Origin of the sequence: Geodermatophilus obscurus (assembly GCF_900143215.1) — a bacterium.
GTDB classification, from domain to species: domain Bacteria; phylum Actinomycetota; class Actinomycetes; order Mycobacteriales; family Geodermatophilaceae; genus Geodermatophilus; species Geodermatophilus obscurus_A.
In genome coordinates this window covers 113424-170352 of the sequence record NZ_FRDM01000003.1, presented here as the reverse complement: position 1 = coordinate 170352, position 56929 = coordinate 113424, and the positions used below count along the sequence as shown (strand labels likewise).

At 74.0% G+C, this 56929-nt stretch carries 54 protein-coding genes and 2 pseudogenes (2 of these 56 only partly in view); 34 read left to right on the top strand and 22 right to left on the bottom strand.

Annotated features, from left to right (window positions below; genetic code table 11):
- Positions 1-824 carry the 5' portion of a LysR substrate-binding domain-containing protein gene (locus tag BUB17_RS04760; RefSeq protein ID WP_072914195.1) on the bottom strand. It extends 121 nt beyond the left edge of the window, so the window shows 824 of its 945 coding nt (coding positions 1-824); it begins with the start codon at positions 822-824; its stop codon lies beyond the left edge, outside the window.
- Between the two features lie 265 nt (positions 825-1089).
- Between BUB17_RS04760 and benA the strand changes: the two genes are divergently transcribed.
- From benA to BUB17_RS04740, 4 genes are all read left to right on the top strand, one after another.
- Positions 1090-2466 (top strand): benzoate 1,2-dioxygenase large subunit, encoded by a 1377-nt coding sequence (benA, locus tag BUB17_RS04755; protein WP_072914192.1) that lies wholly within the window; start codon positions 1090-1092, stop codon positions 2464-2466.
- 4 nt (positions 2467-2470) lie between these two features.
- Complete coding sequence (gene benB / locus BUB17_RS04750) at positions 2471-3019, top strand: benzoate 1,2-dioxygenase small subunit (RefSeq protein ID WP_072914189.1); 549 nt, start codon at positions 2471-2473, stop codon at positions 3017-3019.
- 78 nt (positions 3020-3097) lie between these two features.
- Entirely contained in the window at positions 3098-5884 is a 2787-nt protein-coding gene (gene benC / locus BUB17_RS04745) for a benzoate 1,2-dioxygenase electron transfer component BenC (RefSeq protein ID WP_244276922.1), read from the top strand.
- Between the two features lie 61 nt (positions 5885-5945).
- On the top strand, positions 5946-8675 hold the full coding sequence (locus BUB17_RS04740) for a LuxR C-terminal-related transcriptional regulator (protein WP_072914605.1): 2730 nt from the start codon (positions 5946-5948) through the stop codon (positions 8673-8675).
- 49 nt (positions 8676-8724) lie between these two features.
- Here BUB17_RS04740 and BUB17_RS04735 read toward each other — a convergent pair whose 3' ends face one another.
- From BUB17_RS04735 to catA, 4 genes are all read right to left on the bottom strand, one after another.
- A complete protein-coding gene (locus BUB17_RS04735; protein ID WP_072914182.1) occupies positions 8725-9546 on the bottom strand; it encodes a CoA transferase subunit A in 822 nt (273 codons plus the stop codon).
- Between the two features lie 12 nt (positions 9547-9558).
- Positions 9559-10323: a 3-oxoadipate enol-lactonase gene (gene pcaD, locus BUB17_RS04730; protein WP_072914179.1), complete on the bottom strand. Its 765-nt coding sequence runs from the start codon at positions 10321-10323 to the stop codon at positions 9559-9561.
- 79 nt (positions 10324-10402) lie between these two features.
- Positions 10403-10690, bottom strand: coding sequence for a muconolactone Delta-isomerase (gene catC, locus BUB17_RS04725; RefSeq protein ID WP_072914177.1), 288 nt, complete (start codon positions 10688-10690; stop codon positions 10403-10405).
- Between the two features lie 116 nt (positions 10691-10806).
- A complete protein-coding gene (gene catA / locus BUB17_RS04720; protein ID WP_072914174.1) occupies positions 10807-11676 on the bottom strand; it encodes a catechol 1,2-dioxygenase in 870 nt (289 codons plus the stop codon).
- A gap of 540 nt (positions 11677-12216) precedes the next feature.
- On the opposite strand from catA, the gene BUB17_RS04715 reads away from it, so the two are divergent.
- From BUB17_RS04715 to BUB17_RS04705, 3 genes are all read left to right on the top strand, one after another.
- Positions 12217-13620 (top strand): MFS transporter, encoded by a 1404-nt coding sequence (locus BUB17_RS04715; RefSeq protein ID WP_072914172.1) that lies wholly within the window; start codon positions 12217-12219, stop codon positions 13618-13620.
- Between the two features lie 75 nt (positions 13621-13695).
- The gene (locus tag BUB17_RS04710) at positions 13696-14154 is read left to right on the top strand and encodes a universal stress protein (RefSeq protein ID WP_072914169.1); all 459 of its coding nucleotides are present in this window, start codon (positions 13696-13698) and stop codon (positions 14152-14154) included.
- Between the two features lie 154 nt (positions 14155-14308).
- Complete coding sequence (locus BUB17_RS04705) at positions 14309-15586, top strand: benzoate/H(+) symporter BenE family transporter (RefSeq protein ID WP_072914166.1); 1278 nt, start codon at positions 14309-14311, stop codon at positions 15584-15586.
- 118 nt (positions 15587-15704) lie between these two features.
- Here BUB17_RS04705 and BUB17_RS04700 read toward each other — a convergent pair whose 3' ends face one another.
- The 3 genes from BUB17_RS04700 to BUB17_RS04690 all read right to left on the bottom strand — a co-directional run bounded on the left by BUB17_RS04700 (position 15705) and on the right by BUB17_RS04690 (position 17862).
- Positions 15705-15977 carry an acyl carrier protein gene (locus BUB17_RS04700; protein WP_072914162.1) on the bottom strand — a complete coding sequence of 91 codons (273 nt, stop codon included), beginning with the start codon at positions 15975-15977 and terminating at the stop codon, positions 15705-15707.
- A 40-nt stretch (positions 15978-16017) separates the two neighbouring features.
- Positions 16018-17232 (bottom strand): FAD-dependent monooxygenase, encoded by a 1215-nt coding sequence (locus tag BUB17_RS04695; protein ID WP_072914158.1) that lies wholly within the window; start codon positions 17230-17232, stop codon positions 16018-16020.
- Between the two features lie 162 nt (positions 17233-17394).
- Positions 17395-17862, bottom strand: a complete 468-nt coding sequence (locus BUB17_RS04690; RefSeq protein WP_072914155.1) for a MarR family winged helix-turn-helix transcriptional regulator — start codon at positions 17860-17862, stop codon at positions 17395-17397.
- Between the two features lie 73 nt (positions 17863-17935).
- Between BUB17_RS04690 and BUB17_RS04685 the strand changes: the two are divergent.
- From BUB17_RS04685 to BUB17_RS04670, 4 genes and pseudogenes are all read left to right on the top strand, one after another.
- Positions 17936-18412, top strand: a pseudogene (locus tag BUB17_RS04685) (NADPH-dependent F420 reductase); the annotation flags it as partial.
- Positions 18413-18438: 26 nt separating this feature from the next.
- Positions 18439-18960 carry a VOC family protein gene (locus tag BUB17_RS04680; RefSeq protein WP_072914149.1) on the top strand — a complete coding sequence of 174 codons (522 nt, stop codon included), beginning with the start codon at positions 18439-18441 and terminating at the stop codon, positions 18958-18960.
- A complete protein-coding gene (locus tag BUB17_RS04675; RefSeq protein WP_072914602.1) occupies positions 18957-20108 on the top strand; it encodes a luciferase domain-containing protein in 1152 nt (383 codons plus the stop codon). The genes BUB17_RS04680 and BUB17_RS04675 overlap by 4 nt, the downstream gene beginning before the upstream one ends.
- Positions 20109-20364: 256 nt before the next feature.
- Positions 20365-20814 carry a PGPGW domain-containing protein gene (locus tag BUB17_RS04670; protein WP_072914147.1) on the top strand — a complete coding sequence of 150 codons (450 nt, stop codon included), beginning with the start codon at positions 20365-20367 and terminating at the stop codon, positions 20812-20814.
- A 97-nt stretch (positions 20815-20911) separates the two neighbouring features.
- On the opposite strand, the gene BUB17_RS04665 is transcribed toward BUB17_RS04670, so the two are convergent.
- Complete coding sequence (locus BUB17_RS04665; RefSeq protein WP_072914143.1) at positions 20912-21586, bottom strand: GntR family transcriptional regulator; 675 nt, start codon at positions 21584-21586, stop codon at positions 20912-20914.
- Between the two features lie 86 nt (positions 21587-21672).
- Between BUB17_RS04665 and acnA the strand changes: the two genes are divergently transcribed.
- Positions 21673-24390 carry an aconitate hydratase AcnA gene (gene acnA / locus BUB17_RS04660; protein WP_072914140.1) on the top strand — a complete coding sequence of 906 codons (2718 nt, stop codon included), beginning with the start codon at positions 21673-21675 and terminating at the stop codon, positions 24388-24390.
- Positions 24391-24434: 44 nt separating this feature from the next.
- On the opposite strand, the gene BUB17_RS04655 is transcribed toward acnA, so the two are convergent.
- The 3 genes from BUB17_RS04655 to BUB17_RS04645 form a co-directional block, all read right to left on the bottom strand.
- Positions 24435-25058, bottom strand: a complete 624-nt coding sequence (locus BUB17_RS04655; protein ID WP_072914137.1) for a TetR/AcrR family transcriptional regulator — start codon at positions 25056-25058, stop codon at positions 24435-24437.
- Positions 25055-26617: an MFS transporter gene (locus BUB17_RS04650; protein WP_072914134.1), complete on the bottom strand. Its 1563-nt coding sequence runs from the start codon at positions 26615-26617 to the stop codon at positions 25055-25057. The genes BUB17_RS04655 and BUB17_RS04650 overlap by 4 nt, the downstream gene beginning before the upstream one ends.
- Positions 26618-26897: 280 nt before the next feature.
- On the bottom strand, positions 26898-27386 hold the full coding sequence (locus BUB17_RS04645) for a single-stranded DNA-binding protein (protein ID WP_072914132.1): 489 nt from the start codon (positions 27384-27386) through the stop codon (positions 26898-26900).
- A gap of 170 nt (positions 27387-27556) precedes the next feature.
- On the opposite strand from BUB17_RS04645, the gene recD2 reads away from it, so the two are divergent.
- The gene (gene recD2, locus BUB17_RS04640; RefSeq protein WP_072914129.1) at positions 27557-29800 is read left to right on the top strand and encodes an SF1B family DNA helicase RecD2; all 2244 of its coding nucleotides are present in this window, start codon (positions 27557-27559) and stop codon (positions 29798-29800) included.
- On the opposite strand, the gene BUB17_RS04635 is transcribed toward recD2, so the two are convergent.
- A complete protein-coding gene (locus BUB17_RS04635) occupies positions 29782-30342 on the bottom strand; it encodes a hypothetical protein (protein ID WP_072914127.1) in 561 nt (186 codons plus the stop codon). The genes recD2 and BUB17_RS04635 overlap by 19 nt on opposite strands.
- 335 nt (positions 30343-30677) lie before the next feature.
- Between BUB17_RS04635 and BUB17_RS28155 the strand changes: the two genes are divergently transcribed.
- A complete protein-coding gene (locus tag BUB17_RS28155; protein WP_072914124.1) occupies positions 30678-33206 on the top strand; it encodes an LAGLIDADG family homing endonuclease in 2529 nt (842 codons plus the stop codon).
- 137 nt (positions 33207-33343) lie between these two features.
- On the opposite strand, the gene BUB17_RS04625 is transcribed toward BUB17_RS28155, so the two are convergent.
- The 4 genes from BUB17_RS04625 to BUB17_RS04610 are packed head-to-tail and all read right to left on the bottom strand — an operon-like array spanning position 33344 to position 34462.
- On the bottom strand, positions 33344-33577 hold the full coding sequence (locus BUB17_RS04625) for a hypothetical protein (protein ID WP_244276920.1): 234 nt from the start codon (positions 33575-33577) through the stop codon (positions 33344-33346).
- A gap of 40 nt (positions 33578-33617) precedes the next feature.
- On the bottom strand, positions 33618-33875 hold the full coding sequence (locus tag BUB17_RS04620; RefSeq protein WP_072914121.1) for an STAS domain-containing protein: 258 nt from the start codon (positions 33873-33875) through the stop codon (positions 33618-33620).
- 1 nt (position 33876) lies between these two features.
- Complete coding sequence (locus tag BUB17_RS26620) at positions 33877-34080, bottom strand: hypothetical protein (RefSeq protein ID WP_072914119.1); 204 nt, start codon at positions 34078-34080, stop codon at positions 33877-33879.
- A 40-nt stretch (positions 34081-34120) separates the two neighbouring features.
- Positions 34121-34462 carry an STAS domain-containing protein gene (locus BUB17_RS04610; protein WP_072914116.1) on the bottom strand — a complete coding sequence of 114 codons (342 nt, stop codon included), beginning with the start codon at positions 34460-34462 and terminating at the stop codon, positions 34121-34123.
- A 136-nt stretch (positions 34463-34598) separates the two neighbouring features.
- Here BUB17_RS04610 and BUB17_RS04605 point away from each other — a divergent pair, with 136 nt between their 5' ends.
- From BUB17_RS04605 to BUB17_RS04570, 8 genes and pseudogenes are all read left to right on the top strand, one after another.
- Positions 34599-35315, top strand: coding sequence for a response regulator transcription factor (locus tag BUB17_RS04605; protein WP_072914113.1), 717 nt, complete (start codon positions 34599-34601; stop codon positions 35313-35315).
- 38 nt (positions 35316-35353) lie between these two features.
- Complete coding sequence (locus tag BUB17_RS04600) at positions 35354-36685, top strand: sensor histidine kinase (protein WP_244276918.1); 1332 nt, start codon at positions 35354-35356, stop codon at positions 36683-36685.
- Entirely contained in the window at positions 36682-37308 is a 627-nt protein-coding gene (locus tag BUB17_RS04595; RefSeq protein WP_072914600.1) for a GerMN domain-containing protein, read from the top strand. Before BUB17_RS04600 ends, BUB17_RS04595 begins: the two co-directional genes overlap by 4 nt.
- A 143-nt stretch (positions 37309-37451) precedes the next feature.
- Complete coding sequence (locus BUB17_RS04590; RefSeq protein WP_175561274.1) at positions 37452-37874, top strand: response regulator; 423 nt, start codon at positions 37452-37454, stop codon at positions 37872-37874.
- Positions 37875-38012: 138 nt separating this feature from the next.
- Positions 38013-38150: pseudogene (locus BUB17_RS28505) on the top strand (LuxR C-terminal-related transcriptional regulator); the annotation flags it as partial.
- 482 nt (positions 38151-38632) lie between these two features.
- On the top strand, positions 38633-39667 hold the full coding sequence (locus tag BUB17_RS04580; protein WP_072914105.1) for a methionine ABC transporter ATP-binding protein: 1035 nt from the start codon (positions 38633-38635) through the stop codon (positions 39665-39667).
- Positions 39664-40323 (top strand): methionine ABC transporter permease, encoded by a 660-nt coding sequence (locus BUB17_RS04575; RefSeq protein ID WP_072914102.1) that lies wholly within the window; start codon positions 39664-39666, stop codon positions 40321-40323. Before BUB17_RS04580 ends, BUB17_RS04575 begins: the two co-directional genes overlap by 4 nt.
- A gap of 60 nt (positions 40324-40383) precedes the next feature.
- Positions 40384-41202 (top strand): MetQ/NlpA family ABC transporter substrate-binding protein, encoded by an 819-nt coding sequence (locus BUB17_RS04570; protein ID WP_072914100.1) that lies wholly within the window; start codon positions 40384-40386, stop codon positions 41200-41202.
- A gap of 75 nt (positions 41203-41277) precedes the next feature.
- Here BUB17_RS04570 and BUB17_RS04565 read toward each other — a convergent pair whose 3' ends face one another.
- Positions 41278-41739, bottom strand: coding sequence for an Lrp/AsnC family transcriptional regulator (locus BUB17_RS04565; RefSeq protein ID WP_244276916.1), 462 nt, complete (start codon positions 41737-41739; stop codon positions 41278-41280).
- A 166-nt stretch (positions 41740-41905) separates the two neighbouring features.
- Between BUB17_RS04565 and rocD the strand changes: the two genes are divergently transcribed.
- From rocD to BUB17_RS04535, 6 genes are all read left to right on the top strand, one after another.
- Positions 41906-43144, top strand: a complete 1239-nt coding sequence (gene rocD / locus BUB17_RS04560; RefSeq protein ID WP_083606021.1) for an ornithine--oxo-acid transaminase — start codon at positions 41906-41908, stop codon at positions 43142-43144.
- Positions 43145-43220: 76 nt separating this feature from the next.
- Positions 43221-44387 carry an NAD(P)/FAD-dependent oxidoreductase gene (locus BUB17_RS04555; RefSeq protein WP_072914097.1) on the top strand — a complete coding sequence of 389 codons (1167 nt, stop codon included), beginning with the start codon at positions 43221-43223 and terminating at the stop codon, positions 44385-44387.
- Positions 44388-44479: 92 nt separating this feature from the next.
- A complete protein-coding gene (gene amaB, locus BUB17_RS04550; protein WP_083606042.1) occupies positions 44480-46009 on the top strand; it encodes an L-piperidine-6-carboxylate dehydrogenase in 1530 nt (509 codons plus the stop codon).
- Between the two features lie 107 nt (positions 46010-46116).
- Positions 46117-46578, top strand: a complete 462-nt coding sequence (locus BUB17_RS04545) for a DUF2975 domain-containing protein (protein WP_244276915.1) — start codon at positions 46117-46119, stop codon at positions 46576-46578.
- The gene (locus tag BUB17_RS04540) at positions 46578-46823 is read left to right on the top strand and encodes a helix-turn-helix domain-containing protein (protein ID WP_072914091.1); all 246 of its coding nucleotides are present in this window, start codon (positions 46578-46580) and stop codon (positions 46821-46823) included. Before BUB17_RS04545 ends, BUB17_RS04540 begins: the two co-directional genes overlap by 1 nt.
- On the top strand, positions 46820-47929 hold the full coding sequence (locus BUB17_RS04535) for an NAD(P)/FAD-dependent oxidoreductase (protein WP_072914089.1): 1110 nt from the start codon (positions 46820-46822) through the stop codon (positions 47927-47929). The genes BUB17_RS04540 and BUB17_RS04535 overlap by 4 nt, the downstream gene beginning before the upstream one ends.
- 37 nt (positions 47930-47966) lie before the next feature.
- On the opposite strand, the gene BUB17_RS04530 is transcribed toward BUB17_RS04535, so the two are convergent.
- Positions 47967-48422, bottom strand: coding sequence for a DUF5313 family protein (locus tag BUB17_RS04530; RefSeq protein WP_072914086.1), 456 nt, complete (start codon positions 48420-48422; stop codon positions 47967-47969).
- A 120-nt stretch (positions 48423-48542) separates the two neighbouring features.
- Entirely contained in the window at positions 48543-49061 is a 519-nt protein-coding gene (locus BUB17_RS04525) for a MarR family winged helix-turn-helix transcriptional regulator (protein ID WP_072914084.1), read from the bottom strand.
- Positions 49062-49377: 316 nt separating this feature from the next.
- Between BUB17_RS04525 and BUB17_RS04520 the strand changes: the two genes are divergently transcribed.
- The 4 genes from BUB17_RS04520 to BUB17_RS04505 all read left to right on the top strand — a co-directional run bounded on the left by BUB17_RS04520 (position 49378) and on the right by BUB17_RS04505 (position 53257).
- Complete coding sequence (locus BUB17_RS04520) at positions 49378-49890, top strand: universal stress protein (protein ID WP_072914080.1); 513 nt, start codon at positions 49378-49380, stop codon at positions 49888-49890.
- 78 nt (positions 49891-49968) lie between these two features.
- Positions 49969-50454, top strand: coding sequence for a cation:proton antiporter regulatory subunit (locus BUB17_RS04515; RefSeq protein ID WP_072914076.1), 486 nt, complete (start codon positions 49969-49971; stop codon positions 50452-50454).
- 10 nt (positions 50455-50464) lie between these two features.
- A complete protein-coding gene (locus BUB17_RS04510; RefSeq protein ID WP_072914072.1) occupies positions 50465-51697 on the top strand; it encodes a cation:proton antiporter in 1233 nt (410 codons plus the stop codon).
- Between the two features lie 237 nt (positions 51698-51934).
- Positions 51935-53257 carry an ATP-dependent 6-phosphofructokinase gene (locus tag BUB17_RS04505; RefSeq protein ID WP_072914068.1) on the top strand — a complete coding sequence of 441 codons (1323 nt, stop codon included), beginning with the start codon at positions 51935-51937 and terminating at the stop codon, positions 53255-53257.
- Positions 53258-53306: 49 nt separating this feature from the next.
- Here the strand turns inward: BUB17_RS04505 and BUB17_RS04500 are convergent, their stop codons facing one another.
- Positions 53307-54101 carry a phosphotransferase gene (locus BUB17_RS04500; protein ID WP_072914063.1) on the bottom strand — a complete coding sequence of 265 codons (795 nt, stop codon included), beginning with the start codon at positions 54099-54101 and terminating at the stop codon, positions 53307-53309.
- Positions 54102-54142: 41 nt separating this feature from the next.
- Positions 54143-55090: a sugar-binding transcriptional regulator gene (locus BUB17_RS04495; RefSeq protein WP_072914059.1), complete on the bottom strand. Its 948-nt coding sequence runs from the start codon at positions 55088-55090 to the stop codon at positions 54143-54145.
- 160 nt (positions 55091-55250) lie between these two features.
- On the opposite strand from BUB17_RS04495, the gene BUB17_RS04490 reads away from it, so the two are divergent.
- Both BUB17_RS04490 and BUB17_RS04485 read left to right on the top strand, forming a co-directional pair.
- A complete protein-coding gene (locus BUB17_RS04490) occupies positions 55251-56606 on the top strand; it encodes an ABC transporter substrate-binding protein (RefSeq protein WP_141242900.1) in 1356 nt (451 codons plus the stop codon).
- Between the two features lie 37 nt (positions 56607-56643).
- Positions 56644-56929: the beginning of a carbohydrate ABC transporter permease gene (locus tag BUB17_RS04485; protein ID WP_072914052.1), read on the top strand. The gene runs 701 nt beyond the window's last position; only the first 286 of its 987 coding nucleotides appear in the window; the start codon lies at positions 56644-56646; the stop codon falls past the right edge of the window.

Here is a 56929-nt window from a genome sequence, read left to right as displayed (position 1 = left end):
TCCTCGCGACGCCACGCCAGGGCCAGGTCGACGTGCACGTCGTCGGCGACGGGCACGAAGCGGACCCCGTCGACGCGCAGCGCCAGCACGGACTCGGGCAGCAGGGCCACGCCCAGGCCGGCAGCGACCAGCGTGAGCATGATCGAGGTCTCCGTGGCCTGGTGGGTGCGCCGGGGCAGGAAGCCCGCCGCGAGGCAGGCCTGGGTCACGACGGCGTTGACGACGGAGCCCTCGACGCCGTAGACGATGAAGTCCTCGTCCCGCAGCTCGCTCAGCCGGACCGGCTCCTCACCGGCGAGACGGTGGCTGCCGGGCGCGGCGAGGACCAGCCGTTCCCGGGTGATCAGCCGGGACGTCAGACCTGCGCGGCTCAGCGGTGGACGCAGCACGGCGAGGTCGATCCGGTCCTCCTCGAGGGCCAGCTCCTGCACCGGGGTGAGCAGGTCGGGCTGGAACCGCAGCACCAGGCCCGGTACCTCCCGGGCGGCGATCCGGGCCAGCTGGGGCAGCCGGCGGAGCGCCGCCAGCCCGGTCGCCCCGACGCGGAGCAGGCCGGTGCTGCCGGCACCGATCAGCCGGACCCGGGTCCGCGCGGCCTCGATCGAGTCGAGGATGCGCTCCGCGTCCTGCCGGAACGCCTCGCCGGCGGGCGTGAGCTCGACGCGTCGCGTCGTCCGGGTGAACAGCGCGGTCCCGAGCTGGGCCTCCAGCTGGCGGATGGCCTGGGACAGCGGGGACTGGGCCATGTGCAGGCGTTCGGCCGCCCGGCCGAAGTGACGGGTCCGGGCGACGGTGACGAAGTAGTGCAGCTGGCGGATCTCCACGGTGCCCTCCTCCGTCGCTCGATCGGCTCCACGGTGGGCGGCAGCGCCCTAGGGTGAGCGCCGTCTCACAGCGCCTGTGATGCACTCAACGTAGAGGCCCGGTCATGTATCGACAAAGACCGAATTCCGCTGGATCGAGATATCCGGAGTCTCAATCGATGCCTGGTCAGGACTAGGCGAATTGCTGACGCGAACGTGACCCGCGCCACCCACAGTGGGGTGGAGCGCAATCGACCCACCGCCCCACCGGACCGGAGGTCCAACCATGACAGTCGACTCCACCCAGCTCCGCGACGTCCTCGCGGATGCCGTCATCGAAGACCCCGAGGCCGGCATCTACCGAGCCAACCGTCGGATCTTCACCGACGAGGAGATCTTCGAGCTGGAGATGACCCACATCTTCGAGGGCAACTGGGTCTACCTCGCGCACGACAGCCAGATCCCGAACCCGGGGGACTACTTCACCACCTTCATCGGCCGCCAGCCGGTCGTGATCACCCGGGACAAGAAGGGTGAGCTGCACTGCCTCATCAACGCCTGCGCGCACCGCGGCGCGATGCTCTGCCGGCGCAAGACCGACAACCGCATGACGCTGACCTGCCCGTTCCACGGCTGGACGTTCCGCAACGACGGCAGGCTGCTCAAGGTCAAGGACCCCGACGGCGCCGGCTACCCGGCCAGCTTCAACACCGACGGCTCGCACGACCTCGTCAAGGTCGCCCGCTTCGACAGCTATCGCGGCTTCCTCTTCGGCAGCGTCAACGCCGACGTGAGCACGCTGGACGAGCACCTCGGTGACACCACCAAGGTCATCGACATGCTCGTCGACCAGTCCCCGGAGGGGCTGGAGGTGCTGCGCGGCTCCTCGACCTACACCTACGACGGCAACTGGAAGGTCCAGGCGGAGAACGGCGCCGACGGCTACCACGTCAGCGCGGTCCACTGGAACTACGCGGCCACGACCTCGCGGCGGAGCACGGGGGAGTCCAAGAACACGACCAAGGCACTGGACGCCGGTGGCTGGGGCAAGTCCGGTGGCGGCTACTGGTCCTACCCCAACGGGCACCTGTGCCTGTGGACCTGGGCGGCCAACCCGGAGGACCGCCCGCTGTGGGACCGCATGGACGAGCTCAAGGCCCAGTTCGGCGAGGCCAAGGGCGAGTTCATGGTCAAGGGCTCCCGCAACCTGTGCCTGTACCCGAACGTCTACCTGATGGACCAGTTCAGCACCCAGATCCGGCACTTCCGGCCGATCGCGCCGGACCAGACCGAGGTGACCATCTACTGCATCGCGCCCAAGGGCGAGAGCGCCGAGGCCCGTGAGCACCGGATCCGCCAGTACGAGGACTTCTTCAACGCCTCGGGCATGGCCACTCCGGACGACCTGGAGGAGTTCCGCTCCTGCCAGCTCACCTTCCGGGCGACCGCCGCGGCCTGGAACGACATGAGCCGCGGTGCCGAGCACTGGCTCCACGGGCCGGACGAGGTCGCCAAGGCCCTCGGCATGGACGGCGTCATCTCCGCAGGTGCTCGCAACGAGGACGAGGGGCTGTACCCGATCCAGCACGGCTACTGGCTGCAGACCATGCGCGCCGCCGTCGAGAAGCAGGCCGGCGCGTCCACCGCGACCTCGGAGGGCTGATCACGTGACCACGCTGCAGAACCCCCTGCACACCTCGGCCGAGGGTGGCGCCGCAGGCGGGAAGCTCATCACCCAGAACACGATCGAGCAGTTCCTCTACCGCGAGGCGCGCTACCTCGACGACCGCGAGTTCGAGAAGTGGCTGGAGTGCTACGCCGACGACGTCGTCTTCTGGATGCCGTCGTGGGCCGACGACGACCGGCTCACCCAGGACCCGCAGCGCGAGATGTCCCTCATCTACTACTCGAACAAGGGTGGCCTCGAGGACCGCGTCTTCCGGATCCGCACCGAGCGCTCCAGCGCGACGTCACTGCCCGAGCCGCGCACCAGCCACAACATCACGAACGTCGAGGTCATCGAGCGCCGGGGCGACCTGGTCGACGTCCGGTTCAACTGGCACACGATGTACTTCCGGTACAAGACCGTCGACCCCTACTACGGGACGTCGTTCTACACGATCGACTTCTCCGGGCCCGCGCCGCTGATCCGGCGCAAGACCGTGGTGCTGAAGAACGACTACATCCACCACGTCGTCGACGTATACCACCTCTGAGCACCGGCCCCCCCCCCGGGCCGGTCCCCTCCAAGCCGCTGCTCCTCCGAGGTACGGAGAATCTCCATGGACCATCGCGTGGCACTCGCGTTCGAGGACGGGGTCACCCGCTTCATCACCTGCCGGGACGACCAGACCGTCGCCGACGCCTCCTACCGATCGCGGATCAACATCCCGCTGGACTGCCGTGACGGCGTCTGCGGCACCTGCAAGGCCTTCTGCGAGTCGGGCGAGTTCGACATGGGCGGCTACCTCGACGACGCGCTGTCGGACGACGAGGCCGAGGACGGGTACGTGCTGACCTGCAGCATGAAGCCGCGCTCGGACCTGGTGCTGCAGATCGCGACCACCTCCGCGGTGGCCAAGACCAGCGCCGCCACGCACCGCGGTCGCATCACCGCACTGGACCGGCTGTCCTCGACGACCGTCGGGCTGACCGTCGAGATCGACGACCGGGACGCCCTGGCGTTCCTCCCCGGGCAGTACGTCAACATCGCCGTCCCGGGCACCGAGGAGTCCCGGTCGTACTCCTTCAGCAGCGCTCCGCAGGACAAGGAGCTGACCTTCCTGGTCAAGCTGACGCCCGGCGGTGTCATGTCCACCTACCTGGAGGAGCGGGCCCAGGTCGGGGACGAGATCACCTTCACCGGACCGCACGGCAGCTTCTTCCTGCGCGAGTCCGACGCCCCGCTGCTGCTCCTGGCCGGCGGGACCGGGCTGGCGCCGGTCCTGGCCATCCTGCGGACGCTGGAGGGCAAGCGCAGCGGCCGGCAGATGCATCTCGTCTACGGCGTCACGACCGACGACGACCTCGTCGAGCTGGAGACCATCCAGCAGCTCGCCGGCGCCATCGACGGGCTCACCTGGGACTACTGCGTCGCCGACCCGGCGACGAAGGCACCCAACCAGGGCTACGTCACCGGCCTCTACGGACCCGAGCACCTGCACGACGGCGACGCCGCGGTGTACCTCTGCGGTCCGCCGGCCATGGTGGAGGCGGTCCGCGGGCACGTCAGCGGCCTGGGGGTGGCCCCCTCGGGCTTCTACTACGAAAAGTTCGCCCTGGCCGCGGTGCCGACCGAGGCCGCCGAGGAGGTCGTCGCGCCGGAGCCCGAGGCGGTCGTGCCGGAGTCCGAGGCGGTCGCGCCCGAGCCGCCGCCGGTGCCGGTCCACACCCCGATCACCGTCCCGGACACCGTCGCCGAGCTGCTGGCCCTGGACGGCCGGGAGGGCCGGACGACGGCCGGGCAGGTCCTCTTCCCGCCGGTGGAGCTGTCACCCCTCGGCGCCGACGGGACCGGGCCGCGTACCGAGTCGCCGGCGGACCTGTGGCGCCTGGCGGGGCAGCCGGTGGGGGAACCGTTCCCCACCGGCGACGTCCTCCCCGTGGACGACGCCGACGACCTCGTGCTCGCCGTCGGTGCCCGCGCCGTCGCCGGCCAGGAGGTCCTGCCCGAGGCGGCGCTGGAGCAGCTCGTCCCGCCGGCGCCCGAGGCGCCGGCCGGTCAGCCGGACGCGGATCAGTCGGACGCGGATCAGTCGGACGCGGAGATCGAGCCGGCGTTGACCGCCGAGGGCTACGTGATCACGGGCGACGGGTACGAGATCGGCGAGGAGCACCCGTCGGTGCACGAGTCCGACGCCATCTTCGACGCCCGCCGGGCGCTGGAGCTGGGCGCGCTCGAGCTCACCATCGGCCGCCTGACGCACCAGCAGCTCGTCGGTTACCGGGTGCTGGCCGAGGCGACCGTGCCCTACGTGGAGGGCGAGCGGTTCACCGACGCGGCGGCGTACACCGAGACCAACGCCGCCTTCCACGACTACCTGTTCACCCTCACCGGCAACGAGCACTTGCTGCGGGCCTACCAGGCGCTCGGTGTCAAGGGGCACATGGAGGAGTCCCTCCGCTCGGCCACCTGGTGCCATCCCCGGTGCGCGCAGGACCACCTCGACATCGTCGAGGCGTTCCGGGACGGCGAACGCGAGCGGGCCCGGGTCCTCATCTCCGAGCACGCGGAACGGTCCAAGGAGACCACCCGCCGGGCCATGCACGACCTCGCCGCGGGACGCCGTCCCCGGTTCGTGACGCCGGGCCGGTTCGCCGGCCAGGTGGTCCTGATCACCGGTGCCGGTCAGGGGATCGGCGAGCGCACGGCACGGCGGATCAGCGCCGAGGGCGGCACGCTCGTGCTGGCCGACCGCGCCGAGCTGGTGCGCGACCTCGCCGAGGAGCTCGGGCAACCCGGGACCGAGGCCATCCCCGTCGTCGCCGACCTGGAGACCTGGGAGGGCGCGAAGTCGGTCGTGGACGCCGCGCTGCAGCGGTTCGGCCGCATCGACGTCGCCATCCACACCGTCGGCGGCACGATCTGGGCCAAGCCCTTCGAGCACTACCCGCCCGAGCAGATCCAGGCCGAGATCAACCGGTCCCTGTGGCCGACGCTGTGGTGCTGCCGCGCCGTCGCGCCGCACATGGTCCAGCGGGGGCAGGGGACCATCGTCAACGTGTCGTCGGTGGCCACCCGGGGGGTCAACCGCCTCCCGTACGCCGCGGCCAAGGGCGGGGTCAACGCCGTCACCACCGCGCTGGCCCTCGAGATGGCACCGCACGGCGTGCGCGTCGTCGCCACCGCTCCCGGCGGGACCGACGCTCCGCCGCGCCGCACCCCGCGCGGGCCGGCGCCGCAGTCGGAGCAGGAGCAGGACTGGTACCGGACCATCGTCGACCAGACGGTCGACTCCTCGTTGCTGAAGCGGTACGGGACCCTGGACGAGCAGGCCGCGGCCATCACCTTCCTGGCATCGGAGGAGGCCTCCTACATCACCGGGACCATCCTGCCGGTGGCCGGTGGCGACCTCGGCTGACCCGCTGAGCGGGCGGTTCGGCACGGAGGAGCACCCGGCCGCCCGGTCCGCCGGTGTCGACGTGAGCGCGACCGACGAGGACGCCCACGTCATCGGGCTGGCCACCGAGGCCGCGCAGCTCGAGGCACTGCTCGGCCGGGCCTCCGCCGGCGGACCCGTGGTCGCCGTCGTCGAGGGCCCGGCCGGGATCGGCAAGACCACCCTGCTGCGCCGGTTCCTGCGCCGGCACCCGCGGCTGCCGACGACGACGACCACCGGGCTGCCGTGGGAGAGCAGTCGGGACGGTGCGCTGGTCCGTCGGCTCCTCGACGACCTCGGCGAGGAGCCGACGCGGCCGGCCGGGAACGACCCGGTCGACCTCGGCACAGCGCTCGCCCGCCGGTGGGAGGCCCGAGCCGGGACGGAGCCGCTGCTCGTCGTCGTCGACGACGCGCACCACGCGGACCCGGTCTCGCTGCAGGCGATCGCCTCCGCGGTCGCGCGCACCCACCGGACCCCGCTGGCGCTGTTGCTCGCCCGGACCACCGGATGGCCGGACACGGGCGACCCCGAGGCGCGCGCCGTCCTCGACCGGCTCGCGGCCACCTCCGTCCCCGTGCTGCGGCTGGGACCGGCGGAGACCCGCCTGCTCGCCGCGCGGGTGGCGGCGATCGACCTCCCGATGCCGGTCGCCCGGCGGCTCTGCGAGCACACCGCCGGCATCCCCGGCCACCTCCTGGAGCTGCTCCGCGACACCCCGCCGGTCCGCTGGTCGGACTGGCACACCCGGCTCCCCGCGCCGGCCAGCACCCAGCGTCGCGTGCAGCGGGCGCTCGACCGCTGCACGCCGGCCGCCCGGGCGCTGGTGGAGGCGGCGGCCGTGCTCGGCCAGGACCCCGTGCTCGCCGACGCCGCGACGCTGGCCGGCCTCGCCGACCCCATCGACGCCCTCGACGAGGCCTGCGCCGCCGGCCTGCTGGCAACCGATCCCGGGGACGGCCTGGACGCACTGGTCTTCCCCGGGCGGTTCGACCGGACAGCGGTGCACGCCACCCTGTCGCCCCGGGCCCGGCACGACCTCCACCTGCGGGCGGCCGGCATCGTCACCGACGAGAGCGAGCGACTCCGCCACCGGGTGGAGGCAGCACCGCTCCCGGACGCCCACCTCGCCGACGAGCTGGTCGAGCTCGCACGGCGCAAGGCCGACGAGGGGGCGTGGGGGGTCGTCGCCGGCGCGCTGGTCGACGCCGCCCGGATCAGCCTCACCCGCGCCGACCGCGAGGAGCGCCTCATCCAGGCCGTCGACGCGCTGGCCGGAGCCGGACTGATCGGATCGGCCGTCGACGCGCTCCCCGACGTGGAGACCCTGCCGTCCGGCCCCCGCCGCGACGCCGTGCTCGCCTACGTCGCGATCCAGCGCGGCCGCCGCGCCGAGGCCGCCACCCACCTGGAGACGGCCTGGCGCCAGCGCGGCGCGGACCGGGGGACCGCCGCGGTCGTCTGCCAGCGCCACGTGCTGCACTCCCTGGCGGACTGGGACGGCGAGGCCCTGGTCCGGTGGGCCGGCCGAGCGGTCGAGCACGGCGACCCCCGCTCGCCGGCCGCGGTGGAGTCGCGCGCGATCGTCGGCCTCGGTCACGCCGCCCGGGGTCAGGTCGCCGCGGCGTTCACCGCCTACCGGCACGCCCTGGCCGAGAGCCCCACCGGCCTGCAGCACCAGCGCGTGCGGATGGGCCTGGGCTGGCTGCACCTCGCGCAGGACGATCCCGAGGCGGCCCGCCGAGAGCTGGAGTCCGCCGTCCCCACCGCCCGGCAGGCCGGCTCCAAGCGCATCTCGCTGTGGGCCCTGGTGTGGCTGGCCCGGACGCGCTTCGCCCTGGGCGACTGGCCCGGGGCGCTCGACGCGGTCGGCCAGGGGGAGGTCCTGCTCGCCACCACCGGACTGGACCTGCTGCGTCCCCTCGTCCACTGGACCGGCGCGCAGATCCGGGCCCTGCGGGGCGAGCAGGAGGCCGCGGAGCGGCACCTGCGGCTCGGCGCGGCCACCGAGCACGACTACACCGTCATGGCCGTCCCCGCGCTGCTCGCCCGGGCACACGTCGCCGAGGCGGCGTCGGACTACGCCGCGGTCGTCCGCCACCTCGCGCCGCTGACCGTCCGGTCCCCGCGGGGTGGACTCGACGAACCCGGGTTCTGGCCCTGGCACGACGTCCACGCCAACGCCCTCGTCGTGACCGACCGGCTCTCCGAGGCCGAGGAGTTCCTCGCGCCGCTCGAGACGGCGGCGCACCAGCGGGGGCACCGCTCGGTGAGCGCCCGGCTCGGCTACGTCCGCGGCCGGCTGTTGGCAGCCCGCGGTGACCTGCCCGGCGCGGAGGCGGCCTTCGAGCAGGCGCGGGCAGGGCTGGCTGCGCTGCCGCTGCCGTACGACCGCGCCCGCGTGGACTTCGCCCAGGGCATCACCCTCCGCCGTGCCGGCCGGCGCCGGGACGCCGCCGCCCTGCTCGCCACGGCGCGCCAGTCCTTCGCGGCGCTGGGCGCGCAGGTCTACGTGGAGCGCTGCGACCGGGAACTCAAGACCGGCCGCCCCGCACCACGCAGGACCGAGGCCGACGCGCAGGGCCTCACCGAGCAGGAGCGGACCGTCGCCCGGCTCGTGGCGACTGGCCTGACCAACAAGGAGGTGGCTGCGTCGATGCTGCTGTCGGTCAAGACCGTCCAGTTCCACCTCACGCGGGTCTACGCCAAACTCGGTGTCCGGTCCCGGTCCGAACTCGCCGCGCGCTTCCCCCGCGAACCCGCTCCCGGATGACCTCGCGGCCGAGCCGTCGCGGGCGCCGAGCCGTGCGGCGACCCGGCCGTCAGGCGTCGCCTTCCTCGGCAGCGGTGGTGGCCTCCTCGCCTGCGGCGGCCGGCGGGGCGTCGGCCGGCTCGGTACGCGGTCGGGTGGTGCGCTTCTCGATCTTCCTGCTCCCGGGATCGACGACGACGAGCCGGTCGACGAAGACCCCGGGCAGGTGCACGTCCTCGGGCCGGATGGCGCCCGGTTCGACGAGTTCCTCGACCTCGGCGATGGTGATCCGCCCGGCCATGCCGGCCAGCGGGTTGAAGTTGCGGGCCGACTCGTGGAACCACAGGTTGCCGTGCCGGTCACCGGTGGCGGCTCGCACCAGACCGAAGTCGGCGGTCAGGGCCGTCTCCAGCACGTACGGGTGGCCGTCGAAGACCCGGACCTCCTTCGGTTCGCTGGTGGCCACGACGTTGCCCTCGGCGTCGTAACGGAACGGGATGCCGCCCTCGGCGACCAGCGTGCCGACGCCGGTGGGGGTGTAGAACGCCGGGATGCCGATGCCTCCGCAGCGCAGTCGCTCGGCCAGCGTGCCCTGCGGGGTGAGCTCCACCTCCAGCTCCCCGGACAGGTAGAGGCGGGCGACCTCCTTGCTGCCGCCGACGAAGGAGCTGATCGTCCGGCGGATCCGGCCGGCGTACAGCAGCACGCCGAGCGCCTGGTCCTCCACGCCGCAGTTGTTGGAGATGGTGGTGAGGTCCCGCGTGCCCTGCTCCAACAGCGCGTCGATCAGCGCGAACGGCACACCGCACAACCCGAACCCGCCGACCGCCAGCACCGCGCCGTCGGGGATGTCGGCGACGGCCTCCCGCGCGCTGCCGAAGACCTTGTCCATGGCCGACCTCCGTCAGTCTCCGAAGTGGTCCCGCAGCGCGGCGTTCACCGCCTGCGAGTGGGTGGCGTTGGGCAGGTGCGCGGCTCCGGGGACGACGCGGAACCTGCTGTCCGGGATGCTGTCGGCGAGCAGCCGGACCATGTCGACGGTGGTGGCCGGGTCCTCGGCGCCGGCGACGAGGAGCGTCGGGGCGGCGATCTCCCCGAGCCGGTCGCGGACGTCGAAGGCGCCGATCGCCTCGCAGCAGGCGGCGTAGCCCTCCGCGGGCGTGGCCCGCATCATGGCCAGCAGCCGATCGGCCGCGGCCGGCTCCTCATCGGCCCACCTGGCGGTGAACCAGGTGCCGGTGCGCGAGGGCACCAGGACCTCGGTGCCCTGCTCCCGCACCTGCGCGGCCCGCACCACCCACGACGGCGGATCGGTGAACTGCGCCGCGGAGGCGATGATCGCCAGCTTCTCCAGCCGGTCGGGAACGGTGAGCGCCAGTTGCTGGCCGATGGCGCCGCCGATGGAGACGCCGGCGCAGCAGAACCGCTCCACCCCCCACGAGTCCAGCAGCGCCAGCACGTCACCGGCGAGGTCGGCCATCGTGCACGGCCCGGGCACGACCTCGGAGCCGCCGTGCCCGCGCAGGTCGTAGCGGATCACCCGGTGAGTGCGGGCGAACTCGGCGACCTGGGGGTCGAACAGGCCGGTGTCGGTGCCCAGCGACGGGCCGAGGACGAGCACGCAGGCGTCGGCCGGGCCGTCCTCGGCGGCGTGCAGCCGCGCGGTCACGCGGCTCCCCTCGGGGGATCGCGGCGAGGTCCGGATCGCCTCGACGTCCGCCGGCCGCCGCAGCCGCTCCTCGGCGAGCTCACGGATTCGCCGACAGTGCCGACGGGTGCTCGGTGAGCGGGGTGATCTGGACGGTCATGAAGGGGAAGAGCGGGAGGTTCCACAGGATGTCGTGCAGCGCGTCGCTGGAGTCGACGTCGAAGACGCTGATGTTGCTGTACTGGCCGACCACCCGCCACAGGTGCACCCAGGTGCCCTGGCGCTGCAGGTCCAGTGCCCTGGCCTTCTCGGTGCTGACCAGCCGGGTGCGCTCGTCGGGGTCGAGGTCGCGGGGGATGGCGACGTCCATGCGGACGTGGAACAGCATGTCAGCTCCTCGAGGACCGGGGCGGGTGCGGCCCCGTCCCGGGTCCCGCCCCGGGTCTGCGAGGGGTGGGGAGGACGGGGCCCTCCACCGAGCGGTGGGGGCAGGGAGGTCCGGTGTCAGGCGGCTGCCGTCGCCTCGTCGCGCTCGAGGACGAAGTCGTACTCGACGCGTCCGGTGCCGTCACCCTGGTCCTGCGGGTCGAGGACGAGCTCGGGCTTGACCGCGGAGGCGACGTCGGACTCGAGCCACTCGCCGCCGCGGAAGTACAGCTGGGTGGTGATCGCCCGGTGGCCCGGGCCGCTGACGATGAGGTGCAGGTGTGCCGGGCGCCACGGGTGCCAGCCGGCGGCCTCGATCAGCTGGCCGGTCGGCCCGTCGGTCGGGATCTGGTACGGCGCGGGCTGGATGGTGCGGATCTCGAACCGGCCCTCGTCGTCGGCCACCACCAGGCCGCGCAGGTTGCCCTCGGGCACGTGCGGGGCGAAGCCCGAGTAGTAGCCCTCGTCGTCGGCCTGCCAGATGTCGATCTCGGCGCCGGCGATGGGGTTGCCGTCCACGTCGCGGACCTGGCCGGTGAAGGCCAGTCGGCTGCCCTTCTCGTCCTCGCGCATGGGCAGGGTGGCGGGGGAGGGCAGCCGCTGCTGGCCGGGTAGGTAGTAGGGGCCGAGGATGCTGCCCTTGGTGCCCTGCTGGGTCGCCGCCTGCACCTCCTCGACGACGTGTTCGACGAAGACGTCGAGGAACAGCGGCCACTCGCCGCCCTCGCCCACCTGGATCATCCAGGCCTTGGCCGCCTGGAACTCCGGATAGGTGACCTCGTGCTCCCGGATGGCCTGGTGCACGCCGTCCAGGACCGCCCGGACCACCGCGTCGACCCGCTCCGGGGGTACCTGCCGGACGGCCTGGTACATCTCGGTGGTCAGGAACGACTGGGTCGCGCTGGCGCCCGAACCGGCCGCGGTGGGGCTCTGCTGAGCGTCGGTCATGGCTCTAGCTCCTCGGATGTCTGCGCGGCGCTCCGACCGCGCGTCATGGGCCGTGCCTGCACTTCCGGGATGGAGTGGTGCCATCGTTGCCGACGCCGTGGAGACCGTCCAGCCATCGGGTCGCAACGAGCCGCTGGCCAGGCCGGTGGCCGCGCCGGACCGGTCACCCCCGTCTGAATGCGGGGCCATTGTGGAGAACCTCCGTCCGAGCCACGGAGGGAGGCGCGCTCGGGGCGCGCAGACCCCGCCACGCCTCTACGCTGCGGTGACCTAGGTCACAGTGCAGCGCCCGCCAGGCTGCGCCGGGCCACAGAGGAGGTGGCCGTGGTGGTCGAGCTCCTCCGGAGGGGCTCCGCGACGCGTGTCGGCATCGGAACGGCGGCGCACGCGTGAGGCGCCGGCGACTCCTGTCGACCCGACCAGCTGCAGACCTTCCCCGCACCCAGGGGCGCAGCTCCGCACGCCGTCCCGGCCACCCCGGTGACGGGTGCAGCGCCCCACGGAGAGAACGGCCGCACCGGCACCCCCAGGAGGTCCGCAATGTCGATTGCCACGGGTAGCTCACCGGACGCTGCCCCGGGGCAGACCCCGGAGCAGGAGGCCCGACGCCGCCGTACCGTCACCTGGGTCGTCGCCCTGTCGATGGTCGGGCTGATCTTCGACGGGTACGACCTGGTCGTCTACGGCACCGTCGTGCCACTGTTCCTCAGTGACCCCACGCAGATCGGTCCGGTCAGCCCGGCGCAGGCCGGGGCACTCGGCAGTTACGCGCTGATCGGGGTGCTGGTCGGCGCATTGGCGGCCGGCTCGGTGGCCGACATCATCGGTCGCCGCAAGGTGATGCTGACCGCCTATGCGTGGTTCTCCATCGGCATGGGCGTCACCGCGCTGATGAACAGCACCGGTGGGTTCGGGCTGATGCGGTTCCTCACTGGTATCGGCGTCGGTGCCCTGGTCGCCACCACCGGCGCCCTGGTGGCCGAGTTCGCCCCGCCAGGAAAGAAGAACATCGCCAACGCGATCACCTACGCCGGTGTCCCCATCGGTAGCCTGATGGCGGCGCTGCTGGCGATCCTCCTCCTCGAGCACATCGGCTGGCGGGGCATGTTCTGGATCGGGGCCCTGCCGATCGTGACGCTGCTGCCGTTGGCCTTCCTCAAGATGCCGGAGTCTCCGGCCTGGCTGGCGTCACGCGGTCGGCACGACGAGGCGCAGCGGAGCTCGGAGCGCACGGGTGTGCCGATCACGACGGCCACCAGCCTCGCTGCCGCCGACGCCAGGCGGGCGCCCGCGCGGGAGCGCGCCGGCTTCGCCGGGCTGTTCGGCCGGCAGTACGTGTTCCCCACCGTGGTGCTCGGCCTGATGAGCGCCACCGGCCTGGTGCTCGTCTACCTGCTGAACACGTGGCTGCCCGAACTCATGGGCCGCGCGGGGTTCTCCACGAAGGGTTCGCTGGCATTCCTCCTGGTGCTCAACGGCGGCGCGGCGGTCGGGGCGCTCATCTCCTCACGGATTGCGGACCGGTTCGGGCCGAAGCCCGTCATCGCCGCCAGCTTCAGCATCGGAGCCCTCGCCATCATCACGCTGACCCTCGACCTTCCTCTCGGGGTGCTGCTGGCGTTCATCGCGGTCGTCGGGTTGGGCACCAGTGGCACGCAGATCCTGATCTACGGCTTCGTCTCGAACTACTACCGGAACAACGTGCGCGGCGCCGGCGTGGCCTGGTGCGCGGGGTTCGGTCGCCTCGGCGGCATCGGCGGCCCGCTAATCGGCGGATTCCTGATCGCGGCGGGGCTCGCCCTGGAAAACATTTTCTACGTCGCCGCGGGGCTCGCGCTCTTCGGCGTGCTCCTGACCCTCATCGTCCCGGTGGCCCGGCGCCCCGTGGAGGTCGTGACAACGCCGGTGGAGCCCTCCCCCGGGGTCGGGTCAGGCGCCCGATGACGGTCGGCGGTCGACTGCTGCGCGGACCCCGTTCCGCTCATCCGCCCTTTGACATCTCGAGGAAGGGAAGTCGCCGTGTATGAGCGGATCCTCGTCACGATCGACGCGCACCCGACGAAGGAGAACGCCTCGGCCATCCAGCGCACCGAGCAGATCGGCAAGCTGACCGGGGCCACCGTGCACGTGCTCCACATCGCGCGGGGGCACATCATCCCGGAGGACATCACCGGCGGTTCGGCGCGCCTCGGCGTCTGGTCCGCCGAGGACGACCCCGAGGACGCCGACCGGGCCGCGGTGCAGCAGTTGGTCGACCGGCTGAGTGCCGCAGGCATCGACGCCCACGGGGAGATGGTCGTCGCCACGGAGCACGACGCCGCCGACGTCATCCTGCAGCGGGCCGAGGAACTCGGCGTGGACCTCCTCGTCCTCGGGCACCAGCACCACCGGGGGTCCCGGACCGCGGAGCGGGTGATCCACCAGCGCCCGCACTACTCCATCCTGCTGGCCCGGCCACCTCAGGAGACGCGGCGCTAGGGTCCCCGCTGGTCGATCTTCCCGACCGGATCGGGGGCCCGTGCGTGGCCTCGACCCTGGTGGTCCTGTGCGCCGACGCGGCAGCGCAGCGCAGTACTCCTCTCCCCGCGCGGGCACGGGCCCACCCGCGTAGCGAGCAGACGGGAACGGAGCCATGCGACCCCAGCGCGCCGACGAGAACGCCGGAACCGGAGCGGCGGTGCGTGAGCACCTGATCGAGCGCCCCGTCCGGCCCCTGCCTGGCCCGCGCCGGCTGCTGCGGGACGCCGGGGGCGTCTACGCCGCCAACGGCCTCATCGGCCTCATCTTCGCGGCCACCGGTCCGGTCGCGGTGATCCTGGCGGTGGGTGCGCAGGGCGGGCTGTCCCGGGAGGAGCTGGCCTCGTGGATCTTCGGCGCGTTCTTCCTCAACGGCTTCCTCACCGTCGCAGCGTGCTGGCTCTACCGGCAGCCCCTGGCCTTCTTCTGGACGATCCCGGGCACCGTGCTCGTCGGGCCGGCCCTGACCCACCTCAGCTGGCCACAGGTGGTCGGCGCCTTCTTCGCCACCGGCCTCCTCGTCCTCCTCCTGGGGCTGAGCGGGTGGGTGCGCCGGGCCATGGCGGTCGTCCCGATGCCGATCGTGATGGCCATGGTCGCCGGGATCTTCCTGCGCTTCGGTACCGACCTGGTGCGCTCCCTGCGCGACGACGTCGGGATCGCCGCACCCATGGTCCTGACCTTCCTGCTGCTCAGCGCGCTGCCGGGGCTGGGTCGGCGGATCCCCCCGATCATCGGGGCGCTGATCGTCGGGGCGGGAACGGTGGTGCTCTCCGGCCGGTTCAGCCCCGCCGGCGCCGGGGCGGAGTGGTTCGCCGCGCCGGTGCTGCAGGCGCCCGAGTGGTCGCTGCAGGCGATGCTGGAGCTGGTCCTGCCGCTGGCCATCACCGTGCTGGTGGTCCAGAACGGACAGGGGATCGGGGTGCTGCGCTCCGTGGGGCACGCTCCGCCGATCAACGTCGTCACCGTCGCCTGCGGCGCCTGGTCGCTCCTCACCGCGGCGGTGGGCGCGGTGTCGACCTGCCTGACCGGGCCGACGAACGCCCTGCTCTCGGCATCCGGGGAGCGATCCCGGCAGTACACCGCCGGGATCGCCTGCGGCCTGCTGGCCATGCTGTTCGGTCTGTTCGCGCCGCTCTTCACCAGCGCCATGCTGGCCACGCCGCCGGCCTTCATCGCCACGCTCGGCGGCCTGGCCCTGCTGCGGGTGCTGCAGGCGTCCTTCGTCGCGGCGTTCGGCGCCCGCTTCACCCTCGGCGCCCTGGTCACCTTCGTCGTCACGGTCGCCGACGTGACGGTCCTGAACGTCGGGGCCGCCTTCTGGGGTCTGCTCGTCGGGTTGGCGGTCTCCGCGCTGCTGGAGCGCCCGGACTTCTCCTCCGCCCCGAGGTGAGCGCCGGTTCCCCGGGGATCGGCTCCCACTGCTGGTGCCGACCCTACGGCGCCGGTCCGTAGCGGATCAGCCGGGCCGTACACGCGGGCGGAGGTCTCCTCCCCGCGGCAGTCGGCACCTATCGGGTCCCGGGTGCCGTCCACGGTGGCGCGGTGGTCGCCTCCGCGAGGAACCGGAGAGCGTCGCCCACCGTCCTGAACCGCGCCCAGACGTCGTCGGGGATCAGCACGCCGAAGCGGTCCTCGGCCGCGACGACGACCTCGACCACGGCCAGGGAGTCGATGCCGAGGTCCTCGGTGAAGGACTTCTCCGGGGCGATGTCGGCGCGGTCGAGGCCGGCGACCGTCCCGAGAACCTCCGCCAACCCGGCTTCCAGCTCGTCTCGCGTCATCAGGGTGCTGCCTCCCGTCGGTGGCGGGGCGGTCCGTCGCTCAGCGCGGCGCGGCGGCGGACGCCTGGAGCGCCTGCTGCACGTCGTACTCGTGGATCCAGCCGAAGTCCTCCGGGAACCTCGCCATCTTCGCGTCGCGCATCCGGGCGGCCGGCCCCTCCGGCAGGTGGAGCAGGGAGTTGGTGATCCAGGAGCTGCGCTGGATCGCGCGCGTGCGGGCCCGGCGGAGCTCCTGGTACCGGGCGAAGACGGGCGCCGGGTCGTCGCCGGGCCGGGTGTCGGCGATCAGCGCGGCCAGGGCGAAGGCATCCTCGATCGAGGTGTTGGCGCCCTGCCCCTGGTGCGGCAGCATGCCGTGGGCGGCGTCGCCGAGGACGACGACCCGGCCCCGGTACCACCGCAGCAGCGGACGCACCGTGGAGAGCGACCACCGGAGGGGGCTCGCGGCCGCCGCGATCATCTCGGGAACGGCAGGGTGCCAGCCCCGGAAGGACGCGACGGGGACGTCCTCGGGGACCTCGACGATCGAGCCGTCGTGCGGCCAGACCCGGGGACCCTCGACCACCGCGAAGAAGTTGACCGACTCGCCCTGCCCGCCGATCGCGTAGTGCAGCACGTGTGCGTCGGGGCCCATCCAGAACTGGATGGCGTGCGGATCGGGTAGCGAAGGGAGGTCCGCCGTCGGCACGATCCCGCGGAAGGCGCTGGTTCCGGAGTAGACCGCGTCGTCCGCGCCGGTGACCCACCGCCGGACCATGGATCGCACGCCGTCGGCGCCGACCACGACATCGACGTGTTCGACCCGGCCGTCGGCGAACTCCAGCACCACCGAGTCCCGCTCCGGGACCAGGTCGGTCAACCGGCAGCCGAGGTGCAGCTGCTCGGACCCGAGCGCCCCGCTGAGGGTCCGTTGCAGGTCGGCGCGGTGGATGCCGAAGTACGGCGCACCGAACCGGTCCACGTAGGCGTTGCCCTGGGCGACCGGGTGGGCGGCGATGCGGCTGCCGTCCTGCCAGTGGCGGTAGACCAGCTCCGTCGGGATCGTGGCGGCCGCGGCGAGCTCGTCGACCAGGCCCAACCGGGCGTACTCCCGGGTGGCATTGGCCGACAGCGCGATCGCGGCGCCGATCTCGGCCAGCTCCGGGGCCTGCTCGAACACCTCGGCCCGCACGCCCCGCTCCCGCAACGCCAGGCCCAGGGACAGCCCGCCGATGCCGGCTCCGACGATCGCGATCCGGAGGTCGGTGCCGCTCATGCGTCTGGACGGTAGCCAGGTGGGCGCGCTCCCGCACCGGCCGCACCGTCTCCGGCACCGAGTTGCTCCGGGCGGGATCCGGGCGGGGCCGAGCCCCGTGAGGGTGCCACCGGAGCTCCGGTCCGCCGCGTGGTCCTGCTCGGGGAGCCGCCGTGGGGGTGGTCAGGAACCGGCGGCGAGGTCGGCGTGCACCGGGCGCAGCCGGTCGAGGAGGGCGTCGAGCGTGTTCCGGTCCTCGTCGCTGAAGGTGGCGAAGACCGAGCGCAGGTTGGCCGCGTGGACCTGTGTTGCCTCGTCCAGCTTCGCCCGTCCGCTGTCGGTCAGGCTGGCGTAGGAGACCCGCCGGTCGGTGGGGCAGGGCACCCGCTCGACGTACCCGGCTGCCTCCATGCGGTCGACCAGCCGTGTCACGCCACCGGTCGTGAGGCTGACCTCCTCGGCGAGGCTGCCCATCGTGAGCCGGCCGGCCGCGGACCTGCCCAGCCGCACCAGCACCTCGAACCAGGCATGGGGGAGGTCGCAGCGGGCCTCCAGGTCGGCGCCGAGCCGTCGCTCGAGGCGGCTCTGGGCCTCCACCAGTCGGCCAAAGGTGGTGATGAGGGCGTCGTCGCGCCGGGAGAGCTGGGGCACGTCATGAATCTACCGCGTCAGTAGTTGACAGTTCAAGTTCCCCCCGAGTAGCCTTCCTTGCGCCGAGAGCAACGCCGCCGCGGTCGCGGGTGCGCAGGTCGTCGTCCTCGCCGTTCCCGGCGTCGCCGCACCTGCCCTGGCGGGCGAGCTAGCCCCGGCGCTGGACGGCGCCGTGGTCGTGGACGCCACGAACCCGATCAACGAGACCTACAGCGACCTGGCGATCACCGGGACCTCCGGTGCGGAGGCCGTGCAGCAGGCCGTGGGCGCCGTGCCCGTGGTCAAGGCGTTCAACACCGTCTTCGCCAGCCGCTACGCCGCTCCCACCGAGAACGGGCAGCCGCTGCAGTTGCTGCTGGCCGGGGACGACGCCGACGCCCGGGCCCGCGTCGCCGAGCTGGCCACCTCGCTGGGCTTCGCCCCGCTCGACGCCGGCGGCCTGCGGCTGGCCCGCTCGCTGGAGGAGATCGCCTTCCTCAACATCACCCTCAACGCGACCAAGGGCTGGGCCTGGCAGAGCGCCTTCCAGCTGGTCGGCCCGACCGCCTGAACCGTCGATCCGAGCAGGAGCCCGTCATGACCATCGCCGCCGTCCGGCTCAACCACGCCGTCCTCTTCGTCAGCGACCTCGAGCGGTCGCTGCGGTTCTGGACCGGCGCCTTCGGCATGGAGGTGGTGGCGCGTGAGCCCCGCGCCGACGCCGCCTTCCTCCGGCTGCCCCGCTCCGGGAACCACCACGACCTCGGGCTCTTCGGCATCGGCGCCGGTGCCCCGCCACGAGCCCGCGGCACCGTCGGGCTGTACCACCTGGCCTGGCAGGTGGACACCGTCGACGAGCTGGCGGGAGCGCGCCGGACGCTGGTCGAGCTCGGCGCCTACACCGGCGAGTCCAGCCACGGCGCGACCAAGAGCGTCTACGGCATCGACCCCGACGGCAACGAGTTCGAGGTCATGTGGATGCTGCCGCGCGAGGCCTGGGGTGAGTACGAGAACGCCGCCCCGGTCGATGCGCTGGACATGGCGGCCGAGGTGCAGCGGTGGTCCGGCGTCGGCACGGCCGGTCGCGTGCTGCCCGGGTCGGCGGAGGCCGGGGCGTGACCACCACGTGGGCCGCACCGGTGGTCGCGACGGCGGGCGACTCCGACCCGGCGGCGCCGCTCGTCGTCCTGCTGCACGGTCGGGGGTCGCACGAGCAGGAGATCATCGCGCTCGCCGAGCACCTGCCGGCCGGTCCGGCGTACGCCGCCGTGCGCGCGCCGATCGCCGAGGGCGGCGGGTACGCCTGGTTCGCCAACCGGGGGATCGGCCGCCCGGTCGCCGGGTCGCTGCGCGCGACGATGGACTGGTTCTGGCAGTGGCTCGACGAGGTCGCCCCGCCCGGTCGCCCGGTGGTCCTGATCGGGTTCAGCGGGGGAGCAGCGTTCGCCGGCGGGCTGCTGCTGGACGATCCCGACCGCTACGCCGGCGGCGCGGTCCTCTACGGCACGCTGCCCTTCGAGGCCGGTGTCCCCACCACGCCGGCCCGACTGGCCGGGGTGCCGGTCGTCGTCGCGCAGGGGGAGCACGACAGCGTCATCCCGCGGGAGCTGCTCGACCGCACCTGGAGCTACCTGCTCGGCGAGTCCGGCGCGCCGACGGTCGCCCGCCGCGATCCGGTCGGGCACGGCATCTCTGCCGAGGCCCTGGCCACGCTGGCCGGCTGGTTGCGGGAGCGCCTCACCTTCCTCGCCCACCGGGGCCGTCCCGCAGCCGGTCCGGCCACGTGGGCGGCCCTGCCCGGAGGGCGGCTCCCCACCCGGGCCGGTGCGCGGCCGGCGGTGACCTCCGGCATCCCGCAGGAGCAGCGCAGCGACACCGCCCCCGTGCACCTGCAGGAGGAGGTGTTCGCCCGGATCGCGGCGCTGCCCGGGGTGGGCACCCGCCAGTCGGCGATCTCGGTGCCGGGCGCACGCGGCTTCCAGCTGGCCCCGCCGCGGCTGGGTCCGGTGGACGCGTTCATCGTCCCGTCCGCCGGGGAGTTCGCCCACGTCCACCCCGGCTCCGACGGCTCGCTGCACGTGGCGCTCCCGCCGGCCCTCGCGGCCGACGTGGTCGCGAAGGGCTGGGGCGTCGCCCACCCGCTCGCCGGTGTCCGGCTCACCCCGGGCATGGTCCTGCTCTTCGGTCCGCGCGACCCCGCCGAGCTGCAGACCGTCGTCGCCGTCGTCACCACGAGCCACGCCTGGGCCACGGGACAGCACGTCTGATCGACACGTCTGATCGACACGTCTGATCGACACGTCTGATCGACGACGCGCTGGTACGGCAACGGGCTCGGTGCTGTCCGGCTCGTCCCGGGGGCCCGGAGCCGGGATGCCGCTGACCTCACCGAGCCGTCGGGCGGGCACGCCTGGCCGTCGACGCCCCGCCCCTCCCCGTCGACGTGGTGACCACACGGGCGCAGTCCGGCACGTGGCCGGGCGGTGCGGCATGACGGTCCGGTGGATCGGGCACCACCCAACGGTGAAGACCGTTGTCGTCGCCTTCCTCGGCGGCCTGCTGACCCTCGCCGGCATCGCGCTGCTCGTGCTGCCCGGCCCCGGCTTCGTGCTGGTCGCCGCCGGCCTGGCGCTGCTGGGCACGCGCTTCTCCTGGGCGAAGAAGCCGCTGGACTACGCGAAGGACAAGGCGCAGGAGGGCGTCGAGGAGGTCGCCAAGAGCCCGTGGCGCGCCGCCGGGGCGGTGCTGGCCGCGCTGGTGCTGGTCGCGCTCGGTGTGCTCGCCCTGGCCGGCGTGGACCTGCCGTTCGTGAACGCGTTCACCGCGGTCGTCCTGATCCTGTCCGGGCTCTTCCTGGTCGGGACGGTCGTCTTCGCGCGTCGCCAGGAGCGGCTCGAGCAGGCCCGGGCGCACCGCCCGCCAGGCCGTCGCGGATCGGCCGGCGCCTACCGAGCCGCGCCACACGGCAACTGAGCACCGGCCGCTCGGTCCGGGGCGGCACGGCGGCCCCAGGTCCGGGCGTGGGGCGACGGCAGCCGGTCGGACCCACCGGCTGCCGGCACGGCGCCCGTCAGCCGTCGGTCAGGATGTCGATCGCCCGGCGCCCGAGACTGTTGACCACGTGACGGCGCATGTGCTCCTGGGCGGCGTCGGGGTCACCGTCGAGCACGGCGGTCATCATCGCCTGGTGCTCGGCCTGCACCCTGGCGCGGTCGTCGGGGGAGTCCTGGCGCGCCTCCAGGGCCGCCCGGCGGTAGCGGTCGGCCTTGTCCCACAGGCCGTCGAGCAGGCCGATCAGGAGGTCGTTGTGGCTGGCCCGGTACAGGGCGGTGTGGAACGCGCGGTGTGCCTCGAGGGCGGCGAGGCCGCTGCGGGCGTCCAACGGCTCCAGGAACGCGGCGGACTCCCGGATCCGCTGCTGATCGGAGTCGTCGCGCCGCTCCGCGGCCAGCCGGACGGCGAGCGGGTCGAGTTGCTGGCGGATCTCGAACAGGCTGCGAGCCTCGGCCGCTGACAGCGGTGCGACGCGCGCGTCTCGATGGGCGTCGAGGACGACCAGCCCCTCCGCGGAGAGCCGGCGCATGGCCTCGCGCAACGGCGTGGTGCTGACGCTGAGCTCGGCCGCCAGGGCCTCCTGGCTCACGACCGCACCGTGCGGGAGCGCGCCGGACATGATCCGTTCCCGGACCTCGCTGTAGGCGTAGTCCGCCTTGGTCAGCGCGGGGCGCCCCAGCGGCGTGGCCACCCGCCCTCCTCTCCTCGCATTTCGAGATCAGGATAGCCGGTACATCCAAGCTGTAGCCTATAACCAATTCCCCAACGGAGGTGCGCATGGGCCGGTACGACAGCTTCGGTGCGCGACGGACCCTCGATCTCGGGTGTGGCGAGTTGGAGACGTGGGCGGTGCACGCCGTCCCCGGTGCGGAGCACCTGCCCTTCTCCCTGAAGATCGTGCTGGAGAACCTGCTCCGGCACGAGGACGGGGAGACGGGGACCGCCGAGGCCATCCGGCGCCTCGCGGGCGGGGTCGGCACGGGGGACGAGGTGTCGTTCTCGCCGGCCCGGGTCTTCCTCCACGACACCAACGGCGTCCCGGTCCTGGCGGACCTGGCGGCGATGCGCGAGGCGGTGCGCGACCTGGGCGGGAATCCCGCGGTGGTGGACCCGGTGATCCCGGCGGAGCTCACGGTCGACCACTCCGTCGTCACCGACGTCTTCGGCCGCCCGGACGCGATCGCGCTCAACGTGGCACGGGAGTACACGCGTCACGAGGAGCGCTACCGCTTCCTCAAGTGGGGTCAGCAGCAGTTCCACCGGCTGACCGTCGTCCCACCGGGGACCGGCATCATGCACCAGATCAACCTCGAGCACCTCGCCGACGTCGTGGTCCTGCGCGACGGGCGCGCCTTTCCGGACACGCTCGTCGGCACCGACTCCCACACCACGATGATCAACGGTCTCGGGGTGCTGGGCTGGGGTGTCGGCGGCATCGAGGCCGAGGCGGCGATGCTCGGCCTGCCGGTGGCCACGCTCATCCCGCCGGTCGTCGGTCTCGAGCTGACCGGGGAGCGGCGTCCGGGAGTGACCGCGACCGACCTGGTGCTCACCATCGCCGAGCTGCTGCGGGCCCACGGCGTCGTCGGCAGCTTCGTGGAGTTCACCGGGCCGTCGGTCGGGGCCGTTCCGCTCGCCGATCGCGCGACGCTCGCCAACATGAGCCCGGAGTTCGGCTCCACCTGCGCGGTCTTCCCCATCGACCGGGTCACGGTCGACTACCTGCGCTTCACCGGCCGGGACGCCGGACACGTCGCGGCGGTCGAGCGCTACGCCAAGGAACAGGGACTCTGGCACGACCCCGCGGCGCGGCTGCGCTTCGACGACCTGCTCCGGCTGGACCTCTCGACCGTCGAGCCGTCACTGGCCGGGCCGCGTCGTCCGCAGGACCGGATCCCGCTGGCCAGCGCGCGCAGCCGGTTCCGGAGCACGCTCGCCGGGTTGCTCGCCGACCGGTCGCCGGAGGCCGCCGGCGACGCCGTGGACGAGGCCGGCCGCGAGTCCTTCCCGGCCAGTGACCCGCCGGCCCTCCGTGCGGTCGCCGAGCCGCGGGCGCAGGAGCCCCGGCTCGACCACGGGGCCGTCGCCATCGCCGCCATCACGTCGTGCACGAACACGTCCAACCCCTCGGTGATGGTCGCCGCCGGCCTGCTGGCGCGGAACGCCGTCGCCGCCGGGCTGGCGTCCAGGCCCTGGGTGAAGACGAGCCTGGCCCCCGGGTCGAAGGTCGTCACCGACTACCTGCGGCGTGCCGGGCTGGACCGTCCGCTCGAGCAGCTCGGTTTCCACACCGTCGGCTACGGCTGCATGACCTGCATCGGGAACTCCGGCCCGCTGACCCCGGAGGTGGGCGAGGCGGTCGCCGAGCGCGACCTGCTGGTCGCCGCGGTGCTCTCCGGCAACCGCAACTTCGACGGGCGCATCAACAACGACGTCTCGCTGAACTACCTGGCCTCGCCCCCGCTGGTCGTCGCCTACGCCCTCGCGGGCTCGATGGACGTCGACCTGCTGCACGAACCGCTCGGCGTCGACCGGACCGGACACCCGGTGTACCTGAGCGACCTGTGGCCTCCGGACGCCGAGATCGAGGAGGTGATCCGGGGGAGCCTGGACCCCGCCATGTTCGCCGCGCGGTACGCCGACGTCCTCACCGGCGAGCAGCGCTGGGCGGAGTTGCCGGGCGGGGGAGGGGCCACCTTCGACTGGGACCCCGACTCGACCTACGTCCGTCGCCCGCCGTTCCTCGACGACCTCTCCGCAGCCCCGGAGCCGGTCCGGGACATCACCGGCGCCCGTGCCCTGGCCGTGCTCGGGGACTCCATCACGACCGACCACATCTGCCCCGCCGGGCGCATCCCCGCCGACAGCCCGGCCGGGGAGTTCCTGCGGGCCCGGGGCGAGACCGACCTCAACACCTACGCCTCCCGGCGGGGCAACCACGAGGTCATGCTGCGCGGCGCGTTCGGCAACCAGCGGCTGCGCAACCGACTCGTACCGCACCGACGGGGCGGCTGGACCCTCGACCACCTCGACGGCCGCGCGAAGACCGTGTTCGAGGCGGCGGAGCACTACCGCACCGCGGGCACACCGCTGCTGGTCCTCGCGGGCCAGGAGTACGGCACCGGCTCGTCCCGCGACTGGGCGGCGAAGGGGACGGCGCTGCTCGGCGTCCGTGCGGTCCTCGCCGAGAGCTTCGAGCGGATCCACCGCGCCAACCTGATCGGGATGGGGGTGCTGCCCCTGCAGTTCCTGGAGGGGGACAGCGTGGCGAGCCTCGGCCTCTCCGGCCGGGAGGCCTACGACGTCCAGGGACTGGAGCACCTGACGGAGGACGACTGGCCTCGGCGGGTCGTCGTCTCCGCCCGGTCGGAGGAGGGGGCACCGGTCAGCTTCGCGGCCGTCGTCCGCGTGGACACGGCTCGGGAGGCTCGGTACCTCCGCCACGGCGGCGTCCTGCCGTACGTCGCGCGCGCCATGGCGACCGCGGGCTCGTAGCGGCCGGGATCCGGCGTCGACCGGGTCGGCTCGGCGCGACCGGCTCAGCCCGGGGCGCCCGCCTCCGTCAGGCGGGCGGCGAGGGTCTGTGCGGCATCGGTGACACACCGGCGGAAGAGGTCGTCGTCGCCGGTGCACAGCCAGTTCACCGACGCCCCGAAGAGCAGGCCCAGCACCGACTCCACCAGCACCGCCACCTCGCCGGACCAGGTCCCGCCGGATGCCTCGGCCACGCGGTGCAGCAGGTCGAGGACGTCGCCGCGGTACTGCTCGGTGGACTCCCGCGCCGCGGCCCGCAGGTCGTCGTCCCGGCCGCCCATCATCGTCAGCTCCTGGAGCACCATCTCGGCGCCGGGGTCGGCGATGACGCTGTCCGCGTAGCCGACGAGGGCGCGGATCAGGATCTCCGCGGGGGAGCCCCCGGCCTGCACCGCCCGCCGGAGCAGGGCGGTGGACCGGTCGCGGTCGGCCTGGAAGACGGCACGCACCAGCTCGGTCTTGGCGCCGAACGCGTAGTGCACTGCTCCGAGCGGGACGCCGGCCTCCTTCGCGACCGCCCGCGTGGTGAGCGACCAGGCGCCCTCCCGCTGCATCACCCGCATGGCGGCCGCGACGAGCTGGGCCCGGCGCTGCTCGACGGGCAGGTGCGCGCGCTTCCCGCCCGTCACCGGGGCGCCATCTCCGTCTCCATCTCCGTCTCCATCGCCGTCGCCATCGCCGGCTGGTCGGCCGGCGCGGCACCGGCTCCCCGGCTGCCGCGCAGCAGGACGACGGCCTGCACCGCCACGTACGCCGCCAGCACGGCGGCGATCCCCAGCACCACGTGCATGCCGGTCACGAACGCCCGCCCGGCCTCGGCCAGGAGGGCCGCGGCGGCGTCCGCCGGCAGCCCCGCTGCGACCTCCGCGGCGCCGCCCAGGGTCTCCCGGGCAGCCTCGGCGTCCCGCGCGGGCACGCCGCCGACGGCGCCGAGGTGCGCCGCGTAGACCGACAGCCCGACGGTGCCCAGCACCGCCGTCCCCATCGCACCGCCGAACTCGTAGGCGGTCTCGGAGACCGAGGCGGCGGCACCGGCCCGCTCCGGCGGCGCCGTGGCGAGGATGACGTCGTTGGTCAGCGCCTCCGCGGCTCCGACGCCGGCGCCGATGAGCAGGCCGACCACCACCAGGACGGCCCGGTCGCCGTCGACCCCGAGCAGCGTGCCGGCCGCCAGCCCGGCGGCGGCCAGCGCCATCCCGCCGCCGATGACCCACCGCAGGTGCAGGGAGCGGGCCAGCCAGGGGGCGGCGAGTGACCCGGCCACGGTCGCTCCGGCGAGCGGCAGCATCCACAGGCCGGCGACCAGCGGGCTCATGCCGAGCACGAGCATCAGGTACTGCGGCAGGAAGAACATCAGCCCGAGCAGGGCGAAGACCGTGAGCAGGTTCGTCGTCACCGCGACGGAGAACGCGCGGGAGCCGAACAGCCGCAGGTCCAGCAGCGGCTCGGCCAGCCGGCGCTGCCGGCGCGCGAAGGTCCACAGCAGCCCGAGGCCGGCCGCGAGGCTGACCAGGACCGGCACGCTGACGCCGTCGTGCGCGGCGGTCTTGAGGGCGTAGACCAGCGGCAGCACACCGGCGATGGACAGCACCGCGGACAGCGCGTCGAACCGGCCGGGTCGCGGGCGCGACTCGGGCAGCAGCAGCGGGGCGCCGACGAGCAGCAGGATCATGACCGGCGCGTTCACCAGGAACACCGAGCCCCACCAGAAGTGCTCGAGCAGGAACCCCCCGAGGATCGGCCCGAGGGCGGCGCCGCCGGAGAACGCGGCCGCCCAGACGGCGATGGCCAGGCGGCGCTCCCGGGCGTCGGGGAACACCGAGCGCAGCAGCGCCAGCGTCGAGGGCATCAGCGTGGCCCCGCCGAGCCCGAGCAGCGCCCGGGCCGCGATGAGCATCCCGGCCGTCGTGGAGAACGCCGCGACCAGCGAGGCGCACCCGAACGCGGCGGCACCGACCACGAGCAGCCGGCGGCGGCCGATGCGGTCGCCGAGGTTGCCCATCAGCACGAGCAGCCCGGCGAGCAGGAAGGAGTAGATGTCGACGATCCACAGCAGCTCGGTCGACGTCGGGCCCAGGTCGGCGGTCAGGGCCGGCACGGCGAAGCCGAGCACGGTCATGTCGATGCTGATGAGCAGGACCGGCAGCGCCAGCACCGCGAGGGCGGACCAGCGACGGAGCGGACTCACGGGTGTTCCTCGAGACGGGGGAGGGACAGCGGCGCCGGCCGACCGGCCGGCGCCGCCATGCTGGCACAGTGTTGGTCGATCGACCAGCTCGGTCGTGCGTCCATCCGCTGCGGAGATCAGCTGCGCGGACCTGCTCCGTGGGGCTCGGAGCGAGTGCCGTCGTCCCGCCCGGTCCGATCGCTCCCTCCTCCGCACGGGCCGTCGCGGTGCGATGGACGTGCCGGCGGGAGCCGGCACGCCCACCGCCTGCCCGCGGGCGACGGAGCGCCCGGCAGGCAGCTCAGAACGGCGGCTCCTCGCCGAGGCCGTCGCCCGACGCCGCCCACGGGTCGGGTGAGCCACCCTGCCCGGCCGCCGCGCCGCCGTTCCCGCCGCCGGTTCCCCGGTCGGGAGCGCCGTCGGTACGGGCGGCCTTGGAGACCGCCGCCGTGGCGTAGCGGAGCGACGGGCCGATCTCGTCGACCTCCAGCTCCACGACGGTGCGCTTCTCGCCCTCCTTGGTCTCGAAGGAGCGCTGCTTGAGGCGGCCCTGTGCCATGACCCGCGAGCCGCGGATGAGTGATCCCGCGACGTGCTCGGCCATCTGCCGCCAGCAGCTGCAGCGCAGGAAGAGCGCCTCGCCGTCCTTCCACTCCTGGGTCTGGCGGTCCAGGGTGCGCGGAGTGGAGGCGATGGTGAAGTTGGCGACCGCCGCGCCCGAGGGCGTGAAGCGCAGCTCGGGGTCGCTGGTCAGGTTGCCAATGACGGTGATGACTGTGTCGCCGGCCATGATCCGGTCCTCCGTGTCGTCGGTGCATCGCTCGGGTGAGCGTCTGGAGGCTAGGGGGACCCACCGACAGTTCCGGTGGGCCCGGTCACGTTCAGCGGACCGAGGACCACCGAGCTGTCCCCGGGGGGTGTGACCATCGGGAGGAACGGGGCGGCGGCGAGGGGACGGCGGTGCGAGAGGCGCGGACGGGTGCGGTGCTGGAGGCGACGCTGGAGCGGATCACGTTCGCCAACTCGCAGACCGGCTACACCGTGGCCCGGGTGGACACCGGGCGGGGCGGTGACCTGGTCACGGTGGTGGGCTCGCTGCTGGGCGCGCAGCCGGGCGAGACGCTGCGGCTGCAGGGGCGGTGGGGAGCGCATCCCCAGTACGGCCGGCAGTTCCAGGTCGAGGACTACACCACCGTGCTGCCGGCCACGGTGCAGGGCATCCGGCGCTACCTGGGCTCGGGGCTGGTCAAGGGGATCGGACCGCGGCTGGCCGAGCGGATCGTGGACCACTTCGGCACCGAGGCGCTGCGGGTCATCGAGGAACAGCCCGGGCGGCTGGCCGAGGTGCCCAACCTGGGCCCCAAGCGGACCCGGCTGATCACCGCGGCCTGGGAGGAGCAGCGGGCCATCAAGGAGGTGATGGTCTTCCTGCAGGGCGTGGGCGTGTCCACCTCGCTGGCCGTCCGCATCTACAAGCAGTACGGCGGCGCGTCGATCGGCGTGGTCCGGGCCGAGCCCTACCGCCTGGCCGCCGAGGTGTGGGGCATCGGGTTCCGGACCGCCGACACCATCGCGGCCGCGGTGGGGATCCCGCACGACAGCACGCAGCGGGTCGAGGCGGGGGTGCAGTTCGTGCTCTCCGAGGCGACGGGGCAGGGGCACTGCTTCCTGCCCGAGACCGAGCTGGTGGCCCGAGCGGTGGAGATCCTGCAGGTCCCGGCCGACCTGGTGGGTCACTGCCTGGCCCTGCTGGTCGCCGACCAGGGGGTCATCCGCGAGGAGTTCCCCGGCGCGGACGGGGAGCCCTGCACGGTGGCGTACTACCTCGTGCCCTTCCACCGGGCGGAGGTCTCGCTGGCCGGGGGGCTGAGGCGGCTGGCGAGCGCCGACGACGACCGGCTGGCGGCCTTCGCGAGCGTGGACTGGGACGCCGCACTGACCTGGCTGCACCGGCGCACGGGCGTGGACCTGGCGGCCGGGCAGCGGGCCGCGGTGCAGCTGGCGCTGACCGAGAAGGTCGCCGTCCTCACCGGTGGCCCCGGCTGCGGCAAGAGCTTCACGGTGCGCTCCATCGTCACCCTCGCCGCGGCCAAGGGCGCGAGGGTCGTGCTGGCCGCGCCGACCGGCCGGGCGGCGAAGCGGCTCACCGAGCTCACCGGCGTCGAGGCGGGCACCGTGCACCGGCTGCTGGAGCTGCGCCCCGGCGGGGACGCCGCCTTCGACCGGGACCGGCCGCTGCAGGCCGACCTGGTCGTCGTCGACGAGTCCTCGATGCTGGACCTGCTGCTGGCCAACAAGCTGGTGCGGGCCGTCCCGCCCGGCGCGCACCTGCTCCTGGTCGGCGACGTCGACCAGCTGCCCTCGGTCGGCGCCGGCGAGGTGCTCCGCGACCTGCTCGCCGAGGGCACCCCCGTTCCGCACGTGCGCCTGACCCAGGTCTTCCGGCAGGCCAGCCGGTCGGGGGTGGTGACCAACGCCCACCGGATCAACGCCGGCAGCGTGCCCCAGGTCCGCGGCCTCGACGACTTCTTCCTGTTCCCCACCGACGACGCCGAGGAGGCCGCCCGGCTCACCGTGGACGTGGTGACCCGCCGGATCCCGGCCCGGTTCGGCCTGGACCCCCGCCGGGACGTGCAGGTGCTGACCCCGGTGCACCGCGGGCCGGCCGGCGCCGCCGCGCTGAACGAGCTGCTGCAGGAGGCGCTCACCCCGGCCCGGCCCGACCGCGCCGAGAAGCGGTTCGGCGGGCGGGTGTTCCGCGTCGGGGACAAGGTCAGCCAGATCCGCAACGACTACGACAAGGGCGCCAACGGCGTCTTCAACGGCACCCAGGGCGTCGTCACCGCGATCGACGGCGTCGAGCAGACCCTCACCGTCGTCACCGACGAGGACGAGGCGATCGACTACGACTTCGGCGAGCTCGACGAGCTGGTGCACGCCTACGCCGTCACCGTCCACCGCTCGCAGGGCAGCGAGTACCCCTGCGTCGTCGTCCCGCTGACCACCAGCGCCTGGATGATGCTGCAGCGCAACCTGCTCTACACCGCCGTCACCCGCGCCAAGCAGCTCGTCGTGCTCGTCGGCTCGACCAGGGCCCTGGGCCAGGCCGTGCGCGTCACCGGCTCCGGACGCCGGCACACCGCCCTCGCCCACCGCCTCCGCGGTGCGGAGGGCGGGTCAGGACGTCAGGGCGTGCCCAGCTGACGGATTCCCAGTTCGTGCTCGTACCGCTCCCGCCGGACCTCGAGCGCCACCTGCGCCGCCATCTCGAGGCCGCCGAGGGTCTCCTCCACCCGCTGCAGCCGCTCCCACCAGGCCGTCACGGTGCCGACGTCGGCCAGGTCGGCCGGGGAGAGGACCAGCAGGCCGCGGACGGACGCGTCGGCCTCCTCCAGCACCCCGGAGTCGTCCTCCGGCGACCCGGCCCGCGCCGCCCAGAACACCTCCGCCCACAGCGCGGCCACCGCGACGCCGGCCGGCGGCACCTGCTGCCCGAACGCCAGCCGCCGGTCGGCGGCGACCGCGCTCAGCCGCAGCGCCAGGTACCGGCGCGCCAGCCGAAGGAACGCGGCTGCGCCGGTCAGGCATGCCTCCGGGGTGCCGGCGTCGAGGATCCGCCCGTACGCCTCGGCCAGGCGCTGCGACGTCTCCTGGCTGTCCTGCCACAGCTCGTAGGGCGTCGCCCCGCGCAGGACGGCGGCGTCCGGCGCGTCGCCGTCCGGACCGCCGTGGGAGGAGCCGCTCACGTTGCCGAACGCTAGTGCTGCCTGCTCCCTCGTTCGGCAAAGCGCGCCGCCTCTCTCCAGGACGCCCGTGACTCCCGGCTCACGTAGCTCTCCCGTGGCTGTCGCGATCGCCCTGGTCCCAGTCGCCCGGCGAGAGCTGTTCCGGATGAGGTCGTGACGGGCGCCGGTTACGCCGACAGCGAACGACCGACACGCCGATTCGAGCTCCTGTGCCGTGCTGACCTGCACCTTCACCCCAGAGGGCCGGATGTGCTTGCGCGATCGGCAGATGGATGTGTCGGTACCCACTCATAGCTTTCGGTCGACATCTTCCCCATGTCGACGAGGAGTTCACCATGGCCGTCTCTGGCCTCAAGACCCGCAAGCCCACCGGTCGCGTGCCGTGGCCGTGCATCCTCCTGGAGGGGGAGGAGAAGGCCGGGAAGGCCCAACCTCTGCACGCCCGCATCGCAACCCCGACCGGCTGGACCACCATGGGCGAGATCGCCGTCGGTGACCAGGTGATCGGTTCGGACGGCGAGCCCACCACCGTCCTGGCCGTGCACGAGCGTGGCGAGCGGCCGGTGTACCGACTGACATTCTCCGACGGTGCCACTGTCGAGGCGTGCGACGAGCACCTGTGGGCGGTGCACACCGCCAACGACCGGCACCGGCAGTACAGCAGCGGTCCCAGGAAGGGGCAGCGCAACCCGCGCCCGTACCGGGTCCTCTCCACCGCGGAGGTCCGCGAGCGCGTGCTCGACGGCGTCGTCCTGCACGTGCCGATGACGGCACCCGTGAACTTCGCCGCCGATGCGGATCTGCCGCTGGACCCCTACCTCCTGGGTCTCCTCCTGGGGGACGGCGGGCTGACCGCGCCGTCCCGCCCGGTGTGCACCTCCGGGGACGAGGAGCTGTTCGACCGGCTCACCACCGCACTGCCCGACGGCGACCGGACGCGGCGTTCACCGGACGGCCGGTCGATCGGCATCAGCGGCGGTCGGACCACTGCAGCGCTGCGCCAGCTCGGCCTGATGGGTTGCGGCTCGGCCATGAAGTTCGTCCCGGCCGCCTACCTCTTCGCTCCGGTAGCCGACCGGTTGGCCCTGCTCCAAGGGCTGATGGACACGGACGGCGGCGTGGAGCGCTACAGCGCGACGTTCACGACCGTGTCCCCACGCCTGGCAGCCGATGTGCGGCACCTGGCTGAGTCGCTCGGTGGCACCGCCGCCACTGGGACCAAGCAGGGTGCGTACCGGGACGCCGCCGGCACCCGGATCGTCACGAAGCTGGCCTACCGGCTCACCGTGCGGCTGCCGGAGGAGCTCGTGCCGTTCCGGCTCGGACGGAAGGTGGCGGCGTGGGCGGCGGCTCGGCCGGCCTTCCGCACGCGGCCGCGGCGCACGATCCGAGAGGTCGAGTACCTCGGTGTCCAGCCGGTCCGTTGCATCACCGTGGCCGCTGAGGACCACCTGTACCTGACCGACCACTACGTCGTCACCCACAACAGCTGGTCGCTGGCGCAGTTCAGCGCCTCGGACAAGATCAGCGCCCTGTACTGGATCGACCTCAACGAGGGTGCCGGTGACGAGTACGGCGCTCTCCCCGGCGCGAACTACCGGCTGATCGAGCACGACGGCTCCTACGCACAGGTGCTCTCCGCCGTCCAGGCGGTGAAGGCGGAGGCCCGCCGCGCCGCCGACGCCGGCGAGCCGCCGGTGGTGCTCGGCATCGACACCGGCTCGGCGATCTGGGACGGCCTGAAGGACTGGGCCAGTGAGCGCGCCGCGAGGTCGGCGCGCAACCGCGAGCTGCTCAAGCGCGACCCCAACGCCGAGATCACCATCAGCCAGAACCTGTGGAACGACGCCGGCGCCCGCTGGCGCAAGCTGCAGACCGAGCTGCTCACCTTCCCCGGCATCGTCGTGGTGACCGCCCGGGGCAAGGAGGTCACCGAGGTCGACGCCAACGGCCGCCCGATCGAGGGGCAGAAGACCTGGTCGGTGCAGACCCACCGGGAGTTCCCCTACGCGGCGACCGTGTGGATGCGGCTGCGCCGCGGACGGCGGCCGCTGATCGTCGGCGCGCGCAGCGTGCACGTCGGGATCAAGCCCAACGCCGACCCGGCCAAGGAGGTCACCGCCCCCGAGGCCGCCGGCCGGCTGCTGGAGTGGCTGGTCTTCGACGCCCTGAAGTGCGACCCGGGCACCGCCCACGTGCGCGACCTCGTCCCCTTCCACGGCGGCGGGCTGCTCGACCACGAGCGCACCGAGCAGGCCCGCACCGAGCAGGCCGCCGGCCGTGGGAACGGCCGGTCGTCCGGGTCCGGCGAGCCCGACGCCGCCGACCTGGTCGCGCGGATCGGCGACGCCGCGAACGACGACGAGCTGCGCGAGGTGTGGGCCGAGGCCAACCGCGCGGCGCTGCTCCAGGCCGAGGTGCCGACTCCCGGCGGCTCCTTCACCGTCGCCGAGCTCATCCAGGCCCGTCACGAGCAGTTCCTGGCCGCGTCGATGGAGGCCCACCCCGCCGGGCGCAGGGTCCAGGCCGCTGCGGCCGCTCCGCAGACGCCCGCCGCCGTGGTGGAGGCCGCCCGGGCCGCCGCCGCGGCCGCCCTCCCGGCCACCGGCACGGAGGCCGCGCCGGCGAACCCGCTGCTGGAGGCCTCGCCGACCCCGGACGACCCGAAGGACCGCCGGCTCAACGCGGCCCGCCGGGGCGTGCTGGCCAGCCTGGAGTCCCTCGGCGTGACCAGTGAGCAGATCGGCGCCCGCTTCGGCCGCCCTGCCGAGCAGGTGGCGACCAAGCGGCTGACCGCGCTCGTGCGCGAGGTGATCGCGACACAGCGGGCCGGGACGACCGGGCAGCAGGAGATCGTCGCCTGAGCGACGGGAGCAGCGCGCCGGGTGGTGTCCTCGACGAGTGCGAGGAGACCACCCGGCCGGCCCCTGGCCGGCATCCGTGCCGGCCAGGGGCCCCGTCGTCCTGGGCCCCGGCCTCCCCCGGGGCAGGGGGTTCCTGATCAGACGTTCTGCGGGAACCCGAGGTTGAGGCCGCCGTGGCTGGGGTCCAGCCAGCGACTGGGGACGACCTTGCCGCGGGTGAAGAGGTGCACGCCCTCGGCGCCGTGCGCGTGGGAGTCACCGAACAGGCTGTTCTTCCACCCGCCGAACGAGTATTGGGCCGTCGGCACCGGGAGCACGGCGTAGAGCTGCTGGCCGAGCTCGACGTGGGCATGCGACCGGTCGCGCGGCATGCCCGATCGCAGGGGCCGGCGCCGACCGGGTGGCCCCTGGTCAGCCGCGGATGAGCAGCTCACCGCCGTCCCGGCGGAAGTCGCGGTGCAGTTCGCGGAGGACCGCCCAGCTCTCGTCGTCGACATCGTGCACGCCGCGGACGTCGAGGGTCACGCGGACGTGGCCGTCGCTGCGGAGCTGGTCGGCCGTGCCGCGCACCAGGTCGGCGCCGAGCGAGGTCAGGTGGCCGCTGACCCGGATCGTGCCCGCGCTGCGGTCGAGGGTCGCGACCAGGGCGCGGTCGTGGGTGTGCAGCACGTCAGCCTCGCGCCGCGGCCGAGCCGGGGGTGGCGGGCCGGCGTCCGCGGTCGCGGGCGCGGGCCAGGCCGTGCGCCTCCCCGAGCGCGGCGCTGACCAGGAACAGGGCGAGACCGACGAGGGTCAGCCAGAACAGGCCGTCGACGAGGGCTCCGACGACGGCGAGGGCGAGGGCGGACACGAGAACGAGCAGCAGAGCGGTCACGATCTCCTCCGGGGACGTGGCTCGGGGCGCGCGGCGGGGGTCAGCCGCGCGCCCGGTCGGACTCCAGCTGGATGACGCGCCACAGGCCGGTGCGGTGCAGCAGCTCCTCGGTGCGCCGGTTGGCGCGACGCAGCACGACCGCGCCACCGCGGGCCCGGCAGGTGCGGTGCGCCCAGAGGAAGCTCGCGACGGCGGAACTCGACAGGTGCTGCACGCCGGAGAGGTCGACGACGAGGCGGCGCGCGCCGGCCAGCAGCGCGTCGTGCAGCAGCCACCGCACATCGGCCAGCCCGTCGGCGAGCAGGGCGTCGTCGAGGTGCACGGTCACCACGTCGCCCTGGGCGCCGACGTCCATCCGGCCGCGCGGGGGAGCCATCGTCATCGCAGTCCTCCTCGGTCAGTGGTCGCGGGGGTCCGTGGCGCTGTCGACCACGGTCCGGTGCCGAGATTGCGATCCCGCCGGGCGTTGCGTTGCGATCCCGTGACATCGGGGCGACCGCCGGACGGCCGGTGGCAGCATGACCGGAGTGGCGCCGCGTCTGCTGGTCGTCGAGGACGACGACCCGATCCGTACCGCCCTGCGCTGGGCGCTGGAGGACGAGGGCTACGACGTCGGGGAGGCCGCGAGCGGTGAGGAGGCGCTGGCCGCGGTCGGGGTGACGCCCCCGGACCTCATGGTCGTCGACCTGATGCTCGGTTCGATGGACGGGTTCACCGTCATCCGCGAGGTCCGCCGCGACCACGACCTGCCGATCATCGTGGTCAGCGCCCGGGCGGACACCAACGACATCGTCGCGGCGCTGGAGGCCGGCGCCGACGACTACGTGACCAAGCCGTTCCAGGTCAAGGAGATCACCGCGCGGCTGCGGGCGCTGCGGCGGCGGGCGACGTCGGGCGCCCCGGCCACCTCCCCGGCGCCCGAGGAGGCGGTCCTCGACTCCACCCCGCCGGCGCTCGTGCTGCGCGAGGCGGCCGGCACGGTGCACCGCGGGGACGAGCAGCTGCCGCTGACACTGACGGAGTTCCGGCTGCTGTGCGAGCTGGCGTCGGCCCCGGGCCGGGTGTTCAGCCGGCAGGTGTTGCTGGAGCGGGTGTGGGAGCACGGTTTCTTCGGCGACGAGCGGATCGTCGACGTCCACATCCGGCGGTTGCGCACCAAGGTGGAGCGCGACGCGGGCGCGCCCCGGGTGGTGGTGACCGTTCGCGGGCTGGGTTACCGGCTGGACCCGCGGTGAGGGGAGCCCTCGGATCGCGGGGGCTGAGGTCGCGGATCGTGGTGGGCTCGGCCGTCGGCGCGCTGCTCGTGTCCGTCGTGCTGGTCACCACGACCTGGCTGCTGGCCCGCAGCTACCTGCTCGACCAGCGGGAAGCCTCGCTGATCCAGCAGACCTTCGCCGACGCCAACGTCCTCGGCAGCCGGCTGGCGACCGCCGGCACGGAGGTGGGTGACGTCGTGGCGGAGCTGGCTCCCTCCAACGGCGCCGACGTCGTCGTGCGCAGCGGCGACGCCTGGTACTCCTCGAGCCTGGACGTGGGCGCCCGCTACGTCCCCGCGGACCTGCGCTCCATCGTCGGCGAGGGCTCGGCCGGGACCGTCCGGCTGGACACCCCGGACGGCCCGGCGCTGCTCGTCGGCGTGCCCATCAGCAGCGCGGGGGTGGAGTACTACGAGCTGGCGCCGCTGACCGAGCTGCAGCAGGTGCTGCGCACACTGGCCGTCGTGCTGGGCGCCGGGGCGCTGGCCGCCACGGCGGCGGGCGCGGCCTTCGGCGGGTGGGCCGGCCGCCGGGCGCTGCAGCCGCTGGAGCAGGTCGCCGGCGCGGCCACCCGGATCGCCGGCGGCGAGCTGACCACCCGTCTGCCGCCCACCGAGGACCCCGACCTGGTCGGCATCGTCGCCGGTTTCAACAGCATGGTCGACGCCCTGGCCGCGCGGATCGAGCGCGACGCCCGCTTCGTCGGCGACGTCAGCCACGAGCTGCGCAGCCCGCTCACCGGGGTGGTGACCAGCGTGGAGGTGCTCGCCGCCCGCCGCGCCGAGCTCTCGCCGCGCGCCGACCAGGCGCTGGCCCTCGTCGAGAGGGAGCTCGCCCGCTTCCGGCAGATGCTCGACGACCTGCTGGCCCTCGCTCGTCTGGACGGCGCCCCGCCGTCCGACTCCGACGTCCCGGTGTCGATGACCGCGCTGGTGCGGGAGGTGCTGGCCGCCGGCGGGTGGGACGGCGACCTGCTGCACGCCGACCCGGACGGTGCGACCACGGTGTCCGGTGACAAGAACGCGCTGGAGCGTGCGGTGCGCAACCTGCTCGACAACGCCCGCCGGCACGCCGGCGGCCCCACCGCCGTGCACGTGCAGCGGCGGGACGGTGTGGTCCTGGTCAGCGTGGACGACGACGGGCCCGGCGTGCCCGTCGAGGACCGGGAGCGGGTGTTCGAACGGTTCGCCCGCGGCCCCCGCGCCGCCCGCCGGTCGTTGCCCGGGGCCGGTCTGGGCCTGGCGATCGTCGCGGAGACCGCCTCCCGGCACGGCGGGGCCGCCTGGTGCAGCGCGGCCCCGGGAGGCGGGGCCCGCTTCAGCCTCTCCGTGCCCGGGTGTGCCCGGTGAACGCCGGGCGCTGGGTGACCGCGGGTCTGCTCGTCCTCGTCGCCGGGTGCGGGGTGCCGACGGGCGGGCCGGCGGAGGCCATCCCGGGCGACGAGGTGCCGTACGGGCTGACCTCGGCGACCCCGACGCCCGATCCGACCCCCGGCCCCGTGCCGTCCCGGATCGCCACCGAGGTGCACCTGGTCGCGCCTGGCGACCGGCTGGTCCCCGAACCACGCGAGGTGGACGGCGACTCGGTGACCGAGCGGCTCGACGCGCTGCTCGGCGACCTGGCCGAGGGGCCGAGCCCCGGAGAGCGCGAGCGGCAGCTGTCCACCGCGCTACCGCCCGAGATCGAGCTCGACGCCGCGGAGGTCACCGACGGGACGGCGGCCATCCGGATCGGCGGCACCACCGCCGCGGCGACGGGGCTGGACAGCCGGCGCGCGGTCGCCCAGATCGTGCTCACCGCGACCAGCCTGCCGGGGGTCGACTCCGTCGTCCTGGTCCTGGACGGCGAGCGGGTCGAGGCGCCGCTGCCCTCCGGCCAGCTCACCGCGCGGCCACTGACGGCCGCCGACTACGCCGTCCTCCTGCGCCCTGACGCGACGCCGCCGGCCCCGTCGGCCGCACCGCCCTCCTGACCGTGCGGACCGGGTGCGACCCGGGCGGGAGGTCCCGGCGGTGGGGCCGACGTGGTAGGCACCCTGTGGTTCCTGGAGGATGACGGCGGTTCACCGGCCGAGCACCGACCGGTGGTCCACGCCGCACGGCGAGGAGGTCCATGGTGAGTGGGGACAGCTGCGGCGGCGACGCCTCCGCCGCCATCCGCGTGCTCCTCGTCGACGACCATCCGATGGTGCGCAGGGCCCTTGCCGAAGCGCTGTCCGACGAGGACGACCTCACCGTCGTCGGCGAGTGCGAGGACGGTTCGCAGGCGGTGGAGGCCGTCGCGCGGCTGCGGCCCGACGTCGTCTTCATGGACGTGTCGATGGTCGGGATGGACGGGCTGGCGGCCACCGCGGCGCTGCGTGCCGCCCGACCCGAGGCCCGGGTGATCGTGCTGACCGGGGAGGTTCCGGAGGTGCGCCTGGAGGCCGCGGTCGCCGGTGCGCACGCCCTGGTGCCCAAGGGGACCCGTCTCGGTCCGCTGCTCCGCTGCCTGCGCACGGTCGCCGTCGGCGGCACGAGCTGTCCCTACTGCCTCTGAGGAACTTAGCCGGTCCCTCCGGTTCCGCTCCGGAGGGCTCCTGCTGACCGCAGCAGGCCGCCGGCGACCGTCCCGTCCGGGTGCGCCGGGCGTGGGCCCGCACGTCGTCCCCTCGGCCGGAAGCGGGCCGCCGACAGGTCCAACGCCGACATCGCCCGCGAGCTCTTCACGAGCCTGGCGACGGTCAAGCCCACGTCTCGCACATCCCTCGTGAAGATGGAGGTGACCAACCGCGTCCAGGTCGCGATCTGCGTCCACGAGGCCGGCCTCGCGTGACGGCGTGAGCGGGGACGTGGGTTGGGCGCACCCGATCGGCGGGTACGCGCACTCCGCACGCGCTGCAGCGACTGCCGCACGGTCCGCCTCCCGGTCGCCGGCGGGGGCGGGTCGTCCGACGGGCCGGCTCCGGTGGAGGCGCATTGCCCGAGGGGAGCGACCGGGGTGTTCCGACCGAGCTGTGACGGAGGCGCGCACCGTCCTCCGCCGGAGCCGGGTGTGTCGGCGCGGCGGACTGTGATCCAGACCAAGCCGGTGGGGTTTGGGTCCGGCCGGGGCGGTGGGGCACCATGGTGGGGTGCCCCTGCCGATCTTGACGCGCGACCGCGCCGTCGATCTGGCCGGTACCGCCAGCTGCCTCTGTCGCTGACGTCCCCGCGCCGTCCGGCCGTCGGAGCCGGACCGCGTCGCGCCCCGTTCCCGCGCGACCGTGCCGCCCTGCTCGCCGGCCTGCCCTGCTCACCCCCGAGGACCGCGCTCCCGTGATCGAACTGACCGACGTCCGCAAGGTGTTCCCCGCCCGGAGACGCGCCGGGGAGGTGGTCGCCGTCGACGGGGTCAGCCTGCGGGTGGCGGCCGGTGAGTTCGCCGGCGTGGTGGGCCCCAGCGGTTCCGGGAAGAGCACGCTGGTCCGCCTGGTGAACCTGCTCGAGCGGCCCACGTCGGGGTCGGTGACCGTCGACGGGCGGGTGCTCACCGACCTGCCGGACGACCGGGTCCGCGAGGCCCGCCGCTCCATCGGGATGGTGTTCCAGCACTTCGAGCTCCTGGACTCGCGCACGGCCGCGGGCAACGTGGAGCACCCGCTCGAGCTGGCCGGGGTCGGCCGGGCCGAGCGCCGCCGCCGGGCCGCTGAGCTGCTGGACCTGGTCGGGCTGGGGGAGCGGGCGGAAGCGCGCCCGGCGCAGCTGTCCGGTGGGCAGAAGCAGCGGGTGGCCATCGCCCGGGCCCTGGCCGGGCGACCCCGGGTGCTGCTCTGCGACGAGGCCACCTCCGCGCTGGACCAGGCCAGCACGGCGAGCGTGCTGGAGCTGCTGCGCCGCGTGCGGTCCGAGCTCGGGCTGACCGTGCTGCTCATCACCCACGAGATGGCGGTGGTCAAGGCGGTCTGCGACAGCGCCGTGCTGCTCGAGCGGGGCCGGGTCGTCGACGGCGGCCGGTTGAGCGAGGTGCTGACCCGCGGGCACTCGCCGCTGGCCGACGCGCTGCTGCCCGCACCGGTCGCCGACGCCGGCGCCGGCCACGACGGCGTGCTCCTGCGGGTGACCGTCACCGACCGCACACCCGAGACCGTCGTCCTGCAGACCCTGGTCGGCCGGCTGGAGCTGGCGGTGGAGGTCGCCGGCGGCTCGGTGGAGACCGTGGCCGGGGGCCGTTACGGCCGGCTGCTGCTGCGGGTCACCGGCGATCTCGACCGACTGGACGGGGCGCTGCGCGGGCTGCGCGACGACGGCGTCCTCATCGAGGCGGTACCCCGGGACGCGAACCCGGTGGCGGCGACGGGAGTGGACCGATGAGCGACTGGGCCCGCATCTACCCGCAGCTGATCGAGGCGACCGGCGAGACGCTGTACATGGTCGGGGTCGCAGCGGTGCTCACCGTGGTGTTCGGCGTCCCCCTCGGGATCCTGCTGACGGTCAGCGCCCCGGGGGCGCTCGCCCCGCGTCCGCTGCTCAACCGGTTCCTGGGGCTGGTCGTCAACCTCGGCCGCTCGCTGCCCTTCATCATCCTGCTGTTCCTCGTCGCGCCCGTCACGCGAGGCATCGTCGGGACGACGATCGGCTCGACGGCGGCCATCGTGCCGCTGACGATCGGCGCCGTCCCCTTCCTCGCCCGGCTGGTGGAGACCAGCCTCCGCGAGGTCGCCGCCGGGAAGGTCGAGGCGGCGATGTCGATGGGTGCGCGCCGCCGGGACGTCGTCCGGACCGTGCTGCTCCCGGAGGCGCGGCCCTCGCTCATCGCTGGGACCACCGTCACCGTCGTCGCGCTGATCAGCTACTCGGCGATGGCCGGCGCCGTCGGCGGAGGCGGGCTCGGCGACTTCGCGATCCGCTTCGGCTACCAGCAGTTCCGGACCGACATCACGCTGCTGACCGTCGTCCTGCTGCTCGTCATCGTGCAGGCCCTGCAGTGGGCCGGCGACCACTGGGCGCGCCGACTCGCCCACGTCTGACCCGCAGGTGGCCGGCCGGCCACCGTCGTCCCCGCACCACCTCGAAGGAGAAACCCCGCCATGCGCTCCCGCCTCACCTCGCTCCTGGCCGCGTCCGCGGCGACCGCCCTCCTGGCCGCCTGCGGCGGCGGCGAGGCCGAGCTGTCCGCTGCCGACGAGCCGCTGCAGGTGGGCGCGTCCCCGGTGCCGCACGCCGAGATCCTGCGCTTCATCGAGGAGGACCTGGCCGCCGACGCCGGACTGGACCTCGAGATCGTCGAGTTCACCGACTACGTGCAGCCCAACGTCGCCCTGGACGACGGGTCGCTGGACGCCAACTACTTCCAGACCGTCCCCTACCTGGAGGAGCAGGAGGCCAGCGCGGGGTACGACTTCACCGCGCTGGCGCCGGTGCACGTCGAGCCGCTGGGCATCTACTCGGAGTCGCTGACCGACCTGGCCGCCCTGCCCGACGGCGGCACCGTGGCGATCCCCAACGACCCCACCAACGCCGCCCGGGCGCTGCGGCTGCTGGAGGCCAACGGCCTGATCACCCTGGCCGACACCGGGGACGCCGCGCCGACGTCCCTCGACGTCCAGGACAACCCCAAGGACCTGCAGATCTCCGAGGTGGAGGCCGCGCAGGTGCCCCGCTCGCTCGCCGACGTCGACATCGCGGTGATCAACGGCAACTACGCCATCGAGGCCGACCTGGTCCCGGCCGAGGACGCCCTGGCCCTGGAGGAGGCCGAGGGCAACCCCAACGCCAACCTGCTGGTGGTGCGGGCCGGCGACGAGGACGACCAGCGGATCCAGCAGCTCGAGGAGCTGCTGCACTCCGACGAGGTCCGCCAGTTCATCGAGCAGACCTACGAGGGCGCCGTCATCCCCGCCTTCTGAGCGCCGGGAGCAGGGGGCCGGCCGGGCCGACCGGCCGGCCCGCGGCGGAGCCCGCCGGTCCTCCGGGTGGGGGCGTCAGGGACGGCCGCGGTCGATCAGCCGGGAGAGCACGACCTCGCTGCGGGTCTGCTGGACGTTGGGCTGCTGCCGGAGCCGCTCGATGGCCTCCTCCAGGTGCGGGATGTCGGCGGCCAGGATGTGCACCAGCGCGTCCGCGGACCCCGTGACGCTGCACGCGTCCACGATCTCGGGGACCTTCTCCAGGGCGCGGCGCAGCTCGGTGGGGGACGGGATCCCCTTCCAGTACACCTCCACGTACGCCTCGGTCCGCCAGCCGAGGACCTCCGGGTCGACCAGCGCGGTGAAGCCGCGGATCACCCCCTCGGCCAGCAGCCGGTCCACCCGGCGCTTGACCGCCGGCGCGGACAGGCCCACCTCGTCGCCGATGACGGCGTAGGTGGCGCGGGCGTCGCGCGTCAGGCAGCCGATGATCTGCCGGTCGAGCGGGTCCAGGCGGTCTCCGGTCCTCTGCAACACACCGCGCACCGTAGGCCCATCTCTGCAACGGATCCACGCTCAGGACGCAACGAACGCGCATTGATGCCGGTGGGTGGCCTTCTTAGCCTGTCAAGGACACGGCCCCCCGGCCCCGCCGGGCGGCGGCCGGGAGAGCGCGTGACGTCCGATCCGGAGGAGGCTCCCCATGACCACACCTCGGCGCGGTGCGAGCCCGTCGTCCTCCAGTGAGCACGCGGCGCTCACCGGCGCGGTGACGGCACCCAACTACGCACCCCTGCCGGTGGTCGTGGCCGAGGCGCACGAAGCGTGGGTGACCGACGTCGACGGGCGTCGCTACCTCGACTGCCTGGCCGGGTACTCGGCGCTGAACTTCGGCCACGGGCACCCGGTGCTGCTCCGGGCGGCCCGCGAGCAGCTGGAGCGGGTGACCCTCACCAGCCGCGCCTTCCACAACGACCGCCTGGGGCCCTTCGCCCGCGACCTGGCCGCGCTGGCCGGGATGGACCTGGTGCTCCCGATGAACACCGGTGCCGAGGCGGTGGAGACGGCGATCAAGGTCGTCCGGCGCTGGGGCTACCAGGTGAAGGGCGTCCCCGCCGGGCGGGCGCAGATCGTCGTCGCGGCCGGCAACTTCCACGGCCGCTCCACCACGATCGTCAGCTTCTCCACCGACGACTCCGCGCGCGAGGGTTTCGGCCCCTTCACCCCCGGCTTCACCGTGGTCCCCTACGGCGACGCCGACGCGTTGCGGGCAGCGCTCACGCCGGAGACGGTCGCGGTGCTGCTCGAGCCGGTGCAGGGCGAGGCCGGCGTCGTCGTGCCGCCGCCGGGCTACCTCGCCGCGGTGCGGCAGGCGTGCACGGACGCCGGGGTGCTGTTCGTCGCCGACGAGGTCCAGTCCGGGCTGGGCCGGACGGGGGCGACCTTCGCCTGCGAGCTGGAGGGCGTCGTCCCCGACGTCTACCTGCTCGGCAAGGCCCTCGGCGGTGGCATCGTCCCGGTCTCGGCGGTGGTGTCCACCCGCGAGGTCCTCGGCGTCCTGACGCCGGGCAGCCACGGGTCGACCTTCGGCGGCAACCCGCTCGCGGCGGCGATCGGGCACGCGGTGGTGGGCCTGCTGGAGACCGGCGAGTACCAGGAGCGGGCGGCCAAGCTCGGCGTGCAGCTGCGGGACCGGCTCGAGGGGCTGGTCGGGCACGGCGCGGCGGCGGTGCGCACCCGCGGGCTGTGGGCCGGGATCGACGTCGACCCCGCCCTGATGACCGGGCGTGCCGCCTGCGAGCGGCTGGCCGAGCGCGGCGTCCTGGTCAAGGACGCGCACGGGCAGACCATCCGGCTGTCCCCGCCGCTGGTGGTCGAGCCCGACGACCTCGACCGGGCCGTGGACGCCCTCGCCGCGGTCCTCGACGAGGCAGGGCGCTGACCCGGTCCCTGGTGCCACGCGGCCCCGCCCACCACGATGGCGGCACACCCGGCGCCGCCACCTCCCGAGGACCGAGATGACCGTTGCTCCGCGCTCCCTCCCGACCGCCGCCTCCGTCGTCGTCATCGGTGGCGGCGTGGTGGGACTCAGCGCGGCCCACTCCCTGGCGCGGGCGGGGGTGCGCGACGTCGTCCTGCTGGAGCGCGACGCCCTGGGCTCGGGCTCGACGTGCAAGGCGGCCGGCGGCGTGCGGGCACAGTTCTCCGACCCGGTGAACACCGCGCTCGGGGCGCGCAGCCTGGAGACCTTCCGCGACTTCCCGGCGCGGTTCGGCCAGGACGTCGACTTCCGCCAGGTCGGCTACCTGTTCCTGCTCAGCACCCCGGAGGCGGTCGCGGCGTTCGAGGCCAGCGTCGCCCTGCAGAACGACCTGGGCGTGCCGAGCCGGGTGATCGGCGTCGGGGAGGCCCGCCGCCTGTCGCCGCTCATCTCACCGGAGGGGCTGCTCGCGGCGGCGTACTCGCCGACCGACGGCCACTGCACCCCCGAGTCGGTCGTGCTCGGCTACGCGTCCGCGGCACGCCGGGCGGGGGCCACGCTGCTGCCGCACTGCGCGGCCACCGGGATCGACGTGCGCGACGGCCGGGTGGCCGGCGTGCGGACCGGGGCCGGGACGATCCGGACGGACGCCGTCGTCTGCACGGCCGGCGCGTGGTCGGCCGAGGTCGGCTCCTGGGTGGGTGTCGACCTGCCGGTCACCCCGCTGCGCCGGCAGGTGCTGGTCACCGAGCCGGTTCCCGACCTCGACCCCCGCACGCCGTTCACCATCGACTTCGAGACCAGCTTCTACTTCCACGCGGAGGGCCGCGGCCTGCTCCTGGGCATGTCCGACCCGGACGAGACCCCCGGGTTCCGGCTCACCCGGTCCGACGGCTGGCTGCCGCGCCTCGGTGCGGCCGTCGAGCGGCGCGCCCCCGCCCTGGCCGGGGCCGGCATCGCCGGTGGATGGGCGGGGCTGTACGAGATGACGCCGGACCACAACGCCCTCATCGGTCGCGCCGACGCGGTCGAGGGTTTCCTGTACGCGACCGGCTTCTCGGGGCACGGTTTCCTGATGGGGCCGGCCGTGGGGGAGGTGCTGCGCGACCTCTACCTGGGAGAGCAGCCCGTCGTCGACGTCACCGGCCTCAGCGCCGCGCGCTTCGCGGGCGCAGCGGCACGTCCTGAACTGAACATCGTCTGAGACAGGACCCCGTCCTGCCCACCCCGCGCAGACTCGGGGCGGTGCCCCGGACGGGGTCGTCGATCGCCGACCACCGACCCGAGGAGATCCCCGTGACCACCCTGCCCACCGCCGACGACCTCGCCCGCCGGGCCCGGGAGGCCGCCGGCCGCTGCGGTGTCGACCCGGACCGGCTCGCCGGCGACCGCCCCGTCACCTCCCCGGTGAACGGCCGCCCGCTCGCCTCCGTCCGGTGGCAGGACGCGGCGGACGTCGACGGCGTGGTCTCCCGCGCGGGCCGGGCGTTCCGCGAGTGGCGGACCGTGCCCGCACCGGTCCGCGGACAGCTGGTGCGCCGCCTGGGCGAGCTGCTCCGGGAGCACAAGGCCGACCTCGGCACCCTGGTCAGCCTCGAGGTCGGCAAGACCACCTCGGAGGCCGAGGGCGAGGTCCAGGAGATGGTCGACATCTGCGAGTTCGCCGTCGGGCTGTCCCGCCAGCTGTACGGGAAGACGATCAGCTCCGAGCGCCCCGGCCACCGGCTGATGGAGACCTGGCACCCGCTGGGCGTCGTCGGGGTGATCAGCGCCTTCAACTTCCCGGTGGCCGTCTGGTCGTGGAACACCGCGATCGCGCTGGTCTGCGGGGACCCGGTGGTGTGGAAGCCCTCGGAGCTGGCGCCGTTGTCCGCCCTGGCGTCCGCCGCCCTGCTCGACCGCGCGATCGCCGAGACCGGAGCCCCGGCCGACCTCGGCCAGGTGGTCGTCGGCGGCCCCGACGTCGGCGAGGCCCTGGTCGGCCACCCGGGTGTCGCGCTGCTCAGCGCCACCGGGTCGACCCGGATGGGCCGCGCCGTCGGGCCGCGGGTGGCCGACCGCTTCGGCCGCTCGCTGTTGGAGCTCGGCGGCAACAACGCCGCGATCGTGACGCCGTCGGCCGACCTGGACCTCACCACCCGCGGCATCGTGTTCTCCGCGGCCGGCACCGCCGGCCAGCGCTGCACCACCATGCGGCGGGTCATCGCGCACGTCGACGTGGTGGACCAGCTCACCGAACGGCTCGCCGCCGTCTACCGCCGGCTGCCCATCGGCTCGCCGATCGCCGCGGGCACGCTGGTCGGCCCGTTGATCCACGACGCCGCCTTCAAGTCGATGCAGGACGCGCTGCAGGCCGCGCAGCAGCAGGGCGGCGAGCTGGTCGTCGGCGGCGGCCGCCGCTTCGAGGACGAGGCGCCCGCCGCCTACTACGCCGAGCCGGCGATCGTGCGGATGCCCGAGCAGACCGACATCGTGCGGCAGGAGACGTTCGCGCCGATCCTCTACCTGCTGCCCTACCGCACGCTGGAGGAGGCCATCGCGCTGAACAACGACGTCCCCCAGGGCCTGTCGTCGAGCATCTTCACCAGCGACCAGGCCGAGGCCGAGCGCTTCCTGGCCGCCGACGGCTCGGACTGCGGCATCGCCAACGTCAACATCGGCACCTCCGGCGCGGAGATCGGCGGGGCCTTCGGCGGTGAGAAGCACACCGGCGGCGGCCGGGAGTCCGGCTCCGACGCGTGGCGCAGCTACATGCGGCGGGCCACCAACACGATCAACTACTCCGGCGAGCTGCCCCTCGCCCAGGGGGTGGAGTTCTCCATCTGACCGTTCCCCTCTGACTGTTCCCCAGGGGACTGTTCCCCAGGGGCGTGTCGTCGATTGACTTTCGATAGGTAGTAGCCGAAAGTCGATGCGTGACGACGACACGTCGGGTGGTAGTGCCCCTCCGGATCCTGCTCGCGCTGGCGTTCGCCGCCCTGCTGCTGGCACAGGTGCTGTTCCTGCCGGCGCTGTCGGGGGCGATGGCGGAGGACTCCCCGGAGCTGGCGTACCTGCGGTGGCCGACGCTCGTGGTGGCGGTCCTGGGGCTGGGCTGCGTCCAGGTCGTGATCGTGTGCACGTGGAAGCTGCTCACCCTGGTCGAGGACGACCGCATCTTCAGCGAGGCGTCCATGGTCTGGGTGGACGCGATCGTGGGGGCGATCGCGGTCGCGTGGCTGCTCCTCTTCGGCACGTTCGTCTGGTCGCTCGTCGGCGTGGGCCTCCCCGGTCCGCCGGTCGTGCTGCTGCTGGTGCTGGTGGCGGTGGCCGTGCTGGGGCTGCTCGTGGTGGTGATGCGGGCGCTGCTCCGGCAGGCCACGACCCTGCGGACGGACATGGAAGCGGTCATCTGATGCCGATCGTGGTGCGCATCGACGTCGAGCTGGCCAAGCGCAAGATGAGCGTGGGGGAGTTCGCCGACCGGGTCGGGTTGACGCCGGCGAACGTCGCGGTGCTGAAGAACGGCCGGGCCAAGGCGGTCCGGTTCAGCACGCTGGAGGCCATGTGCCAGGTGCTGGACTGCCAGCCCGGCGACCTGCTCGAGTGGGTCCCGGAGCAGCAGGACACGCCGCACGCCGCACCCGGGGCCCACCGGTGACCGTCGACGTCCTGGTGGTGGGCGCCGGGCTGGCCGGCCTGCACACGGCCACGCTGCTCGCCCGGCGGGGCCACGACGTGCTGCTGGCCGAACGGCGGTCGACGCTCACCGGTGCGATCCGCACCACGGGGATCTTCGTCCGGAAGACGCTCGACGACTTCCCGCTGCCTCCCGAGCACCTCGGGCCGCCCATCCGGCGGGTGGTGCTCTACCCCCCGGGGCTGCGCCGCCCGGTGAGCCTGGTCAGTGCGCGCGACGAGTACCGGGTGGGCGACATGGGGCCGCTGTACGGAGCCGCGGCCCGCGAGGCGGCCGACGCCGGCGTGCGCATCGCGCTGGGCACCCGCTACGCCGGCCGGCAGGGCGGCTCGTTCCTGCTGGCCGGTCCGGACGGACCAGCGCGCGTGCGGGCTCGGTTCGTCGTCGGCGCCGACGGCGCCCGGTCCAGAGTCGCCCGGGACCTCGGCCTGGACCGCAACGACCACCTGCTGGTCGGTGCCGAGGAGGTCTTCGAGGTCTCCGGCGGCGCGGAGCCCCCGGCCTTCCACTGCGTGCTCGACCCCTCGCTCGCCCCCGGGTACCTGGCGTGGGTCGTCAACGACGGGCGGCACGCCCACGTCGGTGTGGCCGGCTACGCCGAGCGCTTCCCCGGCGGCATGCGCCGTGCCCTGGACCGGTTCGGCGGCTTGGCACCCGGACTGGCGGGCGTCCAGCGCCCGGAGGCGGTGGAGCGGCGGGGCGGCCCGATCCCCGTCGGTGGCCTGCTGCGCCGGATCAGCTGCGCCGGCGGGCTGCTCGTCGGCGATGCCGCGGGCGCGGTCTCGCCGCTCACCGCCGGAGGTCTCGACCCGTGCCTGCGGCTGTCGGCGCACGCCGCCGACGTCCTCGACGCGGCCCTGCGGGCCGGGCGGCCGGACGCGCTGACGTCCTACGACGGGGCCGCGCTGCGCGCCGGCTTCCGGGGGAGGCTCGCGCTGCGCCGGGGACTGGCGCAGGTGCGCACGCCCGCCGTCGCGGCGGCGGCGTTCGCGCTGCTGCGCACGCCGCCCGGGCGGGCCGCGGCCCGCCGCATCCTCTTCGGCGACCGGTCCTTCCCGGCGCCCTGATCCGGGCGACCGGCTGCTGGGGGCCGTGGCGGGTCGGTCAGCGTCCGGTGCGGTCGCGGTAGCGGGCGGCGCGCCGGGCGTTGGCGGCCCGCCGGCGCTCGCCGTCCCGCAGGTCGCGCAGGTGCGCGGCGTGCTCCCGGCGCGCGGTGGCGGTACCGGCCGGGTATCCGGCCTTGACGACCCGGTTCTCCGTGGTCTCGGGCATGTAGGCCAGCGAGTAGATCAGGGCGAGGAAGATCCCCCCGCCGGCGACGGCCGCGCGCAGTTCCCACGACGCGGGCAGCAGCACCATGACCAGCCCGATCGGGATCGACATCTGGACGAGGACGCGGGCGATGTGCCGGGCCCACCAGGTGGTGGTCGTGGTGTCGTGCAGCACCCAGCCGCGGTGCCGCGCGGGCAGTCCGCCGCCGAGGGCGTACCAGAGCCACCGGTGCGGAGCCGGCCGGACGACCGGCGCGGCGGGCGCGTCGCGCTCTTCGGGTTCTGCCATGACCGCTGTCCGCTCCTGCCGAGGAAGGCTCACACCTCCATGGTCCCCCGGAAACTGAGTCCGCCAAGGGTTGGGGCACCAATTGTAACCAGACCCACAGCTGCCGGTCGCCGACCGCGGTCAGGCGACGCCGGTCGGAGTGCCGGCGACCGCGACGGGGACGGGGTCGGCCAGCGCCTGCTGGGAGGCGGCGATGACCTGGGTCAGCGCCCCGTGCAGGGCCGTCAGCTGCTCGACGGGCATGCCGAGGCGCTCGACGATGCCGACGGGGATCTCCTCCGCCCGGGCGCGCAGCGCCCGACCCCGCTCGGTCAGCGCCAGCGCCAGGTTGCGCTGGTCCTCCGGGTCGCGCTCGCGGCGCAGCAGGCCGGCCGCCTCCAACCGCTTGAGCAGCGGCGAGAGGGTGCCGGGGTCCAGGTGCAGCAGGCCGGAGAGCCTTTTGACCGACAGCTGCCCGTGCTGCCACAGCGCCAGCATCACCAGGTACTGCGGATGGGTCAGCCCCAGCGGCTCGAGCACCGGCCGGTAGACGGCCACCACGTTGCGCGCCGCTACCGACAGCGCGAAGCACACCTGGTGCTCCAGGGCGAGCGGGTCGCCGGGGTCGCGGAGGGCCGGGGACGGCTGGCTGGTCGTCACCGCTCCAGCGTAGATCGGTGGCTCCCCAACGATTGGCCCGCCAACCCCGGAGCCGGGGGTGGGCGGCCTGCGGTCGCGCAGCGGCGGCGACGGGCGACGGCGACGGCGACGGCGACCGCACCACCGCCGATCCCGCAGCGAGGGTCCCGCTGGGCAGGCGGCACGGGACCACGGCCGCGCGGCCCCCACCACGGATCCTCGGGGTCCGGGTCGCTGACCGACGCCGGACCGACCGAGCGCTGGTCGCGGCCCGACGCGGCCGCGGTCGGCCCGCCGGGTCGCCACGGGCGTCCCCGGTCGCCATACGCTGCGACCCATGACGGAGTTGATGGACCTGGAGTCCGACGACGACGGCGTCGCGCGGGTGGCGGACGTCGCAGGTGGCGTGCTGGTCGGGCACGACGGTTCGGAGTGCGCGCAGGAGGCCCTGCAGTGGGCGGCGGGTCTGGCCCTCCGCGCCGGCTACCCGTTGCACGTGGTGCGCGCCTGGAAGCTGACCACCGCGCCGCAGCCGGCCACCCTGGAGCCGGGCTACATCCCTCCGCTGGAGGACTTCGAGGCAGCGGTGCGGGAGGAGCTCGAGGCCCACGTGGCCGCGGCGCGGCTGGACCCGGCGTTGTCGGTCACCTGCCACACCACCCACGGGACCCCGGCCCGCGGCCTCATCGAGTCCGCCGCCCGCGCCGACCTCCTGGTGGTCGGCGCCCGGGGCCTGGGCGGCTTCGCCGGCCTGGTGCTCGGCTCGGTCAGCGACCAGTGCGTGCGGCACGCCCCCTGCCCGGTCACCGTCGTCCGGACCGGGACCGCGGCCGACCGCACCGAGCGCTGAGCAGGCGCCGCACCGGGCCCACGGCGGGCCTGCATCATCCGCCGTGGAGCCCGGGCACGGCTCTGCCACCATGCGGCCATGGACCTCGAGGAGACCCTCCTGCCCGGCATCGGCGTCCGCTACCGGCTGCGGACCTCCGCCGGTGAGGTGCTGGGGATCGTCGTCCGGCGGGAGGGCGGGGCCGAGCTCGCCGTGTACGACCGGCGCGACCCCGACCGGGCGCGCGGTGTGCTGCGGCTCGAGCCCGACGAGGTCGACGCCCTGGCGGAGGTGCTCGGCGCTCCCCGGCTGACCCAGCGCTTCGCCGACCTCTCCCGGGAGGTGCCCGGACTGGAGTCGGGCCGGTTCCTGATCCAGGAGGGCTCCCGGTTCGCGGGCCGCCCGCTGGGGGACACGCGGGCACGCACCCTGACCGGCTGCTCGGTCGTCGCGATCGTGCGGGACACCGACGTCGTGCCGTCCCCGGGACCGGCCGACACGCTGCGCGCCGGGGACGTCCTGGTCGCGATCGGCTCGGCCAGCGGGCTGCAGGAGCTCGCGGCGCACCTGGCCGGGCCGGCGTAGGACACCGGCGGTGGACCACGTCGCGCAGTTGTTGCTCGAGCTCGGCCTGCTGTTCGCCGGCCTGTCCCTGGTCGGCTCGCTCGCCCGGCGCCTGGGGCTGTCCTCGGTGCCGTTCGTGCTGGTCGCGGCGCTCGCCCTGGGAGAGGGCGGCGTCGTCCCGCTGGCGACCTCGGAGCCGTTCATCGAGGCGGCCGCGGAGATCGGCGTCGTCCTCCTGCTGCTGGCCCTGGGCCTGGAGTTCTCCGCGGACGAGCTGTTCGTCTCGCTGCGGCACCACGGTCCGTCCGGCCTGGTGGACCTGCTGCTCAACGCCCTGCCGGGCTTCGCCGCCGGCCTGCTGCTGGACCTGCCCTGGCAGGGAGCGCTCGCGCTGGCCGGGGTCACCTGGATCTCCTCGTCCGGGATCGTCGCCAGGCTGCTCGGCGACCTCGGCCGGCTGGCCAACCGGGAGACCCCGGCGGTGCTGTCGGTGCTGGTGCTCGAGGACCTCGCCATGGCCCTGTTCCTGCCGCTGCTCGTCGTCGCGCTGTCCGGCGGGGGGCCGGCGGCCGCTGTCGCCGGCGCGGGCCTGGCGGTGGGGGCGGTCACGCTGGCGCTGCTGGCCGCCCAGCGGCAGGGACACCGGCTCGGCCGGCTGCTGGCCTCCGCCGACGACGAGCAGTTGCTGCTGCGCCTGGTCGGTCTGACGCTGCTGGTCGCGGGGCTCGCCCAGTCGCTGGGGGCGTCCGCGGCGGTCGGCGCGTTCCTGGTCGGGCTGGCCCTGCCGGCGTCCTTCGCCGAGCGGGCCCGGGCGGTCCTGGGCCCGCTGCGCGACCTGTTCGCGGCGACCTTCTTCGTCGCCTTCGGGCTGTCCACCGACCCCGGAGCGGTGCTGCCCGTGCTGCCCGCCGTCCTGCTGCTCGCCCTGGTCACCACGGGCACCAAGGTCGCCACCGGCTGGTTCGCCGCCGGGCGCGACGGAGTGGCGCGGCCCGGCCGGCTGCGCGCCGGGACGGCGCTGGTGGCCCGCGGCGAGTTCTCGATCGTGATCGCCGGGCTCGCGGTGACGGCCGGCGTCCCCGAGCTCGGGCCGCTGGCGACCGGGTACGTGCTCGTCCTCGCCGTCGCCGGCCCGGTGCTCACCCGCCTCGCCGAGCCGAGCGGTGCGCGCAGCACCGCGGGGCTGCCCGAGGCAGGGAACGGAGGCCGACGCCCTCCGCCGGGGCGCCCGCGGACCGGTGCGGAGACGTCGCCGGGAGGGTAGGAGCCGGTCCGGCACCAGGCAGAGGGGCAGCGTGGACCCGGCGGGGACGCTGCACGAGTCGTGGTGGGACGGGACGGCTCGGCCGGCGTGCACCGCCCTGGCCGGGGTGCTCCGGGAGGCGCGGCTGCGCAGGAGCGGTCCGCCTGCACGCGGTGACCGGCGCGCCCTGCCCGGTGGCGGCGGTCCGGCCGGTCCCCGCGGGAGGATGCGGGTTCCGCGTGTGGCAGCGTTCCCGGCATGGTCAGCCACGAGGACCTCGCCGTGCGCACGCTCGGACCCTGCCGGATCGACTCCCCGCTCGCCGAACGGCTCGTCGCGCGGGAGACGACCCAGCACTCCGTCGTCGAGGAGGACCGGATCCTCTTCGACGACACCATCTCCATGGCCGGTGGCCGGGGCCTCCCCGTCGAGCAGCTGCCGAGCCTGGAGCCGGGCGGCCCGCGGAAGCAGATCTACTTCGACCCCGCCAAGACCCGGGTCGGGATCGTCACCTGCGGAGGGCTGTGTCCCGGCCTGAACGACGTCATCCGCGGGCTGGTGCTCGAGCTCTCCCGGCACTACGGAGTGCGGCGCATCGTCGGCTTCCGCAACGGCTACCGGGGCTTCGTCCCCCGCTACGGGGAGGACGTCGTCGACCTCACCCCGGAGGTCGTCAGGCACATCGACGACGAGGGCGGCACGATCCTCGGCACCTCCCGTGGAGAGCAGGACCCGGAGGAGATCGTCGACGCGCTGGAGCGCCTCAACATCAACATCCTGTTCGTCATCGGCGGCGACGGCACCATCCGCGGGGCCATGGACGTCGTCCGCGTGGTGGGGGAGCGGGGCCTGAAGGTCGCCGTGGTGGGGATCCCGAAGACGATCGACAACGACATCCCCTACATCGACCAGAGCTTCGGCTTCCAGACCGCGATGGCCGAGGCGACCAAGTCCATCCACGCGGCGAGCATCGAGGCCCGCTCCGCGCCCGGCGGCATCGGCCTGGTCAAGCTCATGGGCCGGCACTCCGGCTTCATCGCCTGCTACGCGACGCTGGCCAAGGACGACGCCGACTACGTCCTCATCCCCGAGGTGCCCTTCGCCCTGGACGGCGAGCGCGGGCTGCTGCAGCACCTGCGCCGGCGGGTGCAGGAGCGCGGGCACGCCGTGGTGGTCGTCGCCGAGGGCGCCGGGCAGGAGTACATCGAGGGGGAGGAGCCGGGCCGGGACGCCTCCGGCAACATCCGCTTCGGTGACATCGGCCGGCTGCTGCGCAAGCGGATCGTGGCGCACCTGGACGCGCACGGCGTGGAGAACAACGTCCGGTACTTCGACCCGAGCTACGCGATCCGCAGCGTGCCGGCCAACCCGTTCGACAGCGCCTACTGCCTCCGCCTGGCCCACGCCGCCGTGCACGCGGCCATGGCCGGGCGCACCGAGGTCATCGTCGCGCGGCGGCGGCGGCGGTTCGTGCACATGCCCATGCCGCTGGCGGTCAGCCGTCGCAACCACGTCGACCCGCTCGGCGACCTGTGGCTGTCGGTGCTGGAGGCCACCGGGCAGCCCGTGCGCTTCGAGTGAGCGGCTCCGCCGGTCGCTGAGCGCCGGGGCGATCCCGCGCCCCGGGCCGTCACAGGAGTGCGGTCCGCAGCAGGTCCTCGGAGGCGAGGTACCACTGCCGGGTCCGCTCCGCCCGCTCCCGCGCCCCGCCGGTCCAGTAGTCGGCGAAGCCGGCGTGACCGTTCGCCGCCGCGGTGCCGACGATGTCGTAGGACCACTCGTGGTTCTGCCGCACCGCGGTCACCAGGCGTTCCCGGTCGGTGCGCGAGAGCCCGTAGCCGTCGACGAACAGCCGGAGGCGGGCGAGCGCCCGGCCGCGCCGGGAGTCGTCGATGAGCCGATCGGGCCGCAGCGGCGCCCACAGCCGCACGGCGCAGGCGACGTCCCAGACGCGGCAGCCCGGGCTGGCGAGGTCGAAGTCGATGAGGGCCGCGGCCCGTCCGTCGCGGAAGACGACGTTGTCCAGGTTGACGTCGTTGTGGCTGACCAGCTCGCCGGCGAAGCGCGCCGGCGGCGAGGGCGGCCAGGGGAGCGACGTAGGGTCGAACGTGCTGACCGCCCGGTGGTAGTCGCGGAGCAGGTGGGCGACGCTCCCGAGCGCCTCGTCGGTGAGGGCCCAGGCGGGGTAGGGCGGCGTGACGGCGGTGCCGGCGACGTAGGAGAGGACCTCCCGCCCCTGCCCGTCCACGCCGAGGAACCGGGGGGCGCCGGCGAACCCGACGTCGGCGAGGTGGCGCAGCAGGGCGTGGGTGGCCGGGCTCGTGGCGCGCTGCGGCCGGCGGACGGTGTCCCCGACGCGCACCACCTGTCCGCGGTTGGCGGTACCGCCCAGGAGGAGGACCTCGGGTTCGCCCTCGCCCGGCATCGGCCCCCTCCAGGTCGTCCACGGCCGGTCGGCGCAGGCGCTCACTCCTCGAGGACGGCGTGGGCCAGGGCCGTGTGCGTCACGATGCCATCCACGAGGCCGCTGCGGAGCGCGGCGCGGACGGCAGGGCTCTTCGACGCGCCGTAGGGGATGACGACCACCTCCGGGATGGCCCGCATCTGCTCGGCGTCGATGCCGATCATCCGCTCGGACAGCTCCGTCGTGATGGCCTCGCCGTCGGCCGAGAGGAAGACGCCGGACACGTCGGCGCAGACGCCCAGGCGGTGCAGTGCCGTGCGGTCGTCCTCGGACAGGGCGTCGTACAGGGTGGACTGGCCGGGCTTCCAGAGGCCGACCCCGGCCACGGCCTTCGTCACGAGGGGGAGCTGGGCGAAGGCGCGGGCCACCTCGGGCTGGCCCCGGAGAGCCCGTGCGGTGGCCGCGTCGGGGACCGTGAAGGGCGCGTAGAAGACGTGCGCCGCGCCGCCCGATGCGCTGGCCACCTCCCGGACGACGTCCACCGACGTGCCGGGTCCGTCCGGCAGCGAGAGCGCCCCGGTGAGCTGGACGACCGGCGTCCCGGGCAGCGGCGGCAGCGCCCGGGCCATCGCGCTCACCGCCCGGGCCCAGGCGAGACCGAGGACGTCCTGCGGCGTGATGATCTCCGCGAGCAGCCGGGCCGCCGCCCGACCGAGGTGTCCACGCAGCGAGTCGGCGTCGTCGTCGGGGGTGTCGACGACGACGGAGTGCTGCAACCCGAACCGGTCCTGCAGCCGCGCCGACAGGTCGACGTCGATCTCGCCCTGGTGGCGGATCTCGATGCGCACCAGCCCGCTCGCGCGGGCCGCGTCGAGCAGCCGGGCGACCTTGAAGCGGCTCAGGCCGAACTCCTCGGCGATCTCCACCTTCGACCGGCCGTCGAGGTAGTACCGCCGTGCGACGGATGCCGTGAGGACGACCCGGGCCGGACCGTCGGCAACCTCTGCCATGGACCCTCCTGCTCATCTGAGCGTCGGAACGCTCACTATGGCACACCTCTTGACGGCGTCACCCGATCGGATGAGACTCGTGCCACACATCTGAGACTGCCTCTGCTCATATGAGCGAGCACGGTGGTCGTCCAGGGAGGACTGCACTGTGCACAGACGCGTGCGACCTGCACTCGCCGCCGCGACGGCGACCGCGCTGGCGGTGGGGGTCGGCGGGTGTGCCGGCTGGGGCGGGGGTCCCACCGGTGGGGGGCCGGACACGATCAACGTGCTCATGGTCAACAACCCGCAGATGGTGGACCTGCAGCAGCTCACCGCCGAGCACTTCACCGCGGAGACCGGCATCTCGGTGAACTACACGGTGCTGCCGGAGAACGACGTCAGGGACAAGATCAGCCAGGAGTTCTCCAGCCAGGCGGGACAGTACGACGTCGCGACGCTGAGCAACTTCGAGATCCCCATCTACGCCCGGAGCGAGTGGATCGCCCCGCTGGACGACTACGTCGCGGCGGATGCGGAGTTCGACCAGGACGACGTCCTCGGGCCGTTGACGGCATCCCTGTCCGGCGACGACGGCCGCCTGTACGGCGAGCCCTTCTACGGCGAGTCCTCCTTCCTCATGTACCGCGCGGACGTCCTGGACGCGGCCGGCATCCAGATGCCGGCGAACCCGACCTGGCAGGAGGTCGCCGACATCGCGGCCGAGGTCGACGGCGCGCAGCCGGGGATGGCCGGCATCTGCCTGCGCGGCCAGCCTGGCTGGGGCCAGCTGTTCGCGCCGTTGACGACGGTGGTCAACACCTTCGGCGGCACCTGGTTCACCGAGGACTGGGAGCCCGGCGTCGACAGCCCGGAGTTCCGCGAGGCCACCCAGTTCTACGTGGACCTCGTCCGCGAGCACGGCGAGGTCGGTGCACCGCAGGCCGGCTTCACCGAGTGCCTCAACAACGTGGTGCAGAGCAACGCGGCCATGTGGTACGACGCGACCTCCGCCGCCGGCTCCCTCGAGGCCGCCGACTCGCCGGTCAAGGGCAAGATGGGTTACGTCGCGGCTCCGGTGGTCGAGACGGACAGCTCGGGCTGGCTCTACGCGTGGTCCTGGAGCATCCAGCAGGCGAGTGCGAAGAAGGACGCGGCGTGGGAGTTCATCTCCTGGGCGTCCAGCCGGGAGTACGAGGAACTCGTCGGCGAGGAGCTCGGCTGGTCGAAGGTGCCCGCCGGCAAGCGGGCGTCGACGTACGAGAACCCGGACTACCTGGCCGAGGCGTCGGCGTTCGCCGAGCCCACGCTGGCGGCCATCGAGAGCGCCGACCCGAACGACGCGGGCGTGCAGCCCCGCCCCGCACCCGGGATCCAGTTCATCGGCATCCCCGAGTTCCCGGACCTGGCCACCCAGGTGTCGCAGGACGTCAGCTCCGCGATCGCCGGCCGGACGACCGTGGACGAGGCGCTCGAACGGGGGCAGCAGCTCGCCGAGGACGTCGCCGAGCGCTACCGGGAGCGGGAGTCGAAGTGACCGAGCCGGCAGGACGATCCCAGGGGGAGGCAGTGGGATGAGCACCACTCTCGAGACCGGCCGCGGGCGCGGTCAGCAGCCACCGGCACCGCCTCCGGCGCCGCCCTCGCCGCCCTCGGGCGGAGCGCTCCGCAGGTCCGCCGACTGGGCCCGCCGGGCGCCGCTGCTGCCCGCGCTGGTGTTCACGATCGTCGTCACCCAGCTGCCGTTCGTGGTCACGCTGATCGTCTCGTTCATGGACTGGAACGCCTACTACCCCGACGAGCGCGGCTTCGCCGGGTTCGGGAACTACGCGAGCGTGCTGACCGACGTCAACATGCGCC

Coding starts and splice junctions, on each gene's coding strand:
- benA (WP_072914192.1), top strand. CDS start 1,090: ATGACAGTCGACTCCACCCAGCTCCGCGACGTCCTCGCGGATGCCGTC.
- BUB17_RS04735 (WP_072914182.1), bottom strand. CDS start 9,546: ATGGACAAGGTCTTCGGCAGCGCGCGGGAGGCCGTCGCCGACATCCCC.
- catC (WP_072914177.1), bottom strand. CDS start 10,690: ATGCTGTTCCACGTCCGCATGGACGTCGCCATCCCCCGCGACCTCGAC.
- catA (WP_072914174.1), bottom strand. CDS start 11,676: ATGACCGACGCTCAGCAGAGCCCCACCGCGGCCGGTTCGGGCGCCAGC.
- BUB17_RS04715 (WP_072914172.1), top strand. CDS start 12,217: ATGTCGATTGCCACGGGTAGCTCACCGGACGCTGCCCCGGGGCAGACC.
- BUB17_RS04705 (WP_072914166.1), top strand. CDS start 14,309: ATGCGACCCCAGCGCGCCGACGAGAACGCCGGAACCGGAGCGGCGGTG.
- BUB17_RS04700 (WP_072914162.1), bottom strand. CDS start 15,977: ATGACGCGAGACGAGCTGGAAGCCGGGTTGGCGGAGGTTCTCGGGACG.
- BUB17_RS04695 (WP_072914158.1), bottom strand. CDS start 17,232: ATGAGCGGCACCGACCTCCGGATCGCGATCGTCGGAGCCGGCATCGGC.
- BUB17_RS04680 (WP_072914149.1), top strand. CDS start 18,439: ATGACCATCGCCGCCGTCCGGCTCAACCACGCCGTCCTCTTCGTCAGC.
- acnA (WP_072914140.1), top strand. CDS start 21,673: ATGGGCCGGTACGACAGCTTCGGTGCGCGACGGACCCTCGATCTCGGG.
- BUB17_RS04645 (WP_072914132.1), bottom strand. CDS start 27,386: ATGGCCGGCGACACAGTCATCACCGTCATTGGCAACCTGACCAGCGAC.
- BUB17_RS28155 (WP_072914124.1), top strand. CDS start 30,678: ATGGCCGTCTCTGGCCTCAAGACCCGCAAGCCCACCGGTCGCGTGCCG.
- BUB17_RS04625 (WP_244276920.1), bottom strand. CDS start 33,577: ATGCCGCGCGACCGGTCGCATGCCCACGTCGAGCTCGGCCAGCAGCTC.
- BUB17_RS04610 (WP_072914116.1), bottom strand. CDS start 34,462: ATGACGATGGCTCCCCCGCGCGGCCGGATGGACGTCGGCGCCCAGGGC.
- BUB17_RS04605 (WP_072914113.1), top strand. CDS start 34,599: ATGACCGGAGTGGCGCCGCGTCTGCTGGTCGTCGAGGACGACGACCCG.
- BUB17_RS04575 (WP_072914102.1), top strand. CDS start 39,664: ATGAGCGACTGGGCCCGCATCTACCCGCAGCTGATCGAGGCGACCGGC.
- BUB17_RS04570 (WP_072914100.1), top strand. CDS start 40,384: ATGCGCTCCCGCCTCACCTCGCTCCTGGCCGCGTCCGCGGCGACCGCC.
- rocD (WP_083606021.1), top strand. CDS start 41,906: ATGACCACACCTCGGCGCGGTGCGAGCCCGTCGTCCTCCAGTGAGCAC.
- BUB17_RS04555 (WP_072914097.1), top strand. CDS start 43,221: ATGACCGTTGCTCCGCGCTCCCTCCCGACCGCCGCCTCCGTCGTCGTC.
- BUB17_RS04540 (WP_072914091.1), top strand. CDS start 46,578: ATGCCGATCGTGGTGCGCATCGACGTCGAGCTGGCCAAGCGCAAGATG.
- BUB17_RS04530 (WP_072914086.1), bottom strand. CDS start 48,422: ATGGCAGAACCCGAAGAGCGCGACGCGCCCGCCGCGCCGGTCGTCCGG.
- BUB17_RS04520 (WP_072914080.1), top strand. CDS start 49,378: ATGACGGAGTTGATGGACCTGGAGTCCGACGACGACGGCGTCGCGCGG.
- BUB17_RS04515 (WP_072914076.1), top strand. CDS start 49,969: ATGGACCTCGAGGAGACCCTCCTGCCCGGCATCGGCGTCCGCTACCGG.
- BUB17_RS04505 (WP_072914068.1), top strand. CDS start 51,935: ATGGTCAGCCACGAGGACCTCGCCGTGCGCACGCTCGGACCCTGCCGG.
- BUB17_RS04500 (WP_072914063.1), bottom strand. CDS start 54,101: ATGCCGGGCGAGGGCGAACCCGAGGTCCTCCTCCTGGGCGGTACCGCC.
- BUB17_RS04495 (WP_072914059.1), bottom strand. CDS start 55,090: ATGGCAGAGGTTGCCGACGGTCCGGCCCGGGTCGTCCTCACGGCATCC.